The organism is Rhizobium laguerreae, assembly GCF_019778565.1.
In the GTDB taxonomy this organism is placed as follows: domain Bacteria; phylum Pseudomonadota; class Alphaproteobacteria; order Rhizobiales; family Rhizobiaceae; genus Rhizobium; species Rhizobium laguerreae.
The window spans coordinates 57672-112380 of the sequence record NZ_JAAXQT010000008.1 but is presented as its reverse complement, the minus strand read 5'-3'; the positions used below and the strand labels follow the sequence as shown (position 1 = coordinate 112380).

Genomic DNA, 54709 nt, shown 5'->3' with positions numbered 1-54709 from the left:
TCGATCAGATAGAAGCCGCCGAGCTGTTCCTTGCCGTCCGGATAGGGGCCGTCCTGCACATCGTGGTCCTCGCCTTTGCGGCGCACGATCGTGCCGGTCTCCGGGCCGGTCAGCCCGGCGCCGCCAGTCATGATCCCTGCCTGAGCGAGCGCCTGGCTGTAGGCGACCCAGCCGTCGCGATAGGCGGGATCGCTGCGGCGGGCGAAATCCTCGGCGGCTTCGCGAATGATGAGAGCATATTGCATGGAAAACTCCTGATCTCGTTGCTGACGTTGATCCGGGCATGCCGGCATCGGGGACCGATATCCCGAAAGCCGTGAAGCCCGGCGGAGCGGCGGAGCCGTTCCAAAACAATGAGGCGCGGCCACCGGTCGTTTCGACATGGCTTTCAAAAAAATACGCGAAAAAGAAAAATGGCGCTGAAAATCGCAAGCAAGCGGGCCGGGCTCAAGGGCACCGGCGCTGCTTACGGACGCGAAAGGGCAGGGGCGGCAATCACGCCGCCGCTGCCGGCCTGCTCAGGATTCGGCCTTCGTCTGATCGACGATCTCGGCGCTTGGCGTGTTCTTCTTGATGGATTCGATGGCACTCATGGCGGACGCCTTCGCCTTGTAGCCCTCGGAGGAGAACATGGCTTCCCCGTTCGATGCTTTGAAGCGGAAGCGGAACTCCCCGCCCTTATCCTTATAGACTTCGAATTTATACATAGATGTCTCCCGAAATCCCAAAACGCTGAATTGCAACCATCAGCTTAGCGGAAGCTAGATCAAAATGGCGAGCTTTTCCACTGCCTTAATCAGGATTGGGTTGCTTAGCGTCCAATTGCCACCGTTTCCATTGGACGCAAGCGAATGAGGGCGCCAGCGCCTATACAGTCTGGGTCACTCCATCTGGATGTTCGCGCCCTTGACGACCGGTCCCCATTTGGCGAGTTCGGCCTTCACATGGGCGGCGAGTTCCTCCGGCGTCGAGCCGACGATGGTGGCGCTGAATTCTTTCATCCGTTCCGCGACGGCTGGGTCGGCGAGCGCCTTTTTAGCCGAGGCGTTGAGGCGCATCACCACCTCGCTCGGCGTCTTGGCCGGGGCGAAAAGCGCGTTCCAAGTATAGGTCTCGTAACCTGGAATGCCTGACTCGGCGACGGTCGGTACGTCGGGGAACGAGGGCGCGCGCTCGGCCGTGGTCACCGCCAGCGCCCGCAGAGTGCCGGCCTTGATGTGGCTCGACGAGGAGGGCAGGTTGTCGAACATGATCGGCACCTGGTTGCCGATGACGTCGTTCAATGCCGGACCAGCACCCTTATAGGGGATGTGCTGCATGCTGACGCCGGCCATGGACTTGAAGAGTTCGCCGGAAAGATGCAGAGGCGTGCCGTTGCCCGATGAGGCGTAGCTGTATTTGTCGGGCTCGGCCTTCAGCAGGGCGACCAGTTCCTGCACGGTCTTTGCCGACAGTTCCGGATTGACGACCAGCACATTCGGCACGACGACGAGCAGCGAAATCGGTGCGAAATCCTTTTCGGCGTCATATGGCGTCGATTTCAGGATCAGCGGATTGAGGGCGTGGGTCGCGACCGTGCCCATCAGGATGGTGTAGCCGTCCGGTTCGGCGCGGGCGACGTTACCGGCGCCGAGATTGCCGCCGGCGCCGGCGACGTTCTGGACGATCACCTGTTGGCCGAGATCCTCCGACATCTTCTGCGCGACGATGCGGGCGACGACATCGGTCGAGCCGCCGGCCGCGAAGGGCACGACCATGGTGATCGCGCGATCGGGAAAATCCGCAGCGGTGGCAGAGGCGCCAGCGGCAATGGCCGCAAGCATACCGAAACCGAGCGCAAGGCCCGCACGTCGCGTCATATCGGAAAGCGCCATTCCTATCTCCTCCCAAGGATTTCAGCAGCAATATCCCCACCCGGGGAATGAAGAGCTTAGGGCAGGACGCGCGAAAGACAACCGTAGAGAAGCGCGGCGGGTTCCAACTTTAGTCGCTGTTGGCGGGAGAAGTGCGCGCCGGCTATTTCGCGGCAGCGAGCACATCCTCATTGGCGGCGTCGAATTGCAGCCGCGCCAGCCGCGCATAGATGCCGCCGTGGCGGATCAGGCTCTGATGCGTGCCCTCTTCGACGACCCGGCCCTGATCCATGACGAGGATACGGTCGGCCTTCAGCACCGTTGCCAGGCGATGGGCGATGACGAGCGTCGTGCGGCCGTCAACCAGTCCATCGAGCGCCTTCTGCACCAGCGTCTCGCTTTCGGCGTCGAGCGCCGAGGTTGCCTCGTCAAGCAGCAGCACGGGCGCGTTCTTCAGGATGGCGCGGGCAATGGCGATGCGTTGGCGCTGGCCGCCGGAGAGCGTGATGCCGCGTTCGCCGACCTCGGTCTCGTAGCCCTGGTCCAGCCGGGCGATGAATTCATCGGCCTGGGCGGCAAGGGCTGCGGCGCGGACCTCGTCACGCGAGGCACTGGGACGGCCGAAGGCGATGTTGTCATGGATCGAGGCGGCAAAGATGGTGACGTCCTGCGGCACGATGGCGATGCGCTGGCGCAGCTCATCGGGCGTTGTCAGCTGCGCGTCGACACCATCGATCTTCACGCTGCCCTGCTGCGGATCGTAGAAGCGCAGCAGCAGCGAGAATACGGTGCTCTTGCCGGCACCGGAAGGGCCGACGATGGCGACGGTCTCACCTGGCGTGATCGCGAAGCTTAAGCCATGCAGCGCCGATTTGCCGGGGCGCGAGGGATAGGCAAAATGCACGCCTGAAAATTCGACGCGGCCGCGGCTGGGCGAAGGAAGCGGCTCGGGGCTGGCGGGGGCTGTAATCGGCGAGACCTCGTCGAGAAGCTCGGTTAGCCGGTCTGCAGCACCGGCTGCCTGCGAGAGTTCACCCCAGACTTCCGACAGCGCACCCAGCGAACCGGCGGAGATGACGGCATAGAGCAGGAACTGGCCGAGCGTGCCGGCCGAAAGCGTGCCGGCAAGCACGCTGTGGGCGCCGACCCAGAGCACGGCGACGACGCTGCCGAAGATCAGCGTGATGGCGATCCCCGTCAGCAGTGCGCGCGAGCGGATGGCGGCGCGGGCGGCCTCATAGGCGGATTCGACGGCGGTGCCGTAACGCGTCGCTGCGGCATCCTCGCCGTTGAAGGCCTGGACGGTGCGGGTTGCGCCAATCGTCTCATTGGCGAAGGCGGAGGCATGGGCCAGCGTATCCTGGGCGGCGCGCGAGCGCTTGCGCACCGAGCGGCCGAAGGCGACGAGCGGGAAGACGATCAACGGGATCGCTCCGATGACGAGGCTCGAAAGCTTCGGCGAGGTGACGATCATCATGCCCATGGCGCCGATACAGAGGATGAAGTTCCTGAGCGCTACCGAGGCGGTGGCGCCGACGGCGGACTTGATCTGCGTCGTATCGGCGGTCAGCCGCGAGACGATCTCGCCGGATTGGTTGACGTCGAAGAAGGAGGGTGACAGCCTGGTCACATGGGAAAAGACGTCGCGGCGAAGATCGGCGACGATGCGCTCGCCGATGGTGATGACGAAATAATAGCGCAGTGCGCTGGCGACCGCGAGCACGATGGCCATGACCATCAGCATGGCGAAGTAGCTGTTGATGAAGCGGCCGTCGGACTGGGTGAAACCGTGATCAATCATGCGACGCACGGCGAGCGGCAGCGCCAGCGAGGTGATGGCGGCAAGCGCCAGCGACATCAGCGCACCGGCCACCAGGCCGCGATAACGCATGACGTAGGGCGTCAGCCTGCCGAGCGATCGCAGTGATCGCGTTTTGTTTTCCTCAGCCCGTGCCTGCTCTGCCAAATCGTCTCCGATCGCCCGCAGGACCCGCGCAATGCGGCCTGTTGGCTCTTGTTATCTAGGCGTCCTTCATGTATAGGCACCGCATCCTAATGGGAAGCCGTAGCCATCCGACTACGGCTTCATTTATTCAATCGGTTCGTTGGCCGCAACTGCATGCGGCAAATTGAACTCCGGTATCGCAGGAAGATTGTTATGAAGGCAGGCATCCATCCCGAATATCACATGATCAAGGTGGTCATGACCGATGGCACTGAGTACGAAACCCGCTCGACCTGGGGTTCGGAAGGCGCTGTCATGAACCTCGAAATCGATTCCAAGTCGCATCCGGCCTGGACCGGCGGCAACCAGCAGCTCATGGACCGCGGTGGCCGCGTCTCCAAGTTCAACAAGCGTTTCGGCGGCCTCGGCCTCTAATCGCTCCTGCTCGACGGAATTCGAAGAGAGCCCGGTTTCGCCGGGCTTTTTTGCGTTTGCAACGGCTTACTGTGCTGCGCGTCTTTTCAGACGCGCAAAGGACGCTGTAGGGATGCCGGCGTTCAGCGGCAAACAAAAAACCGGCCGCGCAAGACGCAGCCGGTTTGTATTCGAATTCTTGCAGGTCCGGTCAGTTGTTGCCGAAGGCAGTTTGCAGCAGCGAAAGCTGGGCCTGGACGCTGTTCTGATTATCGTGAACGATCACCGCTTCGGACGGGCGGTAGATCTCGCGGTCGAGCAGGGCAATGCGGTTTTGCAGACGCAGCGAGCGTTCGACGAGGTCGCGGAAGGATTCCGGCAGGTCGCCCCAGCCGGGTGCGGCGCGGTCGACGTTGAAGCCGTCGAGGCGAACCTTGTTCTTTTCAGCCAGCACCTGATCGCGAGACATTTCGCCATTGTTGACGGCGCGCTGCAACAGCAGCCAGGAGGCCATCTGCATCAGGCGGGTGGTGAGGCGCATCGATTCCGCCGCGTAGAGAACCGAGGCCATCCGCGGCAGAACCTTGGAGGCGGCGCGGCCCTGACCGTCGAGATAAGCGGCAGTCTCTTCGACCAGCGACATGCCTTCCGCATAAAGTGCCTTGAACTGCGAGGATGCAGCGGCGCGGCCTGCAAAACTGATCGTGTTCAATCCAACTTCCGACATCGCAATAGTCCCTGTTCGCACGCAGCTACATATAGTCAGGTAACGCCGGCACCGACGGAAAAGTTTCCAGGCCCGGTCTTTATGACTTTAAGATGGTATCATTAGCCCAAATGCGCAAGCCGTTTCTTAAGAAAGGGTTAATCTCCACAGTTTCGTGGAAGTGCGCCGGCCATAGGAAAAAGAAGAGCCGCAAACGCGGCTCTCAAGGTAAAACAGGGAGAAAAATCAGACCAATTCACCGCTTGGAAAACTGTCTGAGATCCAGAGGAAATCCGGATGAATACAGTAATACCTTATAAAGCTTAATATTTTATTAACATTGTGCCGGATTAAGACTTGAGGCGGGCTATTTTATGCGCCTATAGCCTTGTTTTTTTGGGGTTTTTATCCGATCACGAGCGGAAGAAGCTTTCCGCCGCCTGCCGCCCGGAGGCTTTGCGGGCGGCCTCGGCCTCGAGACGGGCGATCTCCGTCTTCAGCAATTCCACCCGCGCCTTCAATTCGTCGACCGAAAGCATGGAGAGATCGGCGCCAATCTCATGGGCGACTTTCTTCTGCGGCCGGTCATCATCGATGAAGCTCATGGCTCGTCCTCCGTTCGCTGCCTAACCAAACTTTACAGCAGGATCGTCGCTTTCGGGAGACTTTGCGGTTTCGGGAGGTTTGCCGGCGCCGCGATCAGCAAGCGACATGCTTTGCGGTGTCAGGATCGCCGAGGTGCCGGTCGGGATCGTCGTGTAGGCGTCGCGGTCGCTGGCGGGGACCGCGGCGCGGATGCGGCTCCTGATGATGGCATAAACGGTGATCAGCACATGGGCGATGGCGGTGACGAGGAAAAGCGCATGTGGCGTGATCGCCGACATGACGGGACCGCTGAGCGTCGGGCCGATCACCGTGCCGATGCCATAGAGCAGCAGCAGGCCGCCGGAGACCTTGACGAAATCCTCTGACGCCGCGAAGTCGTTCGCGTGGGCGACGGCGATCGGATAGAGCGTATTCGCCACGGCGCCGTAAAGGACGACGAGCCCGATCAGCAAAGCGGGGGACGTCGGGTGGAGCAGGAAGATCAGCAGGCCGGCAAGGGCGGCGATCCCCGACATGGCAGCGAGCACGTAACGCCGGTCGATGCGATCGGAAAGCCGGCCGGCCGGCAGCTGCATCACCGCCCCGGCGAAGATGGTGGCGCTCATCATGACGGCGATGCTGGTGTCGGAGAGGCCGGCGCCGGCGCCGAAGACGGCGCCGAGCGTGCCGTAGGCACCGTTGGCGATACCGACGAGCAGAATGCCGAGGCAGGAGACCGGCGAATTGCGATAGAGCGCCGGCAGATCGAGGCGCACCGCCTTCAGCGGCTGCGGCGAAGCGGCGGTCGACAGCGTCGTCGGCAGCATGGCGATGCAATAGAAGATGCCGCAGATCATGAACAGCACCGGTGTGCGCACATCCTCGAGCGGGATCATCATCTGGCCGCCGACGACGCCGATGAGTGTGATGCCGATATAGAGCGAGAAAATCGCGCCGCGACTCTCGTTGCTGGCGCGCTCATTCAGCCAGCTTTCGATGATCATAGACGTGCCGGCGGTGGAGAAGCCGGTGACGGCGCGCAGGACCACCCACCAGATCGGATCGATGATGATGCCGCTGACCAACGCAATGATGGCGATGACCGAGATGAAGCCGGAAAAGGCACGCACATGGCCGACACGGCGGACGATCTTCGGCGCAACCAGGCAGCCGATGACGAAGCCCCCGGCCCATGAGGTGCCGAGCAGGCCAAGCGTCGTCGTTCCGTAGCCTTCGAGATTGCCGCGCACCGGAAGCAGGATGCCCTGCAGGCCGTTGCCCATGAAAAGGAAGAGCGTGCCAAAGAGCAGCGCGGCGACGGACAGCAGATTTCTCTTCATTTCCCCAGACTCAGTCTTAGCGATTTGCAATGACATAAGGCAGGACCTGCGTCAGCCCAGCCTCAAGATGATTGATTGTGCCCCGGAATGTCTTTACGGCGTGTCGAGATCCTCTTGTTCGCGCGGAAAAATGTCCGTCCTGTGACATTCCGAAAAACGGAAAAAATAAAGCATGACAAAGCTGATAGCCTTGCTGCTCATCCTTGCCATGGCGATACAAGTGATCAAGCCGCTCGGGCTTCCCGGCCTCAGGCGGCGAATGGATTTCTGGAAGCTCGCGCTGATCGCTTTCGCCGTATGGGCAGTGGCTCTGCTTTCGCGCGATTTCCTGATGTAACCCCTGATTACGTGTAACGCGGGGGTACGGTCCGGGCTGCGACCGTCAGTCTTGCAAGCTAATTTCGCCGCGCATGACGGATACACAGCCTCCCGAGATGACGACATCGGTGACGATGCCGTCGGATTTCACGACATCAAGGGTGATGACGCTGCGGCGGCCCATTTCGACGCCCTGTTCAATGGCGATGCGGACTTTCATATCGGCTTCCAGCGCAAGCGAGACGAGATAGGCGCCAAGCGCGGCAGAAGCGCTGCCCGTTGCCGGATCCTCGGGCACATTGTCGAGGGGCGCGAACATGCGGGCGCGAATATTCCATGGGTTTTCGGCTGTCCTCACATAGAGGAAGAGCGAGAAGTCGTGGCCGCTGGTCGCCTGGCGGCCGGCAGCTGCCTGGAACCCGGCAAGGTTTGGGCGGACGGCGGCCAGCGCCTCGAGCCCATTCACTTCTGCAACGGCGAAATTCAGGCCGACGGATGCAAAGGCCGGGGCATGGGTGGTGCTGACGATGACACCGGGGTCGAGCGAGACACAGCCGGCGATGGTTTCCGCGGCGATGGTGTCGCCGATCGTCAGCGGCTGCGGCGCGCGGATGGCGGCACCAGCAACCTTTCCGCCGCTGCGTTTCAGGCTGACTTCGACGATGCCGGCCTTTTCCTCGAAACGCAGCGTATCGCCGACCGGCTTGCCGAAAATCTCCGCCTGCTGGCCGAGCACATAGGCGGTGCCGACGTTCGGATGGCCGGCAAAGGGTATTTCCATCGTCGGGGTGAAGATGCGCACGCGGGCGGAATTTTGCGGGTCTTCCGGCGGCAGGACGAAGGTGACTTCGGAATAATTGAACTCGGTGGCGATCTTTTGCATCGCCGCATCGCTCAGACCGCGCGCATCAGAGATGACAGCAAGCGGATTGCCCTCGAAGCGGGTGGAGGTGAAGACATCGACGGTGACGTAGGAGAGGGTGTTCATGGCGGCTCCTGCTGTGACAGGGCGCTATGAGTAATCACGGTTTTTCGCGGAACGAAGCGGTTTCTTGTCGCCGTGACAATGAGAGGGAAGGAAACGGCAGAGAGGGCAGGAAGCTGCGTTCGCCGCTCCCTGCCCATTAGTTCAAACCTCCAAAAACTCAGGCGGCCTTTTCCAGGTCTTTCTTCCAGCTGCCCTTGGCGGCAAGGCTGTTCATCTCGGCGCGGTGGGTGAATTCGCGTTGGCCGGCAGCGACGTTTTCCTGCTTGCCGTTCCAGGCCCTGAGCGCGCTGTCCTGCAGGGCGCGGCCGTAGGAGAAGGTGACGAACCAGGGCAGGTCGCCGCTGGCATTGATCGCCGAAAGATGGGCTGTCGCTTCTTCGGTCGTCTGGCCGCCGGAAAGGAAGGCGATGCCGGGAACAGCGGGAGGTACGGTCGCCTTCAGCACCTTGACGGTGCGTTCTGCAACTTCGGCGACCAAGGCCTTGCGGGCGTTCTTGCCGTCGATCACCATGTTCGGCTTGAGGATCATGCCTTCGAGGTTGACGCGGGCCTCGGCCAGTTCCTCGAAAACGATGCGCAGCGTGGATTCGGTCACTTCGGCGCAGCGGTCAATATTGTGGTCGCCCGGCTTTCCGTCCATCAGGCATTCCGGCTCGACGATCGGAACGATCCCGGCTTCTTGGCAAAGTGCGGCATAACGAGCAAGCGCCTGAGCGTTGGCGCGGACGGAACCGCGGGTCGGCAAGATTGACGAGATGGCGATGACGCCGCGCCACTTGGCGAAGCGGGCGCCGGCTTCATAATATCTGGCGAGGCGCTCGCCGAGGCCGTCGAGGCCTTCGGTAATGGTTTCAGCGGGATATTTGGCCATCGGCTTGGCGCCGGTATCGACCTTGATACCGGGGATGGCGCCGGCTGCGCGGATGATATCGACGAAGGGCGTGCCGTCCGCGGCCTTCTGGAACAACGTCTCTTCGAAGAGGATGACGCCGGAGATATATTTCTTCATCGCCTCGTCGGAGCGGAAGAGCATTTCCCGGTAGTCCCGCCGGCTCGTTTCGGTCGATTCGAGGTTGATCGTGTCGAAACGCTTCTTGATGGTGGAGGTCGATTCATCGGCGGCGAGCAGCCCCCGGCCGCCCGCAACCATCTGCACTGCAATGTCTTCCAGTCGTTCGCTCATTTCGTTCTCTCCACAACAATAAACATCGGCACTTGAGGAATATAGAACGCGGATAACAGAAGTTGATAGCGAGGAAAATGGAAGGCTAAGTCATTGAAACGATTGAATCCAATTCAATCGTTTGAAAATTTGGGATTTTTTTCATCATCTGAGCAAAAGACCGCGGAAGCTTCTTTTCTTCCACGGTCTATCCACATGTAAAATCTGCGAAATCAGTCTGGGTAGTTATCTAGCAGCGTTGAGGACGGCGACGCCGGGAAGCTCTTTGCCTTCCATCCATTCGAGGAAGGCGCCGCCGGCGGTCGAAACATAGGTGAAATCGTCGGCAACGCCGGCATGGTTGAGCGCCGAGACGGTGTCGCCGCCGCCGGCAACGGAGGTGAGCTTGCCGGCTATGGTGCGCCCAGCGGCGTATTTCGCGGCAGCGACCGTTGCAGCATCGAAGGGTTCGATCTCAAAGGCGCCGAGCGGGCCGTTCCAGACCAGGGTTGCGGCGCGCTCGATCCAGGCATTGATGGCCTCAACGGATTTCGGGCCGACATCGAGCACCATGGCATCGGCAGGAATGGCGTTGATATCGACCGTCTCGTTGGCGGCACCCGCCTTGAACTCGCGAGCGATCACGCCATCCTCGGGCAGGATAATGGCGCAGCCGGCGGTCGCGGCCTCGATCATGATCTGCTTGGCGGTCTCGGCAAGATCATGTTCGCAGAGCGACTTGCCGACATTGGTGCCGCGGGCGGCGATGAAGGTATTCGCCATGCCACCACCGATGACGAGCGCATCGACCTTCTTCACGAGGTTCATCAACAGGTCTATCTTGGTGGAGACCTTGGCGCCGCCGACGATCGCGACGACAGGGCGAGCGGGATCACCGAGACCCTTTTCCAACGCTTCCAGCTCGGCCTGCATGGTGCGGCCGGCATGGGCCGGCAGGTGGTGGGCAAGACCCTCGGTCGAGGCATGGGCGCGGTGGGCGGCCGAAAAGGCGTCGTTGACGTAGATGTCGCCGTTGGCGGCAAGCGCCTTGGTGAAGTCGGAGTCGTTGTTTTCCTCGCCCTTGTGGAAGCGGGTGTTTTCCAGAAGCAGGATATCGCCGTCATTCATCGCGGCAACGGCGGAGGCGGCGGCTTCGCCGATGCAGTCGGAGGCCGTCAGCACGGCATGATCAAGCACTTCCTCGACGGAAGGGGCGATCAGCGACAGCGACAGCTCCGGCGAAGGGCCATCCTTCGGCCGGCCAAAATGGGCCAGCAGGATCACCTTGGCACCCTTTTCGGACAATTCGCGGATCGTCGGCGCCACACGCTCGATGCGCGTCACATCGGTGACCTTGCCGTCTTTCACCGGGACGTTGAGGTCGACGCGGACGAGAACGCGCTTGCCGCGGATGTCGGAAAGATCGTCGAGGGTCTTGAAAGAAGGCATGGGGAGGATCCTGTCGTGGTTGGCGAAAGTTGCGCCGAACATAGCAAGGATCATTCGAGACGCAAGGCGTTCAGCGGCCGTTTTCGCGTGTGCCTTCGTCGCGTCCGGCTGGTGGTTTCGGTGTGCTTTCGGAAGCTGCGGTTTCCCGGTTCCGGCGTCCGTTCAGTCGGTCGCGGATGCGCTGGATGATGTCCTTGAGATTGAGGAAGATCGGCAGCGTAATTGCCGGTTCGACTGCTTCGAGCGACATGCCGACGGAGGTGATGTGATCGTGCTCGTCGAGATCGCGGACGATGAGGATGATCGAGCCGAGGCGGACGCGGTCGGCATAATCGGCCTTGCCGCCGAGACGCTGCCGCATCAATTCGGCGATCGTCAGGCCCTTTTCGGATTCGTTGAGCAGGCCGGGGCCATAGGCGGCGTCGAGATCGGCGGCGGGGCGGGCGGGAGAGAGCGCGAAGGCCCCGAAGAATTCGGCATCGTCGTCATCGACAGGCGCCCGGCTGGCGAAGAGCCGGTCGAGCAGGCGGGAATAGCTCGGCACGATGAAGAGATAGACGAGATCGTGCTCGCGCAGCCGCCCGGCATATTGATAGCGCATCGACTTACCGTCGCGGATGACGAGCGAGGGGGTCGCCCAGCGCGGAATGCGCTCGCCGCGCAGCACCGGGCTATCCTTAATGACGCGGTAGGAGAGCAGTTCGTGGTTGGCCGCGCCCGGCAGGTCGACCTCGACCTTGTCGACGGCGCCGATGCGCGGCGGAATGATCAGCCCGAGCTTCTTGGCGACGGGTTTGATCGTCCAGCCCTGGAGGAGCAGCGAGACCAGCACGATGATGAAGGCGGTGTTGAAATAGATCTGGCCGTTCTCAAGCCCGCCGAGGATCGGCATGATGGCAAGCAGGATGGAGACGGCGCCGCGCAGGCCGACCCAGGCAACGAAGCCGATTTCCTGCTGCGTGTAATCGAAGGGAAGCAGCGACAGCCAGATCGCCAACGGCCGGGCGACGAAGATCAGGAAGAGGGCGAGCAGGATGGCCGGCACGATGATGGCAGGGAATTGCGACGGCGTGGCGAGCAGGCCGAGCACCAGGAACATGATGATCTGCGCCAGCCAGGTCATGCCGTCCTGGAAGCGCTTGATGGTGCCGATCGCCTGCATCTTGCGGTTTCCGGCGTAGATGCCGGCAACATAGACGGCGAGGAATCCGCTGCCGCCAACCGCGCCGGTGAAGGAGAAGACGAGAAGAGCGAGCGCCAGCACGAAGATCGGTGTCAGGCCGCGATCGGTATCGAGCTTGCTGACGATCAGCACGATCATCATGCCGCCGAGCAGGCCGAGAATGACGCCGAGGCCCATCTGCTGCACGAACATGGCGAGCATGCCGATATTGATGCCGGCATAACGCTCGCCGCTCGCCAGCACCTCGACGAGGGCGATGGTGAGGAAGATCGCCATCGGGTCGTTGGTGCCGGATTCGACTTCCAGCGTCGAGCGCACCTTGTCACGGATGTTGATGCCGCCAATGCGCAGCAGGAAGAAGACGGCGGCGGCATCCGTCGATGCGACGATCGAGCCGAGCAGCAGTCCTTCCAGCCAGGTGAAATTCAAAAGCCACATGGCGGCGAAGGCAAAGAGCGAGGCGGTGATCAGCACGCCGACCGAGGCGAGCGCCAGAGAGGGCACGGCCGCCAGCCGGAAGGCCTGTATCGGCGTGCCGAAGCCGGAATCGAACAGGATGACGGCCAGCGCGATGGAGCCGAGAATATAGGCGAGATAATTGTTGCTGAACTCGATGCCGAGGCCATCGACGCCGGCAGCAAGGCCGATCATCAGGAAGAGCAGCAGCAGGGGGGCGCCGAAGCGGAAGGCGAGCAGGCTCGAAAAAGCGGCAAGAAGCACGAGTGCCGTCGAAACCAGCACCACGATATAGAACGCTTCCATGCCCACCCCTTTCCATCGACTGCTTCGCGAACACACCCGCCCGGCCGATCCGCCTTAATTCACCCCCTCCGTCACGCGCGGCGATCCGTCAGTAAACGGCAAAACGTCAGAGAAGGGTAGGCCTTGCGGCTTAACCTCGTCGCGATGCTGCTTCATGCTGCTGAGCTGCCGGACGGCCAACCGACACGGAATGCTACGGGAGAAAGTCTCTATAAAGAATGTATAGGAAAATCAGGCGAGAGCAGGGCAAAAGAGACAGGCTCGGATTTTTCCTGCCGGTATCTGCGAATGGCAACAACATAAGACACGCTCCTCCTTTCACGCGGCCCGTTTGCCTTGTCCAATCACGGGAAGACTGGATTGCACGCGCGGATGCGGAGAGAGGAAAATGAGCGCTGAGATATTTCGATATCGGGTGGAAATGCCGGCCGGCCAGCGAGAGCCGCCGGCTGTCGTATGTGCCGGAAGCGGCCGGCCGGCCCTTGCTCTGCTATCCCAACACTGCCTGAAGTATGACGATGGCGAGAAACGAGAGGCCAATGAACGCGGCAGCCGAGATGACCAGACGATTGGCCTTTGCCAGCACGGCAGGTCTGACGTCCCGCTTGGGGTGAAACCGCTGCCGCCGTTTGAGAGTGGTATGGGACAAGCGCTTTTGTGCCTCTGCCATTTATCACCTCCCTTGGCTCATTAGCCATTGTGCAGCGCTGCGTATTTCTTCAATCTAGCACGCTTGGCCAGCGGATTGCCAACCCGTGCAGCGAAGCCGGTGCGGATCGGCGCTCAGTCTTCTGCGTCCTCGCCCTCGTCGGTCAGATCCGCGACCGGGACCAGGAAAACGACGAACTCGTCCTCGATGGTCCGTTCGGGATCGTCGTCGAATTCATAGGCGTGCTCGACTTCGCTTGCTTCCTCGGCCGTTGCCTTGCGCAGGCTCAGGGTCGCTTTGCGGTCCCAAAGAGGCTGGCCTTCGGATTCCAGGACGGTCAAATCGTCGCGAAAGTCTTCCGCCTCGAAGAAATGCGTCGCTTCCTCGTGATTTTCCGAGCGAAAACTGGCAATGGCGCGGCCGGCGATTTCAACGGTAAAGTAATCCATCCATCTCTCTCATTTTCATGCGGGCGACAGTGCCGACGCACGGTATTGGCATTCCGTACCTGGCCGGTGGCCGATGCGGCGTGAGGAAACTGGGCATTTTGGAATGTCCAGGGTGACGTATTCTAACAGATCTCACCCGGGCAAGGGGCGAAAAGATGCCAGTGCGGGAAGGCTGCCTTCGTTTGGAGGCACGGCAACAAAAAGCGGCCCGGTTTCCCGGGCCGCTTGCATGTCGATGCCTCAAGAGCGCTCAGATGAGCTTGGCGAAAGCGACTGCCGTGTCGGACATGCGGCTGGAGAAGCCCCACTCGTTGTCGTACCAGGACAGGACGCGCACGAAGTTGCCTTCCATGACCTTGGTCTGATCGGTTGCGAGGATCGAGGAGTGGCTGTCGTGGTTGAAGTCACGGGAGACGAGCGGCTCGTCGGTGTAGCCGAGGATGCCCTTCAGCTTGCCGTTGGCAGCAGCCATGATGGCTTCGTTGATTTCGCCAACGCTGGTCGCCTTCTTGGAGACGAACTTGAAGTCGACGACCGAAACGTTCGGGGTCGGAACGCGGATCGAGGTGCCGTCGAGCTTGCCTTTCAGATGCGGCAGAACGAGGCCGACTGCCTTGGCTGCACCCGTCGAGGTCGGGATCATGGAAAGGGCGGCCGCGCGGGCGCGATACAGATCCTTGTGCATCGTGTCGAGCGTCGGCTGGTCGCCGGTGTAGGAGTGGATGGTCGTCATGAAGCCGTGGTCGATGCCGACGGCGTCGTCGAGAACCTTCACGACCGGTACCAGGCAGTTGGTGGTGCAGGACGCGTTGGAGATGACCAAGTGCTCCTTGGTGAGCTGGTCATGGTTGACGCCGAAGACGACCGTGAGGTCGGCACCATCGGCAGGCGCCGAGACGATGACGCGCTTGGCGCCGGCCGTCAGGTGAGCGGCAGCCTTGTCGCGGGCGGTGAAGATGCCGGTGCATTCCATCGCGATGTCGACGCCGAGTTCGCGGTGCGGGAGCGTTGCCGGATCCTTGATCGCCGTGACCTTGATCGGCTTGCCGTTGCCGACGATGATCGTGTCGCCCTCGACCTTCACCGTTGCCGGGAAGCGGCCGTGGATCGAGTCGTAGCGCAGCAGGTGGGCGTTGGTTTCAACCGGGCCGAGATCGTTGATGGCGACGACTTCGATGTCGGTGCGGCCGGATTCGACGATGGCGCGAAGGACGTTGCGGCCGATGCGGCCGAAACCGTTGATGGCAACCTTGACTGTCATGTTCATTCACTCCCGATAGAGTAGGGCCCGATAGCGAGGGCCTGGAATTGAGGAGATGGAGAGCGCCTCAAGGCGCCCTCATTAAAGCTTTGCTTCGGCGGCCGCAACGACGGCGTCGGCGGTGATGCCGAAATGCTTGTAAACTTCCTTGACCGGGCCGGAAGCGCCGAAGCTCTTCATGCCGATGAAGGTACCTTCCGGTCCAATGAACGCATCCCAGCCTTCGCGAACGGCGGCTTCGACGGCGATCTTGACCGGCGAGTTGCCGAGAATTTCCTTGCGATAGGCTTCCGGCTGCTCGAAGAACAGTTCCGTGCAGGGAACCGATACGACGCGGACGGTGACGCCCTTGGCTTCGAGTGCCGTACGCGCCGCAACGGCGATTTCGACTTCCGAGCCGGAGGCGAAGATCGTCACCTTGGCCTCGGCATTGCCGGCCAGCGTGTAGGCGCCCTGTTCGCAGAGGTTCTTTTCGCTGTATTCGGTGCGGGACGGCGTGAGGTTCTGGCGCGTCAGAGCAAGGCCCGAGGGACGGTTGTGCGTCTTGATGGCGATCTGCCAGCATTCCGCCGTTTCCGTGGCGTCGGCCGGACGGAAGACCATCAGGTTCGGGATGGCGCGCAGACCGGCGAGCTGCTCGACCGGCTGGTGCGTCGGGCCGTCTTCGCCGACGCCGATCGAGTCATGCGTCAGGACGTGAATGACGCGGATGCCCATCAGCGAAGCAAGGCGGATGGGCGGGCGGCAATAATCCGAGAAGATCAGGAAGCCGCCGCTATAGGGGATGAGGCCGCCATGCAGCGCAATGCCGTTCATAGCAGACGCCATGCCATGCTCGCGGATGCCCCAATGCATGTAACGACCGGCGAAATCCGTCGGGGTGATCGAATGCATCTGGCTGGTCTTGGTGTTGTTCGACGGCGTCAAGTCGGCGGAGCCGCCGAGCGTTTCCGGCAGGAAGCCGTTGATTACCTCGAGCGCGTCTTCCGAAGCCTTGCGGGTCGCAACCGTCGGCTTGGTCTCGGCGAGCTTCTTCTTGTATGCGCTGATCGCGGCGTCGAAGCCTTCCGGCAGATCGCCTGCCATGCGGCGGGTGAACTCGGCCCTGGCCGGAGCCTTGGCAAGACCGTCTTCCCAGGACTTGACGAGGTCGGCCGAGCGAGCGCCGGCTGCACGCCAGCTGTCGAGCACATCAGACGGGATGACGAAGGCTTCGGATTCCCAGGTCAGAGCCTTGCGGGTGGCGGCGATTTCCTCGGCGCCGAGCGGGTTGCCATGAACCTTGTGGGTGCCCTGCTTGTTCGGGGCGCCAAAGCCGATGATCGTCTTGCAGGCGATGAAGGTCGGGCGGTCGGACTTGTGGGCCGCTTCGATCGCGTCGGCGATGGCGGCCTGATCGTGACCGTCGATCTCGATCGTGTTCCAGTGTACCGCCTTGAAGCGGGCGACCTGGTCGGTGGAATCCGACAGCGAGACGGCGCCGTCGATTGTGATCGAGTTGTTATCCCAGAACAGGACGAGCTTGTTGAGCTTCAGGTGGCCGGCGAGCGCGATGGCTTCGTGGCTGATGCCTTCCATCAGGCAGCCGTCGCCGCAGATCGCATAGGTATAGTGATCCTGGAGATCGGAGCCGAACTCCTCGCGCAGCTTGCGTTCGGCAATCGCCATGCCGACGGAATTGGCGATACCCTGGCCGAGCGGACCGGTCGTCGTTTCGATGCCTGTGGCATGACCGTATTCCGGATGGCCGGCGGTTTTCGAGCCGAGCTGACGGAACTGCTTCAGATCCTCGATCGTCATATCGGGATAGCCGGTCAGATACAGCAGCGAATAGAGCAGCATCGAGCCATGGCCGGCCGACAGCACGAAGCGATCGCGGTTCGGCCAGTGCGGCTTCTTCGGATCGAACCTCAGATATTTGGTGAACAGGACCGTCGCCACGTCAGCCATGCCCATCGGCATGCCCGGGTGGCCGGAGTTCGCCTTTTCAACGGCGTCCATGGCGAGAAAACGGATCGCATTCGCCATCCGGTCGTGTTGTTCGGGAGAGGTCATGGCTTTTCCGCAAGTTCCGGGTGTCGGGGGATGGCCTCGAGCCTCCAAGACCATCGAGTGAAAGCGGCAGAGACATAGCAGTTGGGACGGGCAAGTCAATAAATGGCAGGCCAAATCCGGGCGTGCAGCGGCGATTTTTGACATTTGATCGCGCGATTGTACAAATGACGAATCTGATGTGACGGACATGTGTAAAACGCTCATCCACAGGATAGGCCGGTGGGCAAGTGACAGGATTTATTGACGGGCCGTTTACGAGCGGCATATCCTTTTGAAAACGCAGGATCGGCGCGGCGTGCCGATTCGCGGATCCTGCGCGGGAATCGGAAAGACATGATGCCCACAGGCAAAACCATGGAAGCAGCGCTCAACGAATTGAGACAGGCGATATCGAGCCTCGAAAACGCCGTCGACATGCGCGTCGAGCGCCAGCGCGAGCAGGGCGAGATCGAGGGCGAGGTGCGGCGCGTGCATGCCGATCGCTCCCGGCTGGCGCAGGAGCTCGACCAGGCCGAATTCCGCGCCAACCGGCTGGAAGAGGTCAATCGCGAGGTCTCGCGGCGGCTGGTGACGGCCATGGAAACGATCCGCGCGGTTCTGGATCGCTGATGAGAGAGAGTTTCGCATGGCGCAGGTGACGGTTACGATCGACGGCAAGGCCTATCGCATGGCCTGCGAAGAAGGGCAGGAGGATCACCTGACCGATCTCGCCAACCGCTTCGACGGCTATGTCGGCCATCTCAAGGATCAGTTCGGGGAAATCGGCGATCTCAGGATCACCGTCATGGCCGGCATCATGGTTGTGGATGAAATTTCCGAACTGACGCGCCGCGTCGCCGGATTGGAATCCGAGCTCGAGACGCTGCGCGGCAACCGCGATACGGTGCTTGCAGCGACCGCCCGCACCGAGGAAAACCTAGCCGCGGCGCTCAGTGAGGTTTCGAGCCGCATCCGCGGCATCACCGACAAGCTGAACGGCCGGCCGGCCCCCGAACTCAATTGATCTCAATTAAATAGGGGCCGCCTTCCGTCGCCACTGGCGCGCCAGCACAAACGACCTTATATATCGCCATGCGGTCTGCGCCTCTCGACAGGAACCACAATCCCTGGGGCCATACTCGATCCAAAGGGAGCTGTCCCTGGCCAGGCCCGTGGGCCTGGACACACGGCGCCCACCTACGTTTGTAGGCACCCAGGATCGTAAACATCCATCGGTGGTCGTGGATCGCACCCTTTCCTTCTATTTTCAGCGAAGACGCGGGATCGACAGCGAGCATCAGGAAGGTTCTTGTCGGAAAGAGCAACGATTTCGCTCTCAGCGGCGATCGTCGTCTTGTCCTTGGCATACCGGGTAAGGTCCTTCGGCGAAGACCTCGTCGTGATAGCCCTTGGAGCCGACATTCAGCGCCAAAGGGCTTCGCCACTCCCTGTTGTCGCGCAGGCAATCAAGCACGAAACGGAAACCATATCGCGGCTGCCAGCCGAGCTCCCGCCTTGCGCGTTCGTTGACGTAGACGCGGTCGAGTGTCGGGAACATTTTCCAGCCGCGTGATGCGTAAAGGGCGCCTGCACCTGGGAACAGTCGTTCGACGACGTGAGGCGCATCGTGCCGGATCGCGGCGAGATCACTTGCCGAAAACGGCGTCGTGGCGGAGATGATGTAGCGGCCAAAGCCGATTGCCGGCGCCTTTTCGAGCGCCAGCAGATGGGCGCCGACCACGTCGCTGATATCGACGCGGCGGTGAAGAAGCTCGTTGGCCTGGGCATTCTCTGCCGAATAGCTGTTGCGAATGTCAGGATCGTCGTCGTTTTCGGGGAAGAAGCGCGACGTTCTGAGAATGACCACCGGCAGGCCGAATTGGCGGGCGAAGAGTTCGCACAAACCTTCGGCGGCGAGTTTCGTCACGCCGTAGATGTTTTTCGCGACGGGAAGCACGTCCTCGGTCACCCATGCCGCCGGTTCGCCGGCAGCCGGCGTCAATGCCGCACCGAAGGTGCTGGTGGTGCTGGTGAAGACGACGCTGACAACGCCTGCGGCGACCGCTTCTTCGAGCAGGTTGAGGGTGCCGGCGATATTGGTGTCGAGAAAATCGTAATTGCCGTGGGTTGCCACATGCGGCTTGTGCAGCGTTGCGGCATGGATGACGTGGCTGATGCCTGACATTGCCTGCCGGACGAAGGCGCGATCACTGATCGAGCCGACCATGTCGGTAAAAGCCGAGGGCTTGATATCGATGCCGCGCACCCAGCGGCTTTCCGCCCTCAAGGTCCGCATCAGCGCCTCGCCGAGATGGCCGGCACTTCCCGTCACCAATATCGTCATCACATCGTCTCCTGACCGTTCGGCGGCGGACGCTATAAAGACTGATGTTTCCGGACAACGCATAAATTATGCATGGGAGTGCAGGAAAGCTTGAGGCTCAGCCGATGGTCGTAACAAGGCGGCCGGCGCTGCCGTCGGAAAGCATGATCCGTTCCCAGGTCACGCGGCCGGCGGCGATCGGCAGCAGCGCATTGCCGTTGGCGCCGGTATCGAGGGTCAACGACGAGAGCCTGCCCTCATGCCAGCCGCGCTCCTCCAGCGACTGCTCGGCGGCGGCGATTTCGGCGGAGGCATAAGAGAACAGAGAACGGCCGAGAAAGGCGCCGAGCGGCGCCCGCCACTCCGCCTGTCGTGGGCGAGAGGCGGAGAGCAGACGGTGGGTGCGGTCGCAGATCAGATGCACCGGCCGGACGGAATCCTCGACCAGCCGCTTCAGCGCCGCATCGACTGCTGCATATTGCGGGGAGGCGAAAATCCGTTCCAGCTTGATGGCCTGTTCGGGCGAGAGAGCGAGCTGATTACGCTCCCAGCGCGAGACCGTCGCCTGGTTGACGCCGAGGAGTTCGGCGAGATGTTCCTGCTTCATGCTGCGCAGCAGCCGCATGCGGCGTAAGCCGGCGCCCGATATCGTCATTTGCCTGATCCCGTGCCGTTTTGGCCAGCATAAGGCTTCGGCTGACCGACCGGCAAGCTGTGGGGCGGCTGGATCATCATTCGGACTGGCCCTCGAGGTCGCCCTTCAGCCGGTCGAGAATCGACAGGGAATGGCCGGCATAGGCGCTGATCCAGCGGTCATAGATGTGTTTGATCGGCAGGCTGTTCAGGTGGTTCCAGCGCTCGCGGCCTTCCTTCCTGGCGATGAGCAGGTCAGCCTCTTGCAGCACCTTCAGATGCAGCATCACCGTACAGCGATCCATCTGCGGAAACATCTCGCAAAGGGTCCCTGTGGTTTGGGGGCCATCCTTGAGCAGATCGAGGATTTCGCGGCGGCGATGATGCGCCAGCGCCTTGAAAACGGGGTCGTCGGTTGATTCGCTTGACATGTTATGTTTTTATAACATAATGGTGCCAGGCACAATGGAGAAGAGGAGAAGTGTCATGTCTCTTGGAATTCGCGTTTCCGGCCGTATCGGCCGCCCCGTCGCCGAGGTTTTCGACGCCGTCGTCAACCCGAAGAAACTCAGCAGCTATTTCACCACGATCGGCGGAGCGAGTGCGCCGCTCGTGAAGGGCACGACGGTGACCTGGTGGAAGGATGCGCCGGTCGAGGTCGTCGATCTGGTGCCGGAAAGCCGCATCGTGCTGCGCTGGGATGGCGGCACTGGCGAAGACAAGGCGACCTACAAGACGCTGGTGGAGATGGACTTCAAGCCGCTGGAGGATGGTGGCACGCTGGTGACGATTGCGGAGAACGGCTGGCGCGAGGACGCGGCCGGCCGGCGCGGCACCTATCTCAACTGCGAAGGTTGGACGCAAATGCTCTGCAGCATGAAGGCCTTCGTTGAATATGGCATCAATCTGCGCGAAGGCATGTTCCTCAGCGAAATGAAGGGCGAGCCGGCCAGCGCGCCGGACGTTTGAGGAGAAAGGTCATGACGGAACTTCTTTATGGCGGCGTCGATATTGCGATGAAGGTGCCGCCGCACCAGTATCAGGCGACGGTCGCCTTCTATCGCGATGTCATCGGCCTCAAACAGATCGGCGAAGGGGATGCGGCGCTGTTCGCTCTCGGGCCGATCCGGCTCTGGATAGACGAGGTGCCGGCGATGAGCCAGGCCGAGCTCTGGCTGGAGTTGATGACACCGGATCTCGAGAGGGCTGCCACGCATCTCGAAAGGGCCGGTGTCATTCGCTGCGATCCGATCGAGGCGTTGCCGGAGGATCTGCGCGGCGCCTGGATCGTCAATCCGGCCGGTATCGTGCATCTGGTGCGCGAGGCGCAATAGTCGCATTCGTCAATATGACCGAGACTTCGCTTGCCTGTCACACCGCGGGTGCTAATTTCCGGATTCGATACTTCATTTTCGGTTTCCAGGAGATTCATTATGCAGCTTGGCATGGTTGGTTTGGGCCGCATGGGCAATTATATGGTCCAGCGCTTGATGCGAGGCGGTCACGAATGCGTTGTCTATGACGCAAGGCCGGAAAGCGTTGCCGAGCTCGCAGGCCTCGGCGCGACCGGCAGTGCTTCGCTCGCGGAATTCGTCTCGAAGCTCGCCCATCCGCGCGCGATCTGGCTGATGCTGCCGGCGGCGATCGTCGACAAGGTACTGGCGAGCCTGGTGCCGTTGCTTGAGAATGGCGATATCGTCATCGACGGCGGCAACTCCTATTATCATGACGATATCCGCCGCGGCGCCGACCTCATCACCAAGGGCATCCACTATGTCGATGTCGGCACCAGCGGTGGCGTCTTCGGCCTTGAGCGCGGTTATTGCCTGATGATCGGCGGCGAGAAGGGCATCGTCGAACACCTTTCCCCAATCTTCGCGACGCTGGCGCCCGGCGTCGGCAAGACCGAAGCCTCGCCGAACCGGAGCCCCGAAGCGGCCGCGGTCAGCACCGCGGAACAGGGTTACCTGCATTGTGGCCCGCATGGTGCCGGTCATTTCGTCAAGATGGTGCATAACGGCATCGAATACGGCCTGATGGCTGCCTATGCCGAAGGTATCAATATTCTGAAACATGCCAATATCGGCGCTGCCTCGCACGAGGCGGATGCGGAAACCGCGCCGCTCGCCCATCCGGAACATTTCCAATACGACTTCAACCTGCAGGATGTCGCCGAAGTCTGGCGCCGCGGCAGCGTCATCACCTCCTGGCTGCTCGATCTCACAGCCGATGCGCTGCATGCTGATCCGGCACTGGCCAAATATGCGGGCCGGGTTTCGGACAGCGGCGAAGGCCGCTGGACCATCATGGCGGCAATTGACGAAAGCGTGCCGACGCCGGTGCTGAGTGCTGCGCTCTACGGCCGTTTCTCCTCGCGCGACAATGACGAATTCGCCAATAAGGTGCTGTCGGCGATGCGCGCGGGCTTCGGCGGCCATGTGGAAAAGCCGGCCGCGAAATCCTGAAACAATCGAAAGTGCTACAGCGTCCTGCGGCTCTCGAAAGACGCGTGGCGCTGTAGCGCGCGCCGTCATAGCCGAGCCGACGGTGCAGGTAGCGGGCGACCGCGACGGAGGCGGATGCTGCCGTCGCGCGCTACGCCGCGCATGCACGGGCAGGCGCCGAGCCGGCGGCATGACTGCTTCACATCGCGCCGGCGGCTGCGATCAGCAGACCGCCGATGATCGCCATGTTTGTCTTCCAGGTATTGATCGCGCTGTCGCGCGCCGTTCCCTGCATGTCCCAGAAATTCAGCAGCATGACGGTGGCCGCCAGCGTGAAGATGATGAGACCGAATGCCGCTGCCGCGACGAACAGGCCGAGCATCAGCAGGATGCCGGCGACGATCTGGAACATGCTGCCCAAGACCAGCACTCCTTTCGCAAAAGGGACGCCGCGAGCTTCGATCGCGTCGGTCAGCGGCACGATAACGAAAAAATGATGAATGCCGCCAGCGACATAGAGGCCGCCCAGCAGCAGACGTCCGAGGGCAAGTATTACGAAGGCCGGGCCATCTTGCATATCGAACCGTTCTCCCGCGTCTCGAATCTCGTTGAGGGCAAGGCTCTGCTGAAGCTTACGAAAATGCAATGTGCCGCGACGCTCGTCTGCGCAAATTCGCCCCAATTGAGGATGATTGAGGCGCAGGCGGCAGGGCTGGGGTAGCGGCGGCATGGCTTCATAGAGCTTATATGCCTCTCATGTTACGTCATCTGAAATGATACCCGCCCAGCTGGCAGTCACAGTAGGTACGCGAATGTCGGGGCACGGCGATTTGGAAGAGATTGAAGAAACGGACGGGTTTTCTTTCGGCGGGCTCTTCAGACGGTACAGAACACCGCTGTTGGCAGCCGCGTCACTCGTGGTCTTCTGCCTCGTCGGTTACGCGATCATGCAGCTCACCAACGAGGTGCGCTATGACGACGTCGTCGGTGCGCTGGCCGCCACCAGGCCGAGCGCGATCCTGCTTGCGTTGTTCTTCACGGCGCTCAGTTTCCTCGCGCTGATCTTCTACGATCTCAACGCCATCGAGTACATCGGCAAGAAGCTGCCCTTTCCGCATGTGGCGCTGACGGCGTTCAGTGCCTATGCCGTCGGCAATACCGCCGGTTTCGGCGCGCTTTCGGGTGGTGCGATCCGCTACCGCGCCTATACCCGCCTCGGGCTCTCGCCGGAGGATATCGGCCGCATCATCGCCTTCGTCACGCTGTCCTTCGGTCTCGGGCTCGCGGGCGTTGCGGCGATCGCCCTCATCGTCATCGCCGACGAGATCGGTCCGCTGATCGGGGTCAGCGCCTTCCTCCTGCGGTTGATCGCCGGTTCGATCGTCGCCATTCTGGGCGCGGTGATGATTATCGGCCGTGACGGGCGCGTGCTCGATCTTGGGCCTGTGGCAATCCGCCTGCCGGATTCGCGTACCTGGTCGCGGCAGTTCCTCGTCACCGCTTTCGATATCGCCGCCTCGGCGTCGGTACTGTATGTGCTGCTGCCGCAGACGGCCATCGGCTGGCCGGTCTTCCTCGCCGTCTATGCGATCGCCGTCGGTCTCGGCGTGCTCAGTCACGTTCCGGCCGGGCTCGGCGTGTTCGAGACCGTGATCATCGCCTCGCTCGGCAGCGCGGTGAACATCGATGCCGTGCTCGGATCGCTGGTGCTCTACCGGCTGGTCTACCATGTGCTGCCGCTGCTGATCGCCGTGCTCGCGGTCTCGGCGGCGGAGCTGCGGCGCTTCGTCGACCATCCGGCCGCCTCCAGCATGCGGCGCATCGGCGGGCGGCTGATGCCGCAGCTGCTGTCGGCTCTCGCACTGCTGCTCGGCGTCATGCTGGTGTTTTCAAGCGTCACGCCGACGCCGGACCAGAACCTCGAATTCCTCTCCAACTATCTGCCACTGCCGATGGTCGAAGGAGCGCATTTTCTCTCCAGCCTGCTGGGGCTGGCCCTCGTTGTCGCCGCGCGCGGCCTCGGCCAGCGGCTCGATGGCGCCTGGTGGGTGGCCGTGTTCTCGGCGCTTGCCGCGTTGACTTTGTCGCTGCTGAAGGCGGTCGCGCTCGTCGAAGCCGCTTTTCTCGCCTTCCTCATCTTCGGGCTCTTCGTCAGCCGCCGGCTCTTTACCCGCCAGGCCTCGCTGCTCAACCAGGCGCTGACGGCGTCCTGGCTGATGGCGATCGCCGTGATCGTCGTCGGCGCCGTCGTCATCCTGCTCTTCGTCTATCGCGACGTCGAATACAGCAACCAGCTCTGGTGGCAGTTCGAATTCACCGCCGAGGCGCCGCGCGGGCTGCGCGCCGTGCTCGGCATCACCATCATCTCGTCGGCGATCGCCGTCTTCAGCCTGCTCCGGCCGGCCGCCTTCCGACCGGAGCAGGCGACGGACGAGGCGCTGGCGCGTGCCGTCGAGATCGTCATGAAGCAGGGCAATGCCGACGCCAATCTGGTGCGCATGGGCGACAAGAGCATCATGTTCTCGGAAAACGGCGATGCCTTCATCATGTATGGCCGACAGGGCCGCTCCTGGATCGCGCTGTTCGATCCGGTCGGCGACCATCGCGCCGTGCAGGAACTCGTCTGGCGTTTCGTCGAAGCTGCGCGTGCCGCCGGCTGCCGGGCCGTGTTCTACCAGATATCGCCGGCGCTGCTGTCCCATTGCGCCGATGCCGGCCTTCGCGCCTTCAAGCTCGGCGAACTGGCGGTGGCCGATCTCAGGACCTTCGAGATGAAGGGCGGAAAATGGGCGAACCTTCGCCAGACCGCAAGCCGCGCCCAGCGCGACGGGCTTGAATTCGCTGTCGTCGAACCGCAGGACGTGCCGTCGGTGATCGGTGATTTAGCGGCCGTTTCTACGGCTTGGCTCGAGCATCATAATGCCAAGGAAAAGGGATTCTCGCTCGGCGCCTTCGATTCCGATTACGTCTCCTCGCAGCCGGTCGGCATCCTGAAAAAGGACGGCAGGATCGTCGCCTTCGCCAATATCCTCGTGACCGAATCCAGACAGGAGGGCACGATCGATCTCATGCGCTTCTCGCCGGACGCGCCGAAGGGCTCGATGGACTTTCTCTTCGTGCAGATCATGGAATATCTGCGCGGGCAGGGTTTCACCCACTTCAATCTCGGCATGGCACCGCTCTCCGGCATGTCGAAACGCGAGGCGGCGCCCGTCTGGGACCGCATCGGCAGCACCGTCTTCGAACACGGCGAGCGCTTTTATAACTTCAAAGGCCTTCGGGCATTCAAATCCAAGTTTCATCCGCACTGGCAACCGCGCTATCTTGCGGTCTCCGGAGGAGGCAATCCGATGATCGCGTTGATGGACGCGACATTTCTGATTGGGGGCGGATTGAAAGGGGTAGTGAGAAAATGATCAGGACAATCCTTCTTGCCACGGCATGCGCCTGGATGCTCGCGGCCGCACCGGCTGATGCCGCCGAGGAAACCACGCAGAGCTTCGAAACCGGGCTCATTCCGTCGCCGCACATCTTCCTGCCGGAAGGGGAGGTGAAGGGCACGGTAATGCTGATCTCGGATGCGGCCGGCTGGGGCGACTATGAGAAGGGCGAAGCCGACAGGTTGGTCGCCGAAGGCGCCGTCGTCATCGGCGTCGACTTTCCATCCTATATCCAGGCGCTCAGCCGCTACGACGTCAGCCTCAACGACGGCTGCGTCTATATGGTCTCGGACATCGAATCGCTGAGCCAGCAGGTGCAGCGCGCGACCGGCAACAGCGCCTATCACCTGCCGATCGTCGCCGGCATCGGCGAGGGCGGGGCCTTGGCGCTGGCGATCGCCGCGCAAACACCGGATGCGACGATCGGCCAGACACTTGCCGTTAATCCGGTCGCCGGCATTCCGCTTGCCAAGGAGCTTTGCACGCCGGCGTCGAAGCAGGTGTTCGGTGAACGCACCATCTATGGCCTCAGCGACGGCATCCTGCCGGACCCGATCATTACCGTCTTCACGCCTGATGCCAACAAGGATGGCCGAGCGCATGCCGAGGCGCTGAAGAAGGCCCATGACGAGATCGAGATCCGCGATTCCACCGACGATGCGCAGACGGCGTTTGCCGATACGCTCGACGATCTCGTCACCGCCTCCGGCGCTTTCGGCAACCCGCTCGGCCTGCCGCTGGCGGTGCTCGAGGCAACGCCGGCCTTCGATACGATGGCGGTGATCTATTCCGGCGACGGCGGCTGGCGCGACATCGACAAGGAGGTCGGCGGCACGCTGCAGAAGGAAGGTATTCCGGTCGTCGGCGTCGATTCGCTCCACTATTTCTGGTCGGAGCGCAAGCCGGAGGAGACCGCTGCCGATCTTTCGAAGATCATCGATTTCTATCGCAAGCAGTGGAAGGTGAAGCACGTGCTACTCGTCGGCTATTCCTTCGGTGCCGATGTCGTGCCCGCCACCTACCAGCTTCTCAAGCCAGCCGAAAAGTCGGCGGTGGCGCAATTGTCGCTGCTGTCGCTTTCGCACCAAGTGGACTACGTCATCTCTGTTCTCGGCTGGCTCGGCCAGAAGACGGAAGGGGCGGGAGGTGATCCCGTCGGAGATCTGAAGAACATCGATCCGAAGCTCGTGCAATGCATCTACGGCAAGGACGACGATGACGATGTCGCCTGTCCGGCGGTTAGGGATAGCGGCGCCGAGGTCATCGAGCTGCCCGGCGATCATCACTTCGACGAAAATTACGACTTGCTCACCAAGACCATCATCGACGGGCTGAAGAGACGGCTGCAGAATTAATGCGTGTGACGCAAAAGCGTACAGCGCTTTTGGGGCCAAGACATGCAGCAAATTGAGACCTAGAGCGCCCTGCGCGTCCGATAGGGCGTGCTAACGCATCAGCTTCTCTTCGCTCCAGCCGAGATCTGTAAGCTCGCTGCCGCGGAACCGGGCATCGTCGGCAACGATGAATTCGTCGAGTTGCGGCGGAGCGACGCTGGTGCCGGAGAGCATCGCGTGCACCTGTCCTCGATGATGGGTCTGATGCTGGAAGAGGTGGGCCAGCACGTCCTCCATCCGCTCCTCTTGGATGCGGTCGCCGCGATGGAGGCTGATGGTCGAGGTGAGCCTCTCCGGCGTCAGGGCCTCGCAAAGCGCCGTCAGGCGCTGATCGACCTTCGCCTGCGCTTCTGCCAGCGAGGAAACGTCACGGAACGGTTCGTCTACCTCGAACGCCTTGAGCCCGAGCGTGCCGCCTTCAAGGCCGTCGACATAGAACCAGTCGACCGTGATGATATGGTTCAAGGTTTCCTTGATCGAGGGGAAGAAGCTGGTGCGCGGCCCTTCGAATTCGCCGGGCTTCAATGTAGCGCAGGCCTGAAGCAGCCGGCGGTTGGCAAGGGCGTTGTTATAGGCAAGTTTGCGGAATGGCCTGACAGGATCGAAGGTCGGCATCGGCGCATCTCCTCTTTAAGCGCTTTTGGCTACAGCACCGGGCGCCTTAACATCAGTCTTTGCCGTCGAGATCGCCGTCCCGCCAGACGAGATGACGTGGCACAACGGGAAGGTTTTCGATTTCATCGGCGATGAAATAGGGCGGGATGTCGAGTGCGCACAGGGCATTACGCGTTGCCGGCACCCATTTGAACTCGAGATGGTTATCGCCGTCCTCGACCCGATGGATGATCTCGCCGGACAAAAAGGGGAATTCCGGCGGGAGGTCCATCAAGTAATAGAGACCGAGTTCATGCCAGTCGCGCTGTTCGTAGCGGAAGAAGTTCTCGACGATCCACAGCAGCCGATGGACGGTCACCTCAACGCCCAGTTCCTCCACCATCTCCCGTTTGAGCGTTTCCTCCGACGTCTCACCGATTTCCGCCCTGCCGCCTGGAAAGGTCCAGAAGGGCTCATGCACGGCGCGATGGACGAGCACGTGGCCGTCGCGAAAGCCGAGGCCGGCGATGCGATAGTTGAAACGCTCACCGCCCGCATTCAGGCGGATGAGAGTGCGCTTGGCCATGCCATTCTTATCCAAGATCGATGACGACAATTTCCGGCGGCACGCCGAAGCGCACCGGTGCGATGGAGCAGCCGAGGCCGCCGGAAACGATGATATTACGCCCCTCCTCGATCATATGGCCATAGGCATAGCGGTTGCCGTAACGCGAGGGGACGATCGGCGAACGGCCGAGGAGGCGGATCTGTCCGCCATGGGTGTGGCCCGATAGCGTCAGCGAGACACGCTCGGGCACGCGTGGAAAGATATCGGGCTCATGAGCGAGCAGAATGACGGGCGCATCGTCTGTAACCTGAGCCATCGTTCCCTCGAGATCGTCGAGGCCGCGCATCTGCGTGCGACGCCATTTCCTGCCGGGCAGCAGCGCCAGCTGATCTTCGAGGCCTGCCAGCCAGAAGCCGCGGCCATCCTTTTCGAGCCGAACGGCGCGGTTGCCATAGACCGGGATGCCGACGTCGGCGAGAGCCCGATGTCCGAATGTTTCCATCCCGCCGTTCTTCTGGGCGGTCCTATCTTCCCACCAATCATGGTTGCCCATGACTGCATGGACGCCGAGAGGGGCCTGCAAGGTGGCGAGCGCCTTCGACCATTGGCTCGAATGCACGTACTGCGTCACCATGTTCATGCCGGCGGCGTAATCGCCGAGCAGGACGGTGACGTCGCCTTCGAGTTCATTCGCCCTGTGGCAGATCGCGGCAATGCGGCTTGCCGACATCCAGGGTTCACAGGCATGGAGATCGGCGAGCGCAACGACGCGCAGCTTGAGCCCTGGCGTCCATCCGGGCGGCGTCAGCCGATAGCGGGTGATGGCGAGCCGCGCGAGCGGTTCATAGGCGAAGGCATAACCACCGAGCGACATGACGCCTGCGACACCGCCGCCCAGAACCTTGAAAAATCCGCGGCGGGTGATCACTCAGTTGTCCTCCTGGAACAGCCGGAACTGCGCAGCCTCCATATCCTTGGGCGGTTGCATTCCCAGATGTTTCCACGCGATTGCGGTCAGAACACGGCCGCGTGGCGTGCGCTGGATGAAACCCTGTTGGATCATGTAGGGCTCGATGATATCTTCAATCGCGTCGCGCGGCTCCGAAAGGCCGGCGGCGATGGTTTCGATGCCGACCGGGCCGCCGCCGAAATTGACGGCAATCATGTTGAGGTAACGTTTGTCGAGCTGGTCGAAGCCGACATTGTCGACCAGCAGGCGGGTCAGCGCCTCGTCGGCGATCTCGCGGGTGACGGCTTCCGCTCTTGCCACCTCGGCGAAGTCGCGCACGCGCCGCAGCAGCCGGCCGGCGATGCGCGGGGTGCCGCGGGCGCGTCTTGCGATTTCGCGGGCGCCCTCCTCGGTGATCGGCAGGTTCATCAGCCGCGCGCCACGGCGCACGATCAGTTCCAGCTCCTCGACGGTGTAGAAGCTCAGGCGCACCGGAATGCCGAAACGGTCGCGTAGCGGCGTCGTCAACAGGCCGAGGCGGGTGGTGGCCGCCACCAGCGTAAATTTTGACAGGTCGATCTTCACCGAGCGAGCGGCAGGGCCTTCCCCGATGATCAGGTCGAGCTGGAAATCTTCCATGGCCGGATAGAGGATTTCCTCGACGGCCGGATTGAGGCGATGGATTTCGTCGATGAAGAGCACATCACGCTCCTCGAGATTGGTGAGCAGGGCAGCGAGATCGCCGGCCTTGGCGATAACCGGGCCCGACGTCGAGCGAAAGTTGACGCCGAGCTCTTTGGCCATGATCTGCGCCAGCGTCGTCTTGCCGAGGCCGGGCGGCCCGACGAAGAGCACATGGTCCAGCGCTTCGCCGCGGTTTTTCGCCGCCTCGATGAAGACCTTGAGATTGGCGCGCGCCTCCGCCTGGCCGGTGAACTCGTCCAGCGATTGCGGGCGCAACGTGATATCAAGGTCTTCGCCCCGCTTTTCCGGCGATATCAGGCGGGCGGATTCGCTCATGTCAAAAGTTCCATTCCAGGTATGGTTTTTGCGGCTTGGGCATCAAATGTCCTGGTTGTCACGCAGCCCGCATCACGATTACGAAGGGCGATGAAGACATCTGCGAATTCTGCATTCGTCCGCACCATGATTGCGAGCGTCTCCTCGACTACTCTTTCATCTTCAAGGATCAGGTCGGCCGAGTCCAACAAGTCCGAAATCGCCTCCATGATCTGTTCTCTCTTCAGCTTGATTCGTTGTCTCAAGAACCACGCGCATTCCATCAGCGTGATGCAACTGATATAGCCGGGTGCCGTATCGGACAGGCTCGCGAAGAGCGTTGTGACCTTCTCCGTCTGGACGAGATCGTCCTTCAGGAGGAAGCGCAGCATAATATTGGTGTCGAGGCCAATCATCTTGCACTAGTCACGTGATCGGCGATGGCTTCCCCAATCGCCTCGTCCATTTGCGTCAAAGTGATCGTCGGTCGGTTCGGATCGTGAAACTTGCCTGCAAGGTCGATGGCGCGTTTGTTCTTGGCTTTCATGATGATTTCGCCATCGCGGTTGATGTAGCGGATCCTGTCTCCGGACTTCAGATTCAGCAATTCACGAACTTCAGCCGGGATTGTTGTCTGGCCCTTCGATGTCATCGTACCGTAGTAGATATTCATGCGGATCTCCTTACCATTCGAGTTTAGTAAGGAATTTCGATATATTCAAGGAGATCAACGCGCCAGTTCCTTTAATCCCAGCCTGATCAGCTTGGCGCTATCGGCGCCGTCGCCTGCCGTCTTCATTGCCGCGGCAATCGCGTTCGCCGCCTGGTCGCGGGAATAGCCGAGGTTGGTCAGCGCGGAAACCGCATCGGCGACAGGCGCGGCCGCGACCCCTTCGCCGAGTTCCTGCTTGAGGGCGATATTGATCGCTTCCCCGGCAAAGGCCGGCGCCCGGTTCTTGAGCTCGGTGACGAGGCGCATCGCCACTTTGGGACCGACGCCTGGCGCACGCGAGACGGCGGCGCGGTCCTGCAGGGCGATCGCATTGGCAAGTTCGCCTGGCGTCAGCGTCGAGAGCACGGCGAGCGCCACCTTGGCGCCGACGCCCTGGACGCTCTGGAGCAGGTTGAACCATTCCCGCTCCAGCGCCGTCATGAAGCCGAAGAGCTTCAACTGGTCCTCGCGCACATAGGTCTCGATGTAGAGCACGCAGGCCTCGCCGGCCGAGCCGAGCTTGGACAGGGTGCGGGCCGAGCAATGGGCGACGTAGCAAACGCCGTGCACGTCGACGAGCACATAGTCTTCGCCGATCTCGTCTATGGTGCCTTTCAGCTTGCCGATCATGGGTCGCCGTCTCTCAGGGATGCGTTTCGGGGGTTATAAGGTCAACGGAGGGGAAATAGGAGCGGTATCCGCTGGGATCGCGGGTCAAAATTCTGTAGCCCCTTATCGCCGCATGCGCGCCGATGAAGAAATCGGGCAGTATCCGTTCGCGCCCACCACCGGCGCGACGGTAAAGCCGGAAGGCCGCAGCAGCGGCGAATGCAGCCGGCCAAGGCAGATTCTCGCGGCGGAATTCATCCTGCGGCAGCAGTCGATCGACTTCGTCCACGTCGTCGTACCGAACGGAAAATTCGGAATAGATGACCGGGTTTATGAGGACAGGACCGTCTTTGAAGACGTCAAGCATCCTTCGCCGCGACCAACCGTGCCAGTCCGAACCGACCACGGCCAGATCGACAAGTATGTTCGTATCGACAAGTGTGGCCATCAGCGATCACGGGTCATCGACATAAGGTCTTCGGCATCGATCTCCTGATCGCCAGTGCCCTCGAGACGACGGATCGTCTGTATGAAACGATCCAGGCGGCCGCGATCCTCGATCTCCTGCTTGCTGTTCTTCGGCGAGAGAACGAGCTTGCCGCCCTCTATCGAGAAAATGACCTCGCTATTGGCCTCGATGCCGACAAGTTCCCTGAGATCACGAGGAATGGTGACCTGCCCTTTGGACGTAACTCGCATCTTTGTTGCTCCTTCACAGTAAGAATTATCCTTACCAATGGAACAAGTCAAGAACAAGCTATCCGGCCAATGCCTGCCGCATTCGGTTGCTGCCGCGATTATGCGCATGGCAGATGGCGATCGCCAAGGCGTCGGCGGCGTCGTTGCCCTTGAATTCGACCTTCGGCATCAGGATCTTCAACATCAGGTGGATCTGTTGCTTTTCGCCATGGCCGACGCCGATGACGGCCTTCTTCACGGCGTTCGGCGCATATTCGGAGACCGGCAGCCCGGCGCGCGCCGGTACCAGCATGGCAATGCCGCGGGCCTGACCAAGCTTCAGGGTCGCCACCGCATCCTTGTTGACGAAGGTCTGTTCGACGGCCGCCTCATCCGGCTTATAGCTGTGGACGATCTCCGCCAGGCCGTCATGCAATTGGCAAAGGCGGGAGGCAAGGTCCATGTCTCCATCGGAGGTCACGGTTCCGGATGCCACAAACCGCAGGGAATTGCCTGATGTCTCGATGATTCCCCAGCCGGTGCGGCGAAGCCCGGGATCGATACCGACGATGCGAATCGTATTTTGCATGGTTCAACCTATAGCCATTGCGAAATAACTGCCATTGATATGTGAACAAAACAAAAACATTCCCGGATTTCGGCCCTGCCATTTACCGCGAATTAAAACAGATGCCTGAATTCTGGTCATCGAATACGAGAGGGGCTTCTTTTCGCGAGGATTTAAGCCCCGATGTTCTGTTTATAGGCCAGTTGATCAGGCTGCGGTGCGTGCCCGCGCTTGGCAGGCGCGTTCAGAAGGGGTTCGTCGTACATGGCTCGGAGATTCCAATCCCTGTCCTTTAAGGTCATCGCCACATTCATTCTGCTGACCGTGCTGTCGATCGCGGTCATCGATGTGCTTGCCTATTTCGCCAGCAGCCGCATTTCCGACGAGCAGGCGCTGAAGGCCAAGGAAAGTGTGCTGATCTTTCGCGGCGACATGCTGCAGGACCAGCTGACCCAGCTTGAAAACCAGGCCAATTCCATCGCGCGCATCGAGGCGCTGCAGATGTCGATCACCAATCTGAAGAGCGGCTGGAAGACCATCGAGAAGACCGCGGGCGACGCCCGGGCCGAGCTGAAGAAGGTTTTCATAGCGGGCAATCCCAACCCCGCCGACCAGCGCGAGAAGCTCATCAAGCCGGAAGGGCCGAGCGGCTTTTATTATTCGAGCCATGAGAAGACGCAGGGCGAAGTCGCCCGCGACCTCGATGGTACCGCCTTCAGCGATCTGCTGATCGTCGATCTCGAGGGCACCGTGCTCTATTCCTATAAGAAGGAAGACGATTTCGCCGAAAATCTGAAGTCGGACGCCTGGAAGGCGACCGGCGCCGGCATCGCTTTCGCCAAGGCGATCGAGAATACCGCCAAGGCGACCGATGACGCCGCGCCGACAGGCTTTTCCGGCCTTCGCGTCGATGCCGGCAGCGGCAAGTCGGCGATCTTCTATGCCGTGCCGATCGTCAAGCTTGGGGCGGCCAAGGGCATCATTCTCTTCAAGGTGCGCGACGACATCGTCACCGGCATCCTCGCCAAGGGCATCGTTCAGGGCAGCACGGCGCGGGCGGCGATCGTCTCCGGCGATGGCTCCGCCGTCGGGCTCGACGGAAGCGGCAAGCTCGCGACGCTCGATGTTACGCCCTTCACCTTCATCAAGGATGCGCTTGCCAGTTCGGCGATGACGGTTGCCGATTTCGACCGGGCGGATGGTGCGGCTCGTGCCTATGTCCGCGGCATCGACTATCGCGGCGACCGCTTCCTCGTGGTCGAGAGTGTGCTCCTGAGCGAGCTCAATGCCGGCTCGATCGAGATCGCCACCCTGCTGACGATGATCGGCATCGGCGTGCTCGTTGTCATGGCGATCACAACCGGGCTCGTTACCAATTTGCTGTTTTCGCCGCTTGCGCGGCTTGCCGGTGTCACCCGCGATGTCGCCGACGGCAAGCTCGACAGCGAGATCGGCAGCCTGAACCGCAAGGACGAGATCGGCACGATGGCCAATGCGCTGGACCGCTTCCGCCACTCGCTGATCGAAAGCCGCGAGCTCGAAGCCGCCAGCGAAGAGACGCGCCTGCAGGCCGAGCAGGATCGCCAGCAGAATCTGGCCGAGCGCGAGGCCGAGGCCAAGACGCTGCAGCAGGTGGTCGAGGCGATTGACGAGGGCCTGCATCATCTGGCGAGCGGCGATCTCGCCTATCAGATCGATACCCGTTTCCCGAACGAGCTCGAAAGCCTGCGCGTCAATTTCAACGAGGCGCTGGCAACGCTCAGCGAAACCATGACGGCCATCGGCGGCAACTCGATGGCGGTGCGCGCCGGCTCAGAGGAGATGCGCACCGGCGCCGACGAACTTGCCGGGCGAACCGAGCGCCAGGCCGGCTCGATCACCGAGACGGCGAATGCGATCAGCGCCATCACACAGTCGGTCCGCCGGCAGATCGAGCGAGCCGAGCAGGCCGAGCGCATCGCCCGCGACGCCAAGAAGGAGACGACCGGCTCAGGCCAGATCATGCACGAGACGATCGCGGCGATGGAGGCAATCCAGGCCTCTTCGCGCCAGATCAACACGATCATCTCCGTCATCGACGACATCGCCTTCCAGACCAACCTCCTGGCGCTCAATGCCGGTGTCGAGGCGGCGCGCGCCGGCGAATCCGGCAAGGGCTTTGCCGTCGTCGCCATGGAAGTGCGCGAGCTGGCCCAGCGTTCGTCGAGTGCGGCCAAGGAGATTTCCAGCCTGCTGCAGAAATCGACGCATGAGGTCGAAAGCGGCGTTACGCTTGTGGAAAAAGCGGGCGTTGCCCTGATGGGCATCGGCGCCCATGTCGAGGCGATCAACGGGCAGATCAACGAGATCATGAGTGCGACCCGCGAGGAGGCCAATACGCTGCGCGAGATCAATAACGCCGTTGCCGAACTCGACGCGATGACGCAGCAGAACGCCTCGATGGTCGAAGAGACGACGGCGGCGATCCACCGGCTGGCGTCGGAAGTCCTGGAAATGGACCGCCAGCTCGGCAATTTCACGCTGCCGCCCGGCCACCACCAGCCGAGCGCCGAGGTGCATGTGCTGCGCCGTCACCGGTAAACGATCGTTTCTGACCTTGCAGAAGGGTCGCGCTCGCGCGGCCTTTTTGTTTGCGTCCATGGTTTGGAATGGTGCGGGCGCGAACCTACATAGACGGCATCGTTCAACTGCCCGGCAGGTTTCCCATGGTTCCCTTCTCCATACTCGACCTTTCCCCCGTTGCCGAAGGCAGCAGCGTGCGCCAATCCCTCGATGGCTCGGCGCGGATGGCTGTGAAGGCCGAGGAATTCGGTTACAAGCGCTTCTGGCTTGCCGAACATCACGGCATGCCGGGGATCGCCAGCGCTGCCACATCAGTCGTCATCGGCCATGTCGGCGCTGCGACCAAGCGCATCCGCATCGGCTCCGGCGGCATCATGCTGCCTAATCATTCGCCGCTTGTTATCGCCGAGCAGTTCGGCACGCTGGAGGCGCTCTTCCCCGGCCGTATCGATCTCGGCCTCGGGCGCGCACCGGGAACGGACATGCGTACGGCACAGGCGCTACGGCGCAACCTCGAGGCCGGCGCAAACAGCTTCCCGAACGACGTGGTGGAACTGCAGCAACTTCTCGATACGCCGGTCGAGAACCAGGCGATCCTCGCGGTTCCCGGCAATGGCTCACATATCCCGATCTGGCTGCTCGGCTCCAGCCTCTACAGTGCCCAGCTTGCCGGCATGCTGGGGCTTCCCTATGCCTTCGCTTCGCACTTCGCGCCCGACATGCTGCTCGATGCGATCGCGATCTACCGCGACCGCTTCCAGCCCTCGGCGACGCTCGACAAGCCCCATGTGATGGTTGGCGTGATGGGTGCGGTGGCGGCGACAGATGAGGAGGCTCGCTACCATTTCACTTCTGCAGAGCAGCAGTTCGTCAATCTGCGCCGCAATGTCCGCGGCCGGTTCCCGCGTCCGGTGGCCGATATGGCGGACTTCTGGTCGCCGATGGAGAAGATGAATGTCGAACACACACTGCGTTATGCCGTGGTCGGCTCGCCGAAGACGGCGGAGGCGAAACTGACGGAGTTTCTACAGGAAACGCAGGCCGACGAGGTGATCATCTCGATGCCGATCCACGACATCGAGGCGCGGCTGACATCGGTGGAACTATTCGCGGGGCTGGGAAATTTCATGCGAGCCGCCGCTTAGGATCTACGCAAGGCGCACTCTGACGGCGCCATCTTTCCGGCAAATAAAAACCCGGCGTTGTGCCGGGTTTTTATTTGATACCTGCCTGAGGAGATCAGGCCGAGAGCTTCGCCAGCACTTCTTCCGAGACCTCGAAGTTGGAATAGACGTTCTGCACGTCGTCATCGTCTTCCAGGCTGTCGATGAGTTTCAGCAGCGACTGGGCTTTTTCCTCGTCTACCGGCACGTTGTTCTGGGCACGCCAGACGGCCTTGACGGTTTCGGCTTCGCCGAGGTTCGATTCCAGCGCTTTTGCCACTTCGCCGAGGGCTTCGAAGGCGCAGGTGATGTAGTGGCCGTCTTCGTCGGTCTCGACGTCGTCGGCGCCGGCTTCGATCGCGGCTTCCATCACCTTGTCGCCATCGCCGACGGAAAGCTTGTAAGTGATTTCGCCGACATGGTCGAAGGAGAAGGAAACGGAGCCGGTTTCGCCGAGAGCGCCGCCGGCCTTGGTGAAGCTCGAGCGGACGTTGGAGGCGGTGCGGTTGCGGTTGTCGGTCAGGGCTTCGACGATGATCGCCGTGCCGCCGGGGCCATAACCTTCATAGCGGACTTCATCATAATTTTCGCCGTCGGCACCGGCTGCCTTCTTGATGGCGCGGTCGATATTGTCCTTCGGCATGGACTGGGCCTTGGCGTTCTGGATCGCCAGGCGAAGGCGGGCGTTCATCGTCGGGTCGGGCAGGCCGGCCTTTGCGGCAACGGTGATTTCGCGCGCAAGCTTGGAGAACATTTTCGACCGCACGGCATCCTGACGGCCTTTGCGGTGCATGATGTTTTTAAACTGTGAATGGCCAGCCATGGCACCCCTGTTCACGTCTCATTGTTCGGAATGGGCCGCCTTATAAGAGCGAAACGGCACCCGTTCAAGGAAAAAGCAGTTCGGAACAAAGGTGAGGGGATGACGTTTCAACCGAACTCCATCCAACGGAAAGGAACGGTCATGGCAAGTCTCAGTGAGGCGCAGGAACATCCAGCACGTCAGCTCTGGGATCAGGTCAACGATGTTCATGCCGGCATGCTCGGAATTTCCGGACTGGACATGCACATGCAGCCGATGGCGCCGCATGCCGATCCCACCACCAACACAATCTGGTTCTACACCAAGACCGATGCCGACATCGTGCGTGCCATCAAGCCCGGCAGCCGCGCGCATTTCTGCGTTATCGGCAAGGATCACGACTATCACGCCTGCCTCGCCGGTGTGATCGAGGTGCATCCTGACCCCTCCAAGATCGAGGAATATTGGAGCTCGATCGTCGCGGCCTGGTATGACGGCGGCAAGAAGGACCCCAAGCTCACTATGCTGTCCCTCCATGTCGACGATGCCGAGATCTGGGTTTCCACGGGCAACAAGCTGAAATTCGGCTGGGAGATCGCCAAGGCCAATCTCGACGACGACAAGATGCCGGATGTCGGCATCAAGCGCCATCTGCAGTTCGCCTGACGCGCAGTGCTCCTGCATAATTCAAAGTGCTACAGCGTCCTTTGCGCGTCTAAAAAGACGCGCGGCGCTGTAAAGTAGGAAAACCGCGGGGCCTTTTTACTGCACGCCCTTCAACACATAGATCAGCGGCTTTTTCGGCAGCGTACGCATCGAGACGATGATGCTGTCATCGGGCGCATTGGCGACGTCGAAATCCTTGCCGAACATCGAGACGAAGGCTTCGACCGGCGGGCCGCGCCGGTGCATCGGTAGGATCAGCGACGAGCGTAGCCGCTTGATGACGCGGCTCATGCTGTCGGCGCCCATGGTTAGGCCGCCATCGACGGGGACCATGACGACGTCGAGGCGGCCGATCTCGGTATAATGGGTATCCGTCAGTTCGTAATGCAGGTGGCCGAGATGGCCGATGCACAGGCCGGCGATCTCGAAGATGAAGATGGAATTGCCGTTCTCGTGCGAGCCGCCGAGGCCATAGCTGAAGCGGATATCCGTCGTGACGTTGCGGATATAGGCATCGCCGACGACCAGATTCACATTGGCCTTCTCGTCCGGAACATCGCTCCACCCGTGCAGTACGTGCTTGATGCCCGGATCGGGCGCCAAGGTGAAGTGGGTCGAGTGGGCCTTGTTCATGGTCACGACGTCGGGCATCGTCGCCGGCCTGTACCAGCCATTATAGTCTGTCGCGATGACGATGCCGCCCGGGGTCTCGATCGCGAAGGTGGAGTGGCCGAGGAAGGTGAGTTTGACGTCCTCGCCCTCGGAGACGGCAGGCACCAGCGGCGGGGTGCCGGAAAAGCTTGCGAAGGTCACTTTGGGGATGGTTTGCGCGATCGCCTGGCACTGGCTGACCGGCGGCCGCTGCTCTTGTGCCCCGGCGAGATTCGGCGCGGCGAAGGCCGCAAGGCATGCGATAGCGAGGACAAGATATCGCGGCTTCATGCCACCCCTCCGGCGCTCTATCACCCTTCAATCGGCGCATAATCCTTTCCGAAAATCGATCCCGATTTTCGGGGTTATGCGCGAGTGGCGGGGAGGATGCGGCATGAGGCCGCAGGGGTCCAGACCGAGGATGCTCACAATTGCGTGTTGGACGGTCGCGCGCCGCCTGTTACCGCCAGAATTCCGGCACCGTTTCGGCCAGCCGGGGTCCGAGCCGGAGTGGCGCGATCTTTTCGGCAAGGCCCGTCGTATCCGAGATTTCCACGCCGACGCCGCAGATCGTCGCGGGGCCGTTTGCGGCTTCCATGCGGCCCTTCGGCATCTTGGAGATGAAACGATTGAGCGGCTCCTCCTTGTCCATGCCGAGGGAGGAGTCATAGTCGCCGCACATGCCGGCATCCGACATGTAGGCGGTGCCGCCGTTCAGGATCTGTGCGTCGGCGGTCGGCACATGTGTGTGGGTGCCGACGACGAAGCTGGCGCGGCCGTCGACGAAATGTCCGAAACACTGTTTTTCGCTGGTCGCCTCGGCATGGAAATCGAAGATGATCGCATCGGCCTGTTCCTTCAGCGGGCAGGCATCGAGGATGACCTCCGCCGATTTGAAGGGGTCGTCGAGTTCCGGATGCATGAAGACCCGGCCCATGACGTTGGCGACGAGCACGCGCGCGCCGTTCCTGGCATAGAAGAGGCCGGAGCCGCGGCCGGGCGTGCCTTGCGGATAGTTGGCTGGCCGCAGGAATTGATCGTGGCGGCCGGCAAAAGCGACGGCTTCCTTCTGGTCCCAGACGTGATTGCCTGTCGTCACCACGTCGGCGCCGGCATTGATCGTTTCCAGAAAGATGTCCTCGGTGATGCCGAAGCCGCCGGCGGCATTCTCGCCGTTGACGATGACGAAATCGAGCTTGAGGTCGGAAATCAGGCCGGGGAGGCGGTCCCACACCGCCGTGCGTCCCGTCTTGCCGACCATGTCACCCAGAAAAAGCAGCCGCATTCCTTATCCAATCCAAGAGGCAAAAAAGCGAAGGCCGCTTTCTGTCAGGATGGCATCCAGGCTTATATCATGCGGCTCGTCGGGCACATGTGCCACTTCCTGGCAGTCGAATGCAATGCCGATCAGCTTCGGATGCAGGCCTTTTTGCCTTAGCCGGCTGATGGCGCGGTCGTAGTGGCCGGCGCCGTAGCCGATGCGGTGGCCGCGGGCATCGAAGGCCGAAAGCGGCACCAACATGATTTCGGGATCAAGAATGGCGGCATCCGCGCTGGGGCCGACCGTGCCGAAACCGGTATCGACGAGGGGCGCACCGTCCGCCAGCTCGCGAAAAACGATGGTTTGCCGATCGAGGATCGCCGGCACGCAGAGCCGCGCACCGCGCACGGCAAAGCGCGCCATCAGCGGCCTGAGATCGGCTTCCGAACGGATCGGCAGGAAGCCGGAGACGATCGTATCCAGCGCAAAACCGACGGCCTCGCCGGCATGGTCGGCCATTGCGAGGCTTTTGGAGGCGCGTTTCTCGGCGGGGATGGCGTCGCGTGCGGACAGCCGTTCGTCGCGCAGCTGCGCTTTCAATTCTTTCGCGGTCATTCGATCTGCCGGTTCTGAGAGATTTGACCGAGCATAGACGGCTGAATGTCCGATGCAAATGCCGGATGCGACGGTATCACGCTCGTTTCACGCCTCGGCCGCCGGCGGCAGCGATGGTCAGACGACGATGCTTGTCGGTATTGTCGCCGTGGCGATGGAGAAGCCTGCCATATTGGCCCCGGCCTGCCGGTCCTGCTGCCGCAACTCGCGCATCGCCTTTTCGAGTACTTGCTTGAGTTCGCGCACCACCGCCTTGAACTCTTCCATCGTTTCGCGATCATCGGCCGAGATTCCTGAGAATTTCGGGGCATCCTCGGCGACGCTCGCATAGGCTTTGCGGGCGTTGGCGGCGGCGTCCGGTTCCTGCGAGCCGGTCTCGCCGGCCGCAGTTTCTCCTGAAGTATCCGTCAGCGCAGCAGCGGCCGCGCTCGTTGCGACGGCCGCAGCGCCCGTGGTTGCATCCATTGGAACAGCCGTTGCCGGGCTGCCGGTCGCGACCGATGATGCGAATTCGGAGGCGGCGGTGCCGACCTTGCGCGCCAGTTCGGCGGCCAGCCGGGCGACCACCTCAGGAGCCATGTTGGAGCTGCGGAGCATCTCCAACTGCTGTTTTGCCTCGTCGAGCCTGCGTTGCGCCTTCGCCTTGGCCTCGTCTCCCGAGTTCGCCAAGGTCTGGCACATCTGCTGCAGCGCCTGGGTGGCGCGCTGAAGCTTCAGCACGCCTTGATCAGTCTCGTTTCCAGCGGCTGACATGGCTGCCGTCGAAGACGCGCCGCGCAAGATGATGGAGGCAGACGTGGTTGCGATCTGCATGAACAATTCCCCGATTTTTAATTCAGGCCCCGATTGCGATTCGGGCGCATTCTGCAGCGTCAGACTTGCGTGGACCTGTGTCTTGGGGATCCGGGAAGCGCAGCGGCCAGCCGCTGCATCGTCTCCTCGAACAGAGGGGCTCCGCCGGGCGCCCAGCCGAGCGCGCGGATTTTCGCAGTGCTCATGGGATTGATCGCGACGTTATCGACAGGGGCCGGTAACGCGTGCCGACAGCCCGTCTCGCGGCGGATGGATGAAAGGATATCGCGCGTGTCGACTGACAGGTCCGAGACGTTGAAGACCTCGCCGGAGATACGGGTACTTTCCGTCTCCAGCATCAGCCGTACCGCCCGACCGAGGTCGCGGCCGTGAACTTCCGTTCCCAGGCGGGCAGCAACCGGCCGGCCGGCGAGGTAATCGGCGATGAGGCCGTCCCATTTGTTCGGCGCGAGATCGCCATAGACGCCGGTCGCCCTCAGGCTTACGCCGGCAAAGCCCGGCGTGGAGAGATGGGCAAGCGTGCGCTCGGCATCGAGCTTGACCTGGCCGTAGAGTGTTTCGGGCTTGGCCAGCATCGTCTCCGTCAGTTCGGTTGCCTCGGGATGTTCGCCGTAGGCGGCGCGGCTGGACAGGAAGACGCAACGGCGCGTGCCAGCGCGTTTGGCGGCTTCGAAAAGCCGGACGGTGCCGTCGAGGTTCAACCTGTGGAAGGTCTTCGGATCGTCGCCTTCGCCGCCGCGATATTTGCCCGGAACATGACTGAAAGCGGCGTGGACGAAGAAATAGGCATCATCGAAGACATCGATCTGATCCTTGTCGGGATCGAGCGAAAGCGCTGCGAACTCGACCGAGCGGGAGAAGAGGCGGGGCAGTGGCGCGCGGCGCCCGCCGACGATCACCTGATATCCGGCGGCCAGCAGTTCCTCGACGACATACCGGCCGACGAGACCCGTTCCACCCGATACCAGTACCTTCATGCTGCCCCTTCCGGATTGTCCAGCGCCGTGATCTCAGGCACGTCGCCGCCATCGTGGAAACGGTGCCACAGATCGATCAAAGGTTGTAGTCGCGCTGCCTTGGGATGATCCTTTTCCCACGGTTTTTCATACTGGTAGTGCAGGATCGAAATGCTCTTCCAGTCCCAAAGCTCCGGCATGGTGAACCATACATATTGCAGCATGTTGAAATAAACCGGCAGGCCGTGCCAATCCGGGAAGAATGTCTCGAGAAAGGTCTGATCGGTGCGCCGCCAGAAAGGGTTCGGCCTGTCGAGCCTTTCGAGCATGTGCCGGAACGTGTCATGCGAAGGCGTGGCGACAAAGACGCCGGAATTCATCCGGCGGAAGTCGGCGAGGTTTTCGTAGACATTCGGGGCGGCGGAAAATTCCGGATAGAGGAAGAGCCTGTCGACGTTCTTCAGCACGAGGGCATCGGCGTCGATGAAGACGCAGCGCTGGTATTCGACGAGCTGCCAGAGCCTGAGCTTGCAGAAATTGTCGAGCGGCGAATGGAAATCCGGCTTGCGGCCCTTGGTGAAAGGAGCTGTCGAATGGAGCTGACCGCGGGCGTGGCGCTCGTTGAAGGCCGCAGAGAGCGGCAGGTGCTCGACCTCGATCAGGCGACATTCGAGCGCTTTCAGGGGCAAAAGGGCGGCAGCATCGACGCCGCCGGTGTGGAGAATGACAATCTCAGCCCCAGTCTCGGTTCGTCGCAGGGAGCGGGCAAGCGCGGTCGCGCCCATGGCGTAGTCGACATTGGTGACGAGTGTGACATAGGCGAAACGGGCTGGTGTGCCGCTGGCGCTCGTCATATTGCAGGACTCATGAAACCGACTTCAGCCGCTTGCCTTCCGGATCGTGGTTGATCGTCGCGGCGATGTCCTTGGTCCAGGCGGAGACGGCCGGCACTCGCGCGCGGTCGACGCGATAGGCGAATTTCTTCGCGACGTCGACGATCTCGCCGAGCAGGCCGGCTTCCAGCGTGATCGGTTCGAGGCCGAGATCGCGGAATTTTTCGTTCCGGACGATCAGCTCGTTCTCGGCGGCTTCCTTGCGCGGGTTGGGCAGCCAGGCAATCTTGGTGCCGCTCATCCTGGCGATCATCTCGGCGAGGTCGCGCACCCGGTGGGTTTCGGTCATCTGGTTGAAGATCTCGACGCGGGCGCCGCGGGCCGGCGGGTTTTTCAGTGCCAGCTCGATGCAGCGCACCGAATCCTGGATGTGGATGAAGGCGCGGGTCTGGCCGCCGGTGCCGTGCACCGTCAGCGGATAGCCGATCGCCGCCTGGATGAGGAAGCGGTTCAGTACCGTGCCATAATCGCCGTCATAGTCGAAACGGTTGATCAGCTGCGCGTGGCGGCGCGTCTGCTCGGTATGCGTGCCCCAGACGATGCCCTGGTGCAGATCGGTGATCCTTAGGCCGTCATTCCGCGCGTAGAACTGGAAGAGAAGCTGATCCAGGCACTTGGTCATGTGATAGATCGAGCCGGGATTGGAGGGGTAGAGGATCTCCTGGCTGACCGTCTCGCCGCCTGCAGTCTCGATGCCGACCGGCAGGTAACCCTCTGGGATCGCCGCCCCGACCGTCGAATAGCCGTAGACGCCCATGGTGCCGAGATGGATGAGATGGGCATCGAGATTGAGTTCCGTCAGTGCGTTCAGCAGGTTGTGCGTGGCGCTGACGTTGTTGTTGACCGTGTAGTTCTTGTGGCGGTCGCTCTTCATCGAATAGGGCGCGGCCCGCTGTTCGGCGAAATGGATGACGGCATCCGGGCGATGTTCGGAAAGCCAGTTCTTCAGGAGTTCGTAATCCTTGGCGAGATCGATCAGATTGAAGTGGATGCGGCGTCCGGTTTCGGCATGCCAGATGCGGGTGCGCTCCTGGATCGAATCCATCGGCGTCAGCGACTGCACGCCGAGTTCCGTGTCGATCCAGCGGCGCGAGAGATTGTCGAGGATATGGATGTCGTGACCGGCATCGGAGAGATGCAGCGACGTTGGCCAACCAATGAAACCGTCTCCGCCCATAACCGCAATCTTCATCGCATCGTCTCCTGATTGGTCGCTCATTATCGGGAATAGTTAGGAATTGTGACAATCATTCAATGCTTGCCTGTCTGGAAGCGTTGCGCCAAACAGGGCACCTCAGTTTGGAGAAAATTATGACGGAACGCCCTTTTTCCATTTCGGGAGAGCTGACGGAGGCCGGACACCGCCTTGTCCAGCGGGTCTATTATGAAGATACGGACTTCTCCGGCCTGGTCTATCACGCCCGCTACCTGCATTTCCTGGAGCGCGGCCGCACCGATTATCTGCGCTGCCTCGGCGTCGAGCAGCGCGAACTCGTCAGCGCCGACGAGGAGGGGCTGGTTTTCGTCGTTCACCGCATGGAGATCGACTTCAAGAGCCCGGCGCGCATGGACGATGTGCTGACGATCCTGACGCATACGGAAAAAGCCGGCGGCGCCAAGATGGTGCTCAATCAGCAGATCAGCTCAGGCGAGACGCTGCTGATCGCCGCCAAAGTGATCATCGCCGTCATCAACGCCCGGGGGCGGCCGAGGCGGCTGCCGGAAACACTGGCGGTGAAATTCCTGGAGGGCAGCACGCCGTTGTAGTGAGAATCGCTTGAAATTCAGGTCTTGTCAGAACTTGAGTTTTATGTGAAGGAATTCCCGCGCCGCAGGATGAGCGCTCTTTCGGCAGCCGGACCTTGCTCCGGTCAAGTAATCCATGGAACGAAATCTTCCAAACACAGGCTTACTGTCACAGTCCGGCACTAACGATCTATTAACCATAATAGTGTCTTACTGGGAAAGTCGGGGTTTGTGCGGTGCACGCCTTCCTTTGACCAAATTTGACGGCAAGAAGGCGGAAGATGAGCTTGGAAGTTTGACCAGGGCTTTGGGCGGCGGCCGCCGGACACTTCTTGCGAGATCAGTTTGTGCCGCCCGGTCCAGCACCGGGCGTTTGGATTCGGGGATTTTGGACCAATGGAACAAGTAGGATTGGCAGCAGCAACGACGGACGTCAGCCTCTGGTCGCTTTTCATGCAGGCCGGCATCGTCGTCAAGCTCGTCATGCTCGGGCTCATCGCGGCCTCGGTGTGGACGTGGGCGATCGTCATCGACAAATACCTGGCCTATGGCCGCGCACGGCGCCAGTTCGACAAGTTCGAACAGGTGTTCTGGTCGGGCCAGTCGCTGGAAGAACTCTACCGCTCGCTGTCGGAGCGCAACAATACAGGGCTCGCGGCAATCTTCGTGGCCGCCATGCGCGAATGGAAGAAATCCTTCGAACGCGGCGCCCGCTCGCCGATCGGCCTGCAGATGCGTATCGATCGCGCGATGGACGTGACGCTCGCCCGTGAGACCGAATTTCTCGGCGCCCGCCTTGGATCGCTCGCGACCATCGGCTCGGCCGGTCCGTTCATCGGTCTGTTCGGCACGGTCGTCGGCATCATGACCTCGTTCCAGGCGATTGCCGGTTCGAAGTCGACCAACCTTGCGGTGGTTGCGCCCGGTATCGCCGAAGCGCTGCTTGCCACCGCGATCGGCCTCGTCGCCGCTATCCCCGCGGTTATCGCCTACAACAAGTTCTCTGCCGATGCCGGCAAGCTCTCGGGCCGCATGGAAGGTTTCGCGGATGAATTCTCCGCCATACTTTCGCGCCAGATCGACGAGAAACTGCAGCCGCGCGCTGCCGCTCAGTAAGCAACGGAGTATTCTGACATGGGTATGGCTGTTGGAGGCAATGGCGGCGGGGGCGGCGGACGCCGCCGTCGCGGCGGTCGGAACAGGGCCGTGATTTCCGAAATCAACGTGACGCCGCTTGTCGACGTCATGCTGGTGCTTTTGATCATCTTCATGGTCGCGGCACCGATGATGACTGTCGGCGTGCCGATCGACCTGCCGGAAACGCAGGCCAAGGCACTGAATTCCGAGACGCAGCCGATCACCATTTCCGTCAAGAATGACGGCGAGGTGTTCCTGCAGGAAACACCGATCCCGGCAGCGGAGATCGCCGCCAAGCTCGAGGCGATCGCCACGACCGGCTATAACGAACGCATCTTCGTGCGCGGCGACGCGACAGCGCCTTATGGCGTCATCGCCGACGTCATGGCCCGTATCCAGGGCGCAGGCTTCAAGAATATCGGCCTCGTGACGCAGCAGAAGAAGGACCAATAGCGCTCAAAATGAAGGCCAGTGTCATCACATCTGCTGTTTTGCACGGCCTGGTGCTTACCTGGGCGATGGTGTCGCTCGGCGCTCCGGAATCCTTCAAGGTAGAGGATTTCGAGGCGATGCCGGTCGATCTCGTGCCGGTGGAGTCCATTACTCAGATGCAGCAAGGCGACAAGAAGGCTCCGAAGAAGGAGACTTCCGCGCCCGTGCCGACGACGCGGCCGCCAATCGCACAGCCGGCCGAGAATGCCGGCGACAACAATGTCGACTTGAAGACGCCGCCGGTCCCGAACGCCAAGCCCAGCAATAGCGAAGCTGCCGCGGCGAATTCGAGCGAAAAGCCGATGCCGAAGACCGATCCTGTCCCGAATGATGTCAAGGACATCATCAAGGAGGAAACGGAAGTCGAGCAGCCGAAGCAGGTCGCCTCCATTCCGCCGCCGAAGCCGGTCGAAGTAACGCCGCCGAAGCCTGAGGAAAAGCCGCCGGAAGAGCAGGCCAAGCCCGAGGAGCCGCCGAAGCCGGACGCCGAGGCGCTGCCGGACAATGTGCCGACGCCTGTCGCCAAGCCGCAGGTGAAACCGCCGGAACCGCAGAAGCCCGCCGAAAAGCCACCGGAAAAGACCCCGGACCAGCCGAAGACCGCCGACGTGCCGACCGACAAAAAGAAGGCGGACAAGAAGCAGGAAACGGCGAAATCCGCTTCGTCGATGAAGAGCGACTTCAATGCTGACGAGATTTCGATCTTGCTGAACAAGACCGATCCTTCCGCCGGCGGCGCCAAGCGCTCGACGCAGGAAGCGTCGCTTGGTGCGAAGAAGAGCAACGGTGGTTCCAAGCTCAGCCAGAGCGAAGAAGATGCGGTGCGCGGCTTGATTGAGGGCAATTGGCTTGTCACCCCGGGGATGGAAGGCCTTTCCGGCATGGTCATTAAGGTGCATATGAAACTCGACAAGGATGGCAATATTATTGGTCAGCCAGAAGTCGAGTCATCGGGCGGCAGTAGCAGCGATGCCACACGCCGTGCGTTGGAAGGCGGGGCCTATAGAGCTGTCATGAAGTCCGCCCCCTTCTCGATGCTTCCTAAGGACAAGTATGAGGCTTGGAATGAGTTCGACCTGAATTTCGATCCGAGTTCCATGGGAATCTAGATGCTGACGGATCTGTCCCATGGCAACAAGCCTTTTGCAGCCGCCATCATGCTTGGAGCGATTCTGGCTTGTGCGCCTGAGGCGTTGGCACAATCGGTCGACGCGGCGACCTCCAAGAAGTCAGCCATGGATTTACAGCACGCAATTGCTTCCTCCTTCGATGTTCCTCCGGGGCAGGCAAGGGGCGGCAGAGTTTTGATCACCGTCCATCTGCGGCTCGACAAGAATGGGGCGATCGTTGGTTCACCCGAGGTAACAGCCTCGGGCGGCAACGAAGCTGCTCGAGAAAGCCTGTCGGCTGCGGCTCTCCGGGCGGTACAGCGCTCGTCGCCATTCCCGATGCTCCCGAAAGAAAAATACGAATCCTGGAACGAAGTCGTCCTGCACTTTGAATCCGGCGATCCGACTCCATAGATGCTGAAAGGCTGTTTGGTATGACAAAGTGTTCCTTTTTCCGCGCCATTTTGGTTGCAGTCGGTCTGATGACCACTGCCGTCTTTGCAACGCCGGCCAACGCGCTGGTCACCCTCGACATCCGAAAAGGCAATGTCCAGCCGATGCCGATTGCGGTGACTGACTTCCAGGGCGACATAGGCGCGCAGGTCTCGCAAGTCATCGCCGCCGACCTGCAGCGTTCCGGCCTGTTTGCCCCGATCAACAAGACAGCCTTTATTGAAAAGATCTCCAATCCTGATGCCGCGCCGCGGTTCGAGGACTGGAAGGTCATCAATGCACAGGCGCTGGTCACCGGCCGGGTTACCAAGGAAGCGGATGGCCGCCTTCGCGCCGAGTTTCGCCTCTGGGACCCGTTCGCCGGACAGCAGATGACCGGCCAGCAGTTCTATACCCAGCCGGAGAACTGGCGGCGTGTTGCCCACATCATCGCCGATGCGATCTACAAGCAGATCACCGGTGAGGAAGGCTATTTCGACACCCGCGTCGTCTTCGTCTCCGAATCCGGCACCAAACAGCAGCGCAAGCGTCAGCTGGCGATCATGGATCAGGATGGCTTCAACGTGCGGATGCTGACCGATGGCAGCGATCTCGTGCTGACGCCGCGCTTCTCGCCGAGCCGGCAGGAAGTCACCTACATGTCCTTTGCCAACCAGCAGCCGCGGGTCTATCTGCTGCAGCTAGAAACCGGGCAGCGCGAGGTCGTCGGCAACTTCCCGGGAATGACATTCTCGCCGCGCTTTTCGCCTGATGGTCAGAAGGTGATCATGAGCCTGCAGCAGGATGCCAATTCCAACATCTATACGATGGACCTGCGTTCGCGCACGACGACCCGGTTGACCTCGACGGCGGCGATCGACACGTCGCCCTCCTATTCGCCTGACGGCGCACGCGTCAGCTTCGAAAGCGACCGCGGCGGAAAGCCGCAGATCTACGTGATGAACGCCGATGGCTCGGGCCAGACCCGTATTTCCTTCGGCGACGGCTCCTATTCGACGCCGGTCTGGTCGCCGCGTGGCGATCTCATCGCCTTCACCAAACAGGCCGGCGGCAAGTTCTCGATCGGCGTGATGAAGCCGGATGGTTCCGGCGAGCGCATCCTGACGACCGGCTTCCACAATGAGGGCCCGACCTGGGCGCCGAACGGCCGCGTGCTGATGTTCTTCCGCCAAGCTGCGGGGTCGGGCGGTCCGCAGCTCTATTCGATCGATCTGACCGGTTACAACGAGCAGCTCGTGAAGACGCCGACCTACGGCTCCGACCCGGCTTGGTCGCCGCTTATGGAGTAGGCGATGCGCTGCTGCCTTCTTGTCGCCTCAAAGTCATGGAACCGAGCGGCCAAGGGACAAAGTAGCAAATTGTTAACCATAATCTTTGAGGGGCGGTTAACCGAGTGCGGTTACTGTCCGGAAACCCTGATGAAATCGCAAGGAGACCGGCCATGAGCCGAATTCATACCCCGGCAATGAGCCGCATGCAGAATTTCGCCCGCAACCCCGTCATGATCGCGCTTATCGCCGGCCTCGCGCTCGCAAGCTGCGCCAAGAAGCCGCCGAACAGCGCCGGCGACCTCGGCCTCGGCACAGGTGCTGGCGGCGCTGCGACGCCGGGCTCGGCCCAGGACTTCACGGTCAACGTCGGCGACCGTATCTTCTTCGATACCGACTCCTCGTCGATCCGCGCCGATGCCTCGCAGACCCTCGACCGTCAGGCGCAGTGGCTCGGCCGCTACCCGAACTACCAGATCACCGTCGAAGGCCATGCCGACGAACGCGGCACGCGCGAATACAACCTCGCGCTCGGCGCCCGCCGTGCCGCTGCCGCCAAGGATTATCTCGCTTCGCGCGGCGTCCCGGCACAGCGCCTGAAGACGATCTCCTACGGCAAGGAACGTCCGGTCGCCGTCTGCGATGATATTTCCTGCTGGTCGCAGAACCGCCGCGCGGTTACCGTGCTTGGCGGCGCCGGCATGTAATTGCCGAGCAACAATTCGCTTTTTCGAAAGGCGGTCCCCTCAGGGGCCGCCTTTTCTTTTTGACCACACTTTGGCCAGACTCCGTTGCTTTTTGAAAGCAATTGGAAAAATCTCCTGTTCGTGCCATCGAGGTGCGAAGAATCACTGGGACAGGACGATGCATATGAAGAAATTTGTCGTGGCAGGCATGCTGTGCCTCGCGGCTGTGACCGGAAGCGAACGGGCGGCCTATTCGGCCTCGTTCTTCGGGCTACATCTCGGCGGCCGATCGGCGGAAAACCAGGCGCCGCCGCCCGTCGTCAAGGTGCAGAGCGGCGATGCGGAGGTCCGCGTGCAGCAGCTCGAAGAGCAGCTGCGGCAGTTGAACGGCCGGATCGAGGAGATGAGCTTTCAGCTTCTGCAGATGCAGGAGACGATCCGCAAGCAGCAGGAAGACAATGAATTCCGCTTCCAGCAGCTCGAAAAGACGGGTGCCAGCGGCGGCGGCAAGGCTCCTGTCAAGAAGAGCGAGACCGATGCTGCTCCGGCAGCCTCCGGCGGCGACGACATTGCCAAGGTGATCCAAGCACCGCAGGGAGCCGAAACGGCTCCCTCTGCCAGCGTGCCTGAGAATAGCGGCCTCGGCCAGCCGCCCAAGGAGCTCGGCTCGATCGATTTCGATCAGAACAGCAATCCGATCGGCGGAAGCGTCGACGAAAACGCCACGATCGGTTCCGGGCCGATTCCCGATGCCAGCCGCAAAACACCGCAGCAGACCGCCTCGCTCGGCAGCGAGGCCGACCAGTACAAAGCCGCCTACGGCCACGTGCTATCCGGCGATTACAGCACGGCCGAACAGGAATTCACGCAGTATATCGCCCGCTACCCGAGCAGTGCGCGGGCGGCGGACGCCAATTTCTGGCTCGGCGAAGCGCTCTATTCGCAGGGCAAGTACAATGAGTCGGCCAAGACCTTCCTCAACGCGCATCAGAAATACGGCACATCGGAAAAGGCACCGGAAATGCTGCTGAAGCTCGGCATGTCGCTTGCCGCCCTCGACAATAACGAGACGGCCTGTGCAACGCTGCGCGAAGTGTCGAAGCGTTATCCGAAGGCCTCGCGTGCCGTCATAAGCAAGGTTGCGAGCGAACAGAAGCGCCTCTCCTGCTAAGGTCTTCCGGAATGTCTCCGGATGCCGCATCGCCTCAACTGGCGATCCTCCAGTTTCTCACGTCGCTCCAAAGCCCTGCGCGCATTCTCGTCGCGATATCAGGCGGCAGCGATTCCACCGGCCTGCTTCTTCTGCTCGATGAAGCCGTGAAGACCGCGCCGCATCTCAAGATTTCCCTTTGCGCGGCGACCGTCGATCATGCGTTGCGCGCCGGCTCCGCAGACGAGGCGCGTGAAGTCGCAGCCCTTTGCGCATCGCTCGGCATTCCCCACATCATCATGATCTGGCAGGGCGACAAGCCGAAAACCGGTATCATGGCTGCGGCCCGAGAGGCACGTTATGGCTTGCTTGCGGCGGCGGCCGAAAGTTTCGAAGCCAATCTCATCGTCACTGGCCATACGTTCGACGACCAGCGCGAAACACTGCAGATGCGTGGGATGCGAACGGAGCAGATTTCGACCGGCATTGCGGATGCGGTGCTCTTCAACAGGCGCTTCTGGATTTTACGGCCGCTTCTCTTTTCCAGCCGGGCAGATATCCGCGCTTTCCTCAAAGAGCGGGGCGTGCCGTGGATCGATGATCCGAGCAACGAAGATGTGACTTACGAGCGTGTGCGGACACGCCGGAAGCTTTCGGCCGATGCAGGTGCCGAGAGGAATATCCGCGCGGCTTGGGAAGCGCGGCTGGCTCTTTCGGCTAGGGGAGCAGATTGGCTGGATTGTCATTTCACGCTTCACGGAGGTCTGCTCGGACAGGTGATGCCTGACGGGTTGCGGCAGGATCGGGCAGTCCTCGACTATGTACTCGCCCGTCTGGCAGCCGTTTTCGGTGGGCAGCCGTTTGCGCCGGGGAGGGCGCATATGGAGCATATCCTTGCATTTGCCACCGGCAGTGAACCGGGACGGATGACCGTTGGCAGGGTGGTGTTCGATCTCAGGCGGGACGGGCTTTATTTGGCGCGCGAGAGCCGGGGGATATTGCCGCTGGTGTTGCAGCCGGGAGAGGCCGGGGTTTGGGATGGAAGGTTTTATGCGCGCAATGCGTCGGCCGCATCAATTGAGATCCAGGCGCCCGGGGACTTGGGCGAGCAAGACACTTCACGCTCTATTGAGTCAATCACCGCGCAGAAGCGCGGTGGCTGGATTCCTGTGACATCCCTCGGATCAAGTCCGAGGACAGGAATGAGGGGGCGTATGCATCACCTTCCCAAGGGTGCATGGAAGCGCGCTATCGCTTCGGCGCCGGCGTTATCGGCCGAAAGCGCCCCTTTATCTGAGGAATTCGCCCGCATGGTCGCACTAACCCCCTATTTCGCACCCTTCGACCGCTTTTTGACACGATTTGACTTCATCTTTGCCAATAGGCTTTCGGCGGTTTTCGCGACGGCGCCCTATGCGAGGCTGCCTTTAAGAAGTATTGACGGAAAAACCATCTGACCTGGGGTGTCGCCTTGGCAATCGCACGGCGCAACCCTATGTTAGAGAGGAATAAGACGGTCGCCATGAGGCGGCTGTTCCATGCTGGGGAGTTCAATGAACCCTAACTTACGAAATTTCGCCTTGTGGGCGATCATAGCGCTTCTGCTGATCGCCCTTTTCAGTATGTTTCAGACGGCGCCGGTGCAAACGGGCTCCCGCGAAATCCCTTATTCGCAGTTCCTGCGTGAGGTGGATGCGGGCCGGGTGAAGGATGTCGTGGTCACCGGTAACCGGTTGACCGGGACATATATGGAGAACAACAATACCTTCCAGACCTATTCGCCTGTGATCGACGACAGTCTGCTCGACCGCCTGCAGGCCAAGAACGTGGCCGTCACTGCGCGTCCGGAGACTGATGGTTCTTCCGGCTTCCTGAGCTATCTCGGAACACTGCTGCCGATGCTTCTGATTCTCGGCGTCTGGCTGTTCTTCATGCGGCAAATGCAGGGCGGTTCACGCGGGGCGATGGGCTTCGGCAAATCCAAGGCCAAGCTGCTCACCGAAGCGCATGGCCGCGTGACGTTCGAAGACGTTGCCGGTGTCGACGAGGCCAAGCAGGATCTCGAAGAAATCGTCGAATTCCTGCGTGATCCGCAGAAGTTCCAGCGTCTCGGCGGCAAGATCCCGCGCGGCGTGCTGCTCGTCGGCCCTCCGGGCACCGGCAAGACGCTGCTTGCCCGCTCGGTTGCCGGCGAAGCCAACGTGCCCTTCTTCACCATTTCAGGTTCCGACTTCGTCGAAATGTTCGTCGGCGTCGGTGCAAGCCGTGTACGCGATATGTTCGAGCAGGCGAAGAAGAATGCGCCCTGCATCATCTTCATCGACGAAATCGATGCCGTCGGCCGTCATCGCGGCGCCGGTCTCGGCGGCGGTAATGACGAACGCGAGCAGACGCTGAACCAGCTGCTGGTCGAAATGGACGGCTTCGAGGCGAATGAAGGCGTGATCCTGATTGCCGCTACCAACCGTCCCGACGTTCTTGACCCGGCGCTGCTGCGTCCCGGCCGTTTCGACCGTCAGGTCGTGGTGCCGAATCCCGACATCGTCGGCCGCGAACGCATTCTCAAGGTGCATGCCCGCAACGTTCCGCTGGCGCCGAATGTCGATCTCAAGATCCTCGCCCGCGGTACGCCCGGTTTTTCCGGCGCCGATCTGATGAACCTCGTCAACGAAGCCGCCCTCATGGCCGCCCGGCGCAACAAGCGCGTCGTCACCATGCAGGAATTCGAGGACGCCAAGGACAAGATCATGATGGGCGCCGAGCGCCGTTCCTCGGCAATGACCGAGGCGGAAAAGAAGCTCACCGCTTACCATGAAGCCGGACACGCCATCACCGCGCTCAATGTCGCCGTCGCCGATCCGCTGCACAAGGCGACGATCATTCCGCGCGGCCGTGCGCTCGGCATGGTCATGCAGCTTCCCGAGGGCGACCGCTACTCGATGAGCTACAAGTGGATGGTCTCGCGCCTCTGCATCATGATGGGCGGCCGCGTCGCCGAAGAGCTCACCTTCGGCAAGGAGAACATCACTTCGGGTGCCTCCTCCGATATCGAGCAGGCGACCAAACTTGCCCGCGCCATGGTCACGCAGTGGGGCTTTTCCGATCAACTCGGTCAGGTCGCCTATGGCGAGAACCAGCAGGAAGTCTTCCTCGGCCACTCGGTTTCGCAGTCGAAGAATGTTTCGGAAGCAACCGCGCAGAAGATCGACAATGAAGTGCGCCGGCTGATCGACGAAGCCTATACGCAGGCCCGCACGATCCTGACGGAAAAGCACGA

At 61.5% G+C, this 54709-nt stretch carries 59 protein-coding genes and 1 other RNA gene (2 of these 60 only partly in view); 23 read left to right on the top strand and 37 right to left on the bottom strand.

What is annotated here, in order from left to right:
- The 4 genes from HFO71_RS23450 to HFO71_RS23435 all read right to left on the bottom strand — a co-directional run.
- On the bottom strand, positions 1-245 hold the 5' portion of the coding sequence (locus HFO71_RS23450; RefSeq protein ID WP_077979546.1) for a YciI family protein. 94 nt of this gene lie to the left of the window's left edge; only the first 245 of its 339 coding nucleotides appear in the window; the start codon lies at positions 243-245; its stop codon lies off the left edge, out of view.
- A 273-nt stretch (positions 246-518) separates the two neighbouring features.
- Positions 519-707, bottom strand: a complete 189-nt coding sequence (locus tag HFO71_RS23445) for a YegP family protein (protein WP_003542808.1) — start codon at positions 705-707, stop codon at positions 519-521.
- Between the two features lie 174 nt (positions 708-881).
- Entirely contained in the window at positions 882-1874 is a 993-nt protein-coding gene (locus HFO71_RS23440) for a Bug family tripartite tricarboxylate transporter substrate binding protein (RefSeq protein ID WP_077979547.1), read from the bottom strand.
- 142 nt (positions 1875-2016) lie between these two features.
- Complete coding sequence (locus HFO71_RS23435; protein WP_131665528.1) at positions 2017-3819, bottom strand: ABC transporter transmembrane domain-containing protein; 1803 nt, start codon at positions 3817-3819, stop codon at positions 2017-2019.
- A gap of 192 nt (positions 3820-4011) precedes the next feature.
- On the opposite strand from HFO71_RS23435, the gene rpmE reads away from it, so the two are divergent.
- Entirely contained in the window at positions 4012-4233 is a 222-nt protein-coding gene (rpmE, locus tag HFO71_RS23430) for a 50S ribosomal protein L31 (RefSeq protein ID WP_003542805.1), read from the top strand.
- A gap of 190 nt (positions 4234-4423) precedes the next feature.
- On the opposite strand, the gene rcdA is transcribed toward rpmE, so the two are convergent.
- The 3 genes from rcdA to HFO71_RS23415 all read right to left on the bottom strand — a co-directional run bounded on the left by rcdA (position 4424) and on the right by HFO71_RS23415 (position 6843).
- Complete coding sequence (gene rcdA / locus HFO71_RS23425) at positions 4424-4939, bottom strand: protease adaptor protein RcdA (protein ID WP_003542804.1); 516 nt, start codon at positions 4937-4939, stop codon at positions 4424-4426.
- A gap of 392 nt (positions 4940-5331) precedes the next feature.
- Positions 5332-5523, bottom strand: a complete 192-nt coding sequence (locus tag HFO71_RS23420; protein WP_003542803.1) for a DUF1192 domain-containing protein — start codon at positions 5521-5523, stop codon at positions 5332-5334.
- A 21-nt stretch (positions 5524-5544) separates the two neighbouring features.
- Positions 5545-6843, bottom strand: coding sequence for an MFS transporter (locus HFO71_RS23415; RefSeq protein ID WP_168335862.1), 1299 nt, complete (start codon positions 6841-6843; stop codon positions 5545-5547).
- Positions 6844-7015: 172 nt separating this feature from the next.
- On the opposite strand from HFO71_RS23415, the gene HFO71_RS23410 reads away from it, so the two are divergent.
- Entirely contained in the window at positions 7016-7180 is a 165-nt protein-coding gene (locus tag HFO71_RS23410) for a hypothetical protein (RefSeq protein ID WP_003542801.1), read from the top strand.
- A gap of 45 nt (positions 7181-7225) precedes the next feature.
- Here the strand turns inward: HFO71_RS23410 and HFO71_RS23405 are convergent, their stop codons facing one another.
- The 8 genes from HFO71_RS23405 to tkt all read right to left on the bottom strand — a co-directional run bounded on the left by HFO71_RS23405 (position 7226) and on the right by tkt (position 17119).
- On the bottom strand, positions 7226-8149 hold the full coding sequence (locus tag HFO71_RS23405) for a PhzF family phenazine biosynthesis protein (protein ID WP_168335861.1): 924 nt from the start codon (positions 8147-8149) through the stop codon (positions 7226-7228).
- A 157-nt stretch (positions 8150-8306) separates the two neighbouring features.
- Positions 8307-9332 (bottom strand): class I fructose-bisphosphate aldolase, encoded by a 1026-nt coding sequence (locus HFO71_RS23400; RefSeq protein ID WP_077979551.1) that lies wholly within the window; start codon positions 9330-9332, stop codon positions 8307-8309.
- 225 nt (positions 9333-9557) lie between these two features.
- The gene (locus HFO71_RS23395) at positions 9558-10760 is read right to left on the bottom strand and encodes a phosphoglycerate kinase (RefSeq protein ID WP_221988434.1); all 1203 of its coding nucleotides are present in this window, start codon (positions 10758-10760) and stop codon (positions 9558-9560) included.
- Between the two features lie 70 nt (positions 10761-10830).
- Positions 10831-12705, bottom strand: coding sequence for a potassium/proton antiporter (locus HFO71_RS23390; RefSeq protein ID WP_026158864.1), 1875 nt, complete (start codon positions 12703-12705; stop codon positions 10831-10833).
- A gap of 490 nt (positions 12706-13195) precedes the next feature.
- A complete protein-coding gene (locus HFO71_RS23385; protein ID WP_020051550.1) occupies positions 13196-13375 on the bottom strand; it encodes a hypothetical protein in 180 nt (59 codons plus the stop codon).
- Positions 13376-13488: 113 nt separating this feature from the next.
- Positions 13489-13803 (bottom strand): hypothetical protein, encoded by a 315-nt coding sequence (locus tag HFO71_RS23380; protein WP_221968370.1) that lies wholly within the window; start codon positions 13801-13803, stop codon positions 13489-13491.
- A gap of 250 nt (positions 13804-14053) precedes the next feature.
- Entirely contained in the window at positions 14054-15064 is a 1011-nt protein-coding gene (gap, locus tag HFO71_RS23375; protein WP_024323244.1) for a type I glyceraldehyde-3-phosphate dehydrogenase, read from the bottom strand.
- An 81-nt stretch (positions 15065-15145) separates the two neighbouring features.
- Positions 15146-17119 (bottom strand): transketolase, encoded by a 1974-nt coding sequence (gene tkt / locus HFO71_RS23370; protein ID WP_221968371.1) that lies wholly within the window; start codon positions 17117-17119, stop codon positions 15146-15148.
- Positions 17120-17452: 333 nt separating this feature from the next.
- Between tkt and HFO71_RS23365 the strand changes: the two genes are divergently transcribed.
- The 3 genes from HFO71_RS23365 to ssrS all read left to right on the top strand — a co-directional run bounded on the left by HFO71_RS23365 (position 17453) and on the right by ssrS (position 18350).
- Positions 17453-17728 carry a DUF4164 domain-containing protein gene (locus HFO71_RS23365; protein WP_012758879.1) on the top strand — a complete coding sequence of 92 codons (276 nt, stop codon included), beginning with the start codon at positions 17453-17455 and terminating at the stop codon, positions 17726-17728.
- A 16-nt stretch (positions 17729-17744) separates the two neighbouring features.
- A complete protein-coding gene (locus HFO71_RS23360) occupies positions 17745-18122 on the top strand; it encodes a cell division protein ZapA (RefSeq protein ID WP_077979554.1) in 378 nt (125 codons plus the stop codon).
- A gap of 69 nt (positions 18123-18191) precedes the next feature.
- Positions 18192-18350, top strand: a non-coding RNA gene (ssrS, locus tag HFO71_RS23355) — 6S RNA.
- 84 nt (positions 18351-18434) lie between these two features.
- Here ssrS and HFO71_RS23350 read toward each other — a convergent pair.
- From HFO71_RS23350 to HFO71_RS23340, 3 genes are all read right to left on the bottom strand, one after another.
- Complete coding sequence (locus HFO71_RS23350) at positions 18435-19442, bottom strand: NAD-dependent epimerase/dehydratase family protein (protein WP_221968372.1); 1008 nt, start codon at positions 19440-19442, stop codon at positions 18435-18437.
- A gap of 97 nt (positions 19443-19539) precedes the next feature.
- Positions 19540-20076 carry a helix-turn-helix transcriptional regulator gene (locus tag HFO71_RS23345; protein ID WP_077979556.1) on the bottom strand — a complete coding sequence of 179 codons (537 nt, stop codon included), beginning with the start codon at positions 20074-20076 and terminating at the stop codon, positions 19540-19542.
- 76 nt (positions 20077-20152) lie between these two features.
- The gene (locus HFO71_RS23340; RefSeq protein WP_131665518.1) at positions 20153-20485 is read right to left on the bottom strand and encodes an ArsR/SmtB family transcription factor; all 333 of its coding nucleotides are present in this window, start codon (positions 20483-20485) and stop codon (positions 20153-20155) included.
- 55 nt (positions 20486-20540) lie between these two features.
- On the opposite strand from HFO71_RS23340, the gene HFO71_RS23335 reads away from it, so the two are divergent.
- From HFO71_RS23335 to gnd, 3 genes are all read left to right on the top strand, one after another.
- Positions 20541-21023, top strand: a complete 483-nt coding sequence (locus HFO71_RS23335; RefSeq protein WP_077979558.1) for an SRPBCC domain-containing protein — start codon at positions 20541-20543, stop codon at positions 21021-21023.
- Between the two features lie 11 nt (positions 21024-21034).
- Positions 21035-21388, top strand: coding sequence for a VOC family protein (locus HFO71_RS23330; protein WP_077979559.1), 354 nt, complete (start codon positions 21035-21037; stop codon positions 21386-21388).
- A gap of 99 nt (positions 21389-21487) precedes the next feature.
- Entirely contained in the window at positions 21488-22519 is a 1032-nt protein-coding gene (gene gnd, locus HFO71_RS23325) for a phosphogluconate dehydrogenase (NAD(+)-dependent, decarboxylating) (RefSeq protein ID WP_017962006.1), read from the top strand.
- Between the two features lie 178 nt (positions 22520-22697).
- Here the strand turns inward: gnd and HFO71_RS23320 are convergent, their stop codons facing one another.
- Positions 22698-23075, bottom strand: coding sequence for a DoxX family protein (locus HFO71_RS23320; RefSeq protein ID WP_131641676.1), 378 nt, complete (start codon positions 23073-23075; stop codon positions 22698-22700).
- Positions 23076-23310: 235 nt separating this feature from the next.
- On the opposite strand from HFO71_RS23320, the gene mprF reads away from it, so the two are divergent.
- The gene (gene mprF / locus HFO71_RS23315; RefSeq protein ID WP_131641674.1) at positions 23311-25914 is read left to right on the top strand and encodes a bifunctional lysylphosphatidylglycerol flippase/synthetase MprF; all 2604 of its coding nucleotides are present in this window, start codon (positions 23311-23313) and stop codon (positions 25912-25914) included.
- Positions 25911-27293 carry a virulence factor family protein gene (locus tag HFO71_RS23310; protein ID WP_168284252.1) on the top strand — a complete coding sequence of 461 codons (1383 nt, stop codon included), beginning with the start codon at positions 25911-25913 and terminating at the stop codon, positions 27291-27293. Before mprF ends, HFO71_RS23310 begins: the two co-directional genes overlap by 4 nt.
- 90 nt (positions 27294-27383) lie before the next feature.
- Here HFO71_RS23310 and HFO71_RS23305 read toward each other — a convergent pair whose 3' ends face one another.
- From HFO71_RS23305 to ruvC, 10 genes are read right to left on the bottom strand one after another with little or no spacing between them, the layout of a single operon-like run.
- Complete coding sequence (locus HFO71_RS23305) at positions 27384-27947, bottom strand: DinB family protein (protein ID WP_131665514.1); 564 nt, start codon at positions 27945-27947, stop codon at positions 27384-27386.
- A gap of 52 nt (positions 27948-27999) precedes the next feature.
- The gene (locus HFO71_RS23300) at positions 28000-28512 is read right to left on the bottom strand and encodes an NUDIX hydrolase (RefSeq protein ID WP_131665513.1); all 513 of its coding nucleotides are present in this window, start codon (positions 28510-28512) and stop codon (positions 28000-28002) included.
- 7 nt (positions 28513-28519) lie between these two features.
- The gene (locus HFO71_RS23295) at positions 28520-29422 is read right to left on the bottom strand and encodes a metallophosphoesterase (protein WP_131665512.1); all 903 of its coding nucleotides are present in this window, start codon (positions 29420-29422) and stop codon (positions 28520-28522) included.
- The gene (gene ruvB / locus HFO71_RS23290) at positions 29423-30463 is read right to left on the bottom strand and encodes a Holliday junction branch migration DNA helicase RuvB (protein ID WP_017968121.1); all 1041 of its coding nucleotides are present in this window, start codon (positions 30461-30463) and stop codon (positions 29423-29425) included.
- Positions 30460-30858: a PIN domain-containing protein gene (locus HFO71_RS23285; RefSeq protein WP_221988432.1), complete on the bottom strand. Its 399-nt coding sequence runs from the start codon at positions 30856-30858 to the stop codon at positions 30460-30462. Before HFO71_RS23285 ends, ruvB begins: the two co-directional genes overlap by 4 nt.
- The gene (locus HFO71_RS23280) at positions 30855-31115 is read right to left on the bottom strand and encodes an AbrB/MazE/SpoVT family DNA-binding domain-containing protein (protein WP_017968119.1); all 261 of its coding nucleotides are present in this window, start codon (positions 31113-31115) and stop codon (positions 30855-30857) included. Before HFO71_RS23280 ends, HFO71_RS23285 begins: the two co-directional genes overlap by 4 nt.
- 54 nt (positions 31116-31169) lie before the next feature.
- Positions 31170-31784 carry a Holliday junction branch migration protein RuvA gene (ruvA, locus tag HFO71_RS23275; protein ID WP_168284250.1) on the bottom strand — a complete coding sequence of 205 codons (615 nt, stop codon included), beginning with the start codon at positions 31782-31784 and terminating at the stop codon, positions 31170-31172.
- Between the two features lie 13 nt (positions 31785-31797).
- A complete protein-coding gene (locus HFO71_RS23270; RefSeq protein ID WP_131665510.1) occupies positions 31798-32211 on the bottom strand; it encodes a type II toxin-antitoxin system VapC family toxin in 414 nt (137 codons plus the stop codon).
- Positions 32211-32462, bottom strand: coding sequence for an AbrB/MazE/SpoVT family DNA-binding domain-containing protein (locus HFO71_RS23265; RefSeq protein WP_131665509.1), 252 nt, complete (start codon positions 32460-32462; stop codon positions 32211-32213). The genes HFO71_RS23270 and HFO71_RS23265 overlap by 1 nt, the downstream gene beginning before the upstream one ends.
- Before the next feature lie 58 nt (positions 32463-32520).
- Positions 32521-33030 (bottom strand): crossover junction endodeoxyribonuclease RuvC, encoded by a 510-nt coding sequence (ruvC, locus tag HFO71_RS23260; RefSeq protein WP_168284248.1) that lies wholly within the window; start codon positions 33028-33030, stop codon positions 32521-32523.
- Between the two features lie 243 nt (positions 33031-33273).
- On the opposite strand from ruvC, the gene HFO71_RS23255 reads away from it, so the two are divergent.
- Positions 33274-35589, top strand: coding sequence for a methyl-accepting chemotaxis protein (locus HFO71_RS23255; RefSeq protein ID WP_221968375.1), 2316 nt, complete (start codon positions 33274-33276; stop codon positions 35587-35589).
- Positions 35590-35714: 125 nt separating this feature from the next.
- Positions 35715-36716 carry an LLM class flavin-dependent oxidoreductase gene (locus HFO71_RS23250; RefSeq protein WP_221968378.1) on the top strand — a complete coding sequence of 334 codons (1002 nt, stop codon included), beginning with the start codon at positions 35715-35717 and terminating at the stop codon, positions 36714-36716.
- A gap of 94 nt (positions 36717-36810) precedes the next feature.
- On the opposite strand, the gene HFO71_RS23245 is transcribed toward HFO71_RS23250, so the two are convergent.
- Entirely contained in the window at positions 36811-37557 is a 747-nt protein-coding gene (locus HFO71_RS23245) for a YebC/PmpR family DNA-binding transcriptional regulator (protein WP_077979570.1), read from the bottom strand.
- Between the two features lie 141 nt (positions 37558-37698).
- On the opposite strand from HFO71_RS23245, the gene HFO71_RS23240 reads away from it, so the two are divergent.
- Positions 37699-38202, top strand: a complete 504-nt coding sequence (locus HFO71_RS23240; RefSeq protein WP_012758860.1) for a pyridoxamine 5'-phosphate oxidase family protein — start codon at positions 37699-37701, stop codon at positions 38200-38202.
- Between the two features lie 96 nt (positions 38203-38298).
- On the opposite strand, the gene HFO71_RS23235 is transcribed toward HFO71_RS23240, so the two are convergent.
- From HFO71_RS23235 to HFO71_RS23205, 7 genes are all read right to left on the bottom strand, one after another.
- The gene (locus tag HFO71_RS23235; RefSeq protein WP_077979571.1) at positions 38299-39144 is read right to left on the bottom strand and encodes an MBL fold metallo-hydrolase; all 846 of its coding nucleotides are present in this window, start codon (positions 39142-39144) and stop codon (positions 38299-38301) included.
- A gap of 169 nt (positions 39145-39313) precedes the next feature.
- Positions 39314-40138, bottom strand: coding sequence for a TIGR00282 family metallophosphoesterase (locus HFO71_RS23230; protein WP_020051528.1), 825 nt, complete (start codon positions 40136-40138; stop codon positions 39314-39316).
- Between the two features lie 3 nt (positions 40139-40141).
- Entirely contained in the window at positions 40142-40729 is a 588-nt protein-coding gene (locus HFO71_RS23225) for a 5-formyltetrahydrofolate cyclo-ligase (protein ID WP_131665505.1), read from the bottom strand.
- Between the two features lie 117 nt (positions 40730-40846).
- A complete protein-coding gene (locus tag HFO71_RS23220; RefSeq protein ID WP_221988431.1) occupies positions 40847-41542 on the bottom strand; it encodes a hypothetical protein in 696 nt (231 codons plus the stop codon).
- A 59-nt stretch (positions 41543-41601) separates the two neighbouring features.
- Entirely contained in the window at positions 41602-42519 is a 918-nt protein-coding gene (locus HFO71_RS23215) for an NAD-dependent epimerase/dehydratase family protein (RefSeq protein WP_077979574.1), read from the bottom strand.
- Positions 42516-43352, bottom strand: coding sequence for a glycosyltransferase (locus HFO71_RS23210; protein WP_221968380.1), 837 nt, complete (start codon positions 43350-43352; stop codon positions 42516-42518). The genes HFO71_RS23215 and HFO71_RS23210 overlap by 4 nt, the downstream gene beginning before the upstream one ends.
- Positions 43353-43362: 10 nt before the next feature.
- Positions 43363-44583 carry an NAD-dependent epimerase/dehydratase family protein gene (locus HFO71_RS23205; protein ID WP_077979576.1) on the bottom strand — a complete coding sequence of 407 codons (1221 nt, stop codon included), beginning with the start codon at positions 44581-44583 and terminating at the stop codon, positions 43363-43365.
- A 119-nt stretch (positions 44584-44702) separates the two neighbouring features.
- Between HFO71_RS23205 and ybgC the strand changes: the two genes are divergently transcribed.
- The 10 genes from ybgC to ftsH all read left to right on the top strand — a co-directional run.
- Positions 44703-45158, top strand: coding sequence for a tol-pal system-associated acyl-CoA thioesterase (gene ybgC, locus HFO71_RS23200; protein ID WP_077979577.1), 456 nt, complete (start codon positions 44703-44705; stop codon positions 45156-45158).
- Positions 45159-45533: 375 nt separating this feature from the next.
- Complete coding sequence (gene tolQ / locus HFO71_RS23195; RefSeq protein WP_003542733.1) at positions 45534-46253, top strand: protein TolQ; 720 nt, start codon at positions 45534-45536, stop codon at positions 46251-46253.
- A gap of 18 nt (positions 46254-46271) precedes the next feature.
- Positions 46272-46727, top strand: a complete 456-nt coding sequence (gene tolR / locus HFO71_RS23190) for a protein TolR (protein WP_003542730.1) — start codon at positions 46272-46274, stop codon at positions 46725-46727.
- Between the two features lie 8 nt (positions 46728-46735).
- Positions 46736-47875, top strand: a complete 1140-nt coding sequence (locus HFO71_RS23185) for a hypothetical protein (RefSeq protein WP_077979578.1) — start codon at positions 46736-46738, stop codon at positions 47873-47875.
- Positions 47876-48289, top strand: coding sequence for a TonB C-terminal domain-containing protein (locus tag HFO71_RS23180; RefSeq protein ID WP_077979579.1), 414 nt, complete (start codon positions 47876-47878; stop codon positions 48287-48289).
- A gap of 20 nt (positions 48290-48309) precedes the next feature.
- The gene (gene tolB, locus HFO71_RS23175) at positions 48310-49617 is read left to right on the top strand and encodes a Tol-Pal system beta propeller repeat protein TolB (protein ID WP_077979580.1); all 1308 of its coding nucleotides are present in this window, start codon (positions 48310-48312) and stop codon (positions 49615-49617) included.
- Positions 49618-49769: 152 nt separating this feature from the next.
- A complete protein-coding gene (gene pal / locus HFO71_RS23170) occupies positions 49770-50303 on the top strand; it encodes a peptidoglycan-associated lipoprotein Pal (RefSeq protein WP_027683223.1) in 534 nt (177 codons plus the stop codon).
- 163 nt (positions 50304-50466) lie between these two features.
- The gene (gene ybgF, locus HFO71_RS23165; protein ID WP_221988430.1) at positions 50467-51453 is read left to right on the top strand and encodes a tol-pal system protein YbgF; all 987 of its coding nucleotides are present in this window, start codon (positions 50467-50469) and stop codon (positions 51451-51453) included.
- An 11-nt stretch (positions 51454-51464) separates the two neighbouring features.
- Complete coding sequence (gene tilS / locus HFO71_RS23160; RefSeq protein WP_131641657.1) at positions 51465-52889, top strand: tRNA lysidine(34) synthetase TilS; 1425 nt, start codon at positions 51465-51467, stop codon at positions 52887-52889.
- 96 nt (positions 52890-52985) lie between these two features.
- Positions 52986-54709, top strand: the 5' portion of a protein-coding gene (ftsH, locus tag HFO71_RS23155; protein ID WP_131641655.1) for an ATP-dependent zinc metalloprotease FtsH. Its footprint extends 208 nt past the window's final position; 1724 of the gene's 1932 nt are visible here — the first part of the coding sequence; its start codon is at positions 52986-52988; the stop codon falls past the right edge of the window.

Bases quoted from the DNA above. Each gene is read 5' to 3' on its own strand.
- HFO71_RS23445 (WP_003542808.1), bottom strand. From the start codon at position 707: ATGTATAAATTCGAAGTCTATAAGGATAAGGGCGGGGAGTTCCGCTTC.
- HFO71_RS23440 (WP_077979547.1), bottom strand. From the start codon at position 1,874: ATGGCGCTTTCCGATATGACGCGACGTGCGGGCCTTGCGCTCGGTTTC.
- rpmE (WP_003542805.1), top strand. From the start codon at position 4,012: ATGAAGGCAGGCATCCATCCCGAATATCACATGATCAAGGTGGTCATG.
- rcdA (WP_003542804.1), bottom strand. From the start codon at position 4,939: ATGTCGGAAGTTGGATTGAACACGATCAGTTTTGCAGGCCGCGCCGCT.
- HFO71_RS23420 (WP_003542803.1), bottom strand. From the start codon at position 5,523: ATGAGCTTCATCGATGATGACCGGCCGCAGAAGAAAGTCGCCCATGAG.
- HFO71_RS23415 (WP_168335862.1), bottom strand. From the start codon at position 6,843: ATGAAGAGAAATCTGCTGTCCGTCGCCGCGCTGCTCTTTGGCACGCTC.
- HFO71_RS23410 (WP_003542801.1), top strand. From the start codon at position 7,016: ATGACAAAGCTGATAGCCTTGCTGCTCATCCTTGCCATGGCGATACAA.
- HFO71_RS23405 (WP_168335861.1), bottom strand. From the start codon at position 8,149: ATGAACACCCTCTCCTACGTCACCGTCGATGTCTTCACCTCCACCCGC.
- HFO71_RS23400 (WP_077979551.1), bottom strand. From the start codon at position 9,332: ATGAGCGAACGACTGGAAGACATTGCAGTGCAGATGGTTGCGGGCGGC.
- HFO71_RS23395 (WP_221988434.1), bottom strand. From the start codon at position 10,760: ATGCCTTCTTTCAAGACCCTCGACGATCTTTCCGACATCCGCGGCAAG.
- HFO71_RS23390 (WP_026158864.1), bottom strand. From the start codon at position 12,705: ATGGAAGCGTTCTATATCGTGGTGCTGGTTTCGACGGCACTCGTGCTT.
- HFO71_RS23385 (WP_020051550.1), bottom strand. From the start codon at position 13,375: ATGGCAGAGGCACAAAAGCGCTTGTCCCATACCACTCTCAAACGGCGG.
- HFO71_RS23380 (WP_221968370.1), bottom strand. From the start codon at position 13,803: ATGGATTACTTTACCGTTGAAATCGCCGGCCGCGCCATTGCCAGTTTT.
- gap (WP_024323244.1), bottom strand. From the start codon at position 15,064: ATGACAGTCAAGGTTGCCATCAACGGTTTCGGCCGCATCGGCCGCAAC.
- tkt (WP_221968371.1), bottom strand. From the start codon at position 17,119: ATGACCTCTCCCGAACAACACGACCGGATGGCGAATGCGATCCGTTTT.
- HFO71_RS23365 (WP_012758879.1), top strand. From the start codon at position 17,453: ATGATGCCCACAGGCAAAACCATGGAAGCAGCGCTCAACGAATTGAGA.
- HFO71_RS23360 (WP_077979554.1), top strand. From the start codon at position 17,745: ATGGCGCAGGTGACGGTTACGATCGACGGCAAGGCCTATCGCATGGCC.
- HFO71_RS23350 (WP_221968372.1), bottom strand. From the start codon at position 19,442: ATGACGATATTGGTGACGGGAAGTGCCGGCCATCTCGGCGAGGCGCTG.
- HFO71_RS23345 (WP_077979556.1), bottom strand. From the start codon at position 20,076: ATGACGATATCGGGCGCCGGCTTACGCCGCATGCGGCTGCTGCGCAGC.
- HFO71_RS23340 (WP_131665518.1), bottom strand. From the start codon at position 20,485: ATGTCAAGCGAATCAACCGACGACCCCGTTTTCAAGGCGCTGGCGCAT.
- HFO71_RS23335 (WP_077979558.1), top strand. From the start codon at position 20,541: ATGTCTCTTGGAATTCGCGTTTCCGGCCGTATCGGCCGCCCCGTCGCC.
- HFO71_RS23330 (WP_077979559.1), top strand. From the start codon at position 21,035: ATGACGGAACTTCTTTATGGCGGCGTCGATATTGCGATGAAGGTGCCG.
- gnd (WP_017962006.1), top strand. From the start codon at position 21,488: ATGCAGCTTGGCATGGTTGGTTTGGGCCGCATGGGCAATTATATGGTC.
- HFO71_RS23320 (WP_131641676.1), bottom strand. From the start codon at position 23,075: ATGCAAGATGGCCCGGCCTTCGTAATACTTGCCCTCGGACGTCTGCTG.
- mprF (WP_131641674.1), top strand. From the start codon at position 23,311: ATGTCGGGGCACGGCGATTTGGAAGAGATTGAAGAAACGGACGGGTTT.
- HFO71_RS23310 (WP_168284252.1), top strand. From the start codon at position 25,911: ATGATCAGGACAATCCTTCTTGCCACGGCATGCGCCTGGATGCTCGCG.
- HFO71_RS23305 (WP_131665514.1), bottom strand. From the start codon at position 27,947: ATGCCGACCTTCGATCCTGTCAGGCCATTCCGCAAACTTGCCTATAAC.
- HFO71_RS23300 (WP_131665513.1), bottom strand. From the start codon at position 28,512: ATGGCCAAGCGCACTCTCATCCGCCTGAATGCGGGCGGTGAGCGTTTC.
- ruvB (WP_017968121.1), bottom strand. From the start codon at position 30,463: ATGAGCGAATCCGCCCGCCTGATATCGCCGGAAAAGCGGGGCGAAGAC.
- HFO71_RS23285 (WP_221988432.1), bottom strand. From the start codon at position 30,858: ATGATTGGCCTCGACACCAATATTATGCTGCGCTTCCTCCTGAAGGAC.
- HFO71_RS23280 (WP_017968119.1), bottom strand. From the start codon at position 31,115: ATGAATATCTACTACGGTACGATGACATCGAAGGGCCAGACAACAATC.
- ruvA (WP_168284250.1), bottom strand. From the start codon at position 31,784: ATGATCGGCAAGCTGAAAGGCACCATAGACGAGATCGGCGAAGACTAT.
- HFO71_RS23270 (WP_131665510.1), bottom strand. From the start codon at position 32,211: ATGGCCACACTTGTCGATACGAACATACTTGTCGATCTGGCCGTGGTC.
- HFO71_RS23265 (WP_131665509.1), bottom strand. From the start codon at position 32,462: ATGCGAGTTACGTCCAAAGGGCAGGTCACCATTCCTCGTGATCTCAGG.
- ruvC (WP_168284248.1), bottom strand. From the start codon at position 33,030: ATGCAAAATACGATTCGCATCGTCGGTATCGATCCCGGGCTTCGCCGC.
- HFO71_RS23255 (WP_221968375.1), top strand. From the start codon at position 33,274: ATGGCTCGGAGATTCCAATCCCTGTCCTTTAAGGTCATCGCCACATTC.
- HFO71_RS23250 (WP_221968378.1), top strand. From the start codon at position 35,715: ATGGTTCCCTTCTCCATACTCGACCTTTCCCCCGTTGCCGAAGGCAGC.
- HFO71_RS23245 (WP_077979570.1), bottom strand. From the start codon at position 37,557: ATGGCTGGCCATTCACAGTTTAAAAACATCATGCACCGCAAAGGCCGT.
- HFO71_RS23240 (WP_012758860.1), top strand. From the start codon at position 37,699: ATGGCAAGTCTCAGTGAGGCGCAGGAACATCCAGCACGTCAGCTCTGG.
- HFO71_RS23235 (WP_077979571.1), bottom strand. From the start codon at position 39,144: ATGAAGCCGCGATATCTTGTCCTCGCTATCGCATGCCTTGCGGCCTTC.
- HFO71_RS23230 (WP_020051528.1), bottom strand. From the start codon at position 40,138: ATGCGGCTGCTTTTTCTGGGTGACATGGTCGGCAAGACGGGACGCACG.
- HFO71_RS23225 (WP_131665505.1), bottom strand. From the start codon at position 40,729: ATGACCGCGAAAGAATTGAAAGCGCAGCTGCGCGACGAACGGCTGTCC.
- HFO71_RS23220 (WP_221988431.1), bottom strand. From the start codon at position 41,542: ATGCAGATCGCAACCACGTCTGCCTCCATCATCTTGCGCGGCGCGTCT.
- HFO71_RS23215 (WP_077979574.1), bottom strand. From the start codon at position 42,519: ATGAAGGTACTGGTATCGGGTGGAACGGGTCTCGTCGGCCGGTATGTC.
- HFO71_RS23210 (WP_221968380.1), bottom strand. From the start codon at position 43,352: ATGACGAGCGCCAGCGGCACACCAGCCCGTTTCGCCTATGTCACACTC.
- HFO71_RS23205 (WP_077979576.1), bottom strand. From the start codon at position 44,583: ATGAAGATTGCGGTTATGGGCGGAGACGGTTTCATTGGTTGGCCAACG.
- ybgC (WP_077979577.1), top strand. From the start codon at position 44,703: ATGACGGAACGCCCTTTTTCCATTTCGGGAGAGCTGACGGAGGCCGGA.
- tolQ (WP_003542733.1), top strand. From the start codon at position 45,534: ATGGAACAAGTAGGATTGGCAGCAGCAACGACGGACGTCAGCCTCTGG.
- tolR (WP_003542730.1), top strand. From the start codon at position 46,272: ATGGGTATGGCTGTTGGAGGCAATGGCGGCGGGGGCGGCGGACGCCGC.
- HFO71_RS23185 (WP_077979578.1), top strand. From the start codon at position 46,736: ATGAAGGCCAGTGTCATCACATCTGCTGTTTTGCACGGCCTGGTGCTT.
- HFO71_RS23180 (WP_077979579.1), top strand. From the start codon at position 47,876: ATGCTGACGGATCTGTCCCATGGCAACAAGCCTTTTGCAGCCGCCATC.
- tolB (WP_077979580.1), top strand. From the start codon at position 48,310: ATGACAAAGTGTTCCTTTTTCCGCGCCATTTTGGTTGCAGTCGGTCTG.
- pal (WP_027683223.1), top strand. From the start codon at position 49,770: ATGAGCCGAATTCATACCCCGGCAATGAGCCGCATGCAGAATTTCGCC.
- ybgF (WP_221988430.1), top strand. From the start codon at position 50,467: ATGAAGAAATTTGTCGTGGCAGGCATGCTGTGCCTCGCGGCTGTGACC.
- tilS (WP_131641657.1), top strand. From the start codon at position 51,465: ATGTCTCCGGATGCCGCATCGCCTCAACTGGCGATCCTCCAGTTTCTC.